Here is a 57,671-nt window from a genome sequence, read left to right on the forward strand (position 1 = left end):
ATGACGGCGCTGCCATCACCGTGCACGGCTCGGCCGGACCTGGCGTCGGCGAAAACATGATGTCGGGCTCGATCGTCATCAAGGGCGACGCCAGCCAGTATGCCGGCGCCACCGGCAAGGGCGGGCTGCTCGTCATCGAGGGCAACGCCTCGTCGCGCTGCGGCATCTCGATGAAGGGCATCGACATCGTCGTGCACGGCAATATCGGCCACATGTCGGCCTTCATGGCGCAGTCCGGCAATCTGGTGGTGCTGGGCGATGCCGGCGACGCACTTGGCGATTCCATCTACGAAGCGAGGCTGTTCGTGCGCGGCAAGGTCGAAAGCCTGGGCGCCGACTGCATCGCCAAGGAGATGCGGCCCGAGCATATCGAACTGCTGCAGGGACTGCTCGACCGCGCCGGCGTCACCGGCGTCAAGCCGTCGGAATTCAAGCGCTACGGCTCGGCGCGCACGCTCTACAATTTCAATATCGACAACGCCGACGCGTATTGAGGCAGCATGACCTACAAGAACCCGCCGACGACGCCGCGCAAATCCGCGACCTTCGACGACTACACGCTTTCCGAAATCCGCCGCGCCGCGGCGACCGGCATCTATGACATCAGGGGCGCCGGGGCCAAGCGCAAGCTGCCGCATTTCGACGACCTTTTGTTCCTCGGCGCCTCGATCTCGCGCTATCCGCTGGAAGGCTATCGCGAGCGGTGCGACACGTCGGTCGTGCTGGGCTCGCGCTATGCCAAGAAGCCGATCGAGCTGAAAATCCCGATCACCGTTGCCGGCATGAGCTTCGGGTCGCTGTCCGGCCCGGCCAAGGAAGCGCTCGGCCGTGGCGCTACGCTCTCAGGCACGTCGACCACCACGGGCGACGGCGGCATGACCGAGGAAGAGCGCGGCCATTCCAAGCAACTGGTCTACCAGTACCTGCCGTCACGCTACGGCATGAACCCCAGGGATTTGCGCCGTGCCGACGCCATCGAAGTCGTTGTCGGCCAGGGCGCCAAGCCCGGCGGCGGCGGCATGCTGTTGGGACAAAAGATTTCCGACCGCGTCGCCGAAATGCGCACGCTGCCGAAGGGCATCGACCAGCGCTCGGCCTCACGCCATCCCGACTGGACCGGGCCGGACGATCTCGAGATCAAGATCCTCGAGCTGCGCGAGATCACCGACTGGGAAAAGCCGATCTACGTCAAGGTCGGCGGCGCCCGCCCCTATTACGACACAGCACTTGCGGTGAAGGCCGGCGCCGATGTCGTCGTCGTCGACGGCATGCAGGGCGGCACGGCGGCCACCCAGGAAGTATTCATCGAAAATGTCGGCCAGCCGACGCTTGCCTGCATCAGGCCGGCGGTGCAGGCGCTGCAGGATCTCGGCATGCACCGCAAGGTGCAGCTGATCGTGTCGGGCGGCATCCGCAATGGCGCCGACGTCGCCAAGGCGCTGGCGCTCGGCGTCGACGCGGTGTCGATCGGCACGGCAGCGCTCGTCGCGCTCGGCGACAACGACCCGCGCTGGGAGGCCGAATACAATGCGCTCGGCACCACCGCCGGCGCCTATGACGACTGGCACGAGGGTCGCGACCCCGCGGGCATCACCACGCAGGACCCCGAACTGATGAAGCGGGTCGATCCGATCGCCGCCGGACGGCGGCTGGCGAACTACCTCAAGGTGATAACGCTGGAGGCGCAGACCATTGCGCGTGCCTGCGGCAAGAACAGCCTGCACAATCTCGAGCCCGAGGATCTCGTAGCCCTCACCATCGAAGCCGCCGCCATGGCTGGCGTGCCGCTGGCCGGCACCAACTGGATACCGGGGAAAAACGGCTTCTAAAAAACACATCAAAATAAGCGAGGAACTATAATGGGGAACGATCTCGCCGCATTCGCCAAAGAGAACGGCGTCAAATATTTCATGATTTCCTACACCGACCTGTTCGGCGGCCAGCGCGCCAAGCTGGTGCCGGCGCAGGCGATCGCCGACATGCAGAAGGACGGCGCCGGCTTCGCCGGTTTCGCCACTTGGCTCGACCTCACGCCGGCGCATCCTGATATGCTGGCGGTGCCGGATCCGGATTCGGTGATCCAGCTGCCGTGGAAGCCCGATGTCGCCTGGGTCGCCGCCAACTGCATCATGGACGACAAGGAGGTCGAGCAGGCGCCGCGCAACACGCTGCGCCGGCTGATCGCGGAAGCCGCCACCGACGGCATGCATGTCAAGACCGGCGTCGAGGCCGAGTTCTTCCTGATCTCGCCAGACGGCAGTGTCATCTCCGACAAATACGACACCGCATCGAAGCCTTGCTACGACCAGCAAGCGGTGATGCGCCGTTACGATGTCATCGCCGAGATTTGCGACCACATGCTGGCGCTGGGCTGGAGCCCCTACCAGAATGACCATGAAGACGCCAACGGCCAGTTCGAGATGAACTGGGCCTTCGACGATGTGCTGGCGACCGCCGACAAGCACTCGTTCTTCAAGTTTATGGTCAAGTCGGTAGCGGAAAAGCACGGCCTGCGCGCGACCTTCATGCCGAAGCCCTTCCAGGGCCTGACCGGCAATGGCTGCCACGCCCATATTTCGGTGTGGGACAAGGCCGGCAAGGTCAACGTCTTTGCCGATAATGCGATGGAGCTCGGCCTGTCGGCCAAGGGCAAGAATTTCCTCGGCGGCATCATGAAACATGCCTCGGCGCTGGCCGCCATCACCAACCCGACGGTGAACTCCTACAAACGCATCAACGCGCCGCGCACCATTTCGGGCGCCACCTGGGCTCCGAACACGGTGACCTGGACCGGAAACAACCGCACCCACATGGTGCGCGTGCCCGGCCCCGGCCGCTTCGAGCTGCGGTTGCCGGACGGCGCCGCAAACCCTTATCTGCTGCAGGCCGTCATCATTGCCGCCGGTCTCGACGGCATCCGCTCCAAGGCCGATCCCGGCAAGCGCTACGACATCGACATGTACCAGAACGGCCACACGGTGAAAGGCGCGCCGAAGCTGCCGCTCAATCTGCTCGACGCGCTTCGCGAATACGACAAGGACAAATCGCTCAAGGCGGCGCTGGGTGAGGAATTCTCGTCGGCTTATCTAAAGCTGAAGCACCAGGAATGGAATTCCTATGCTTCGCACTTCACGCAATGGGAGCGCGACCACACGCTGGACATATAATCGTCCCCGCTGTGCGAGCGACCTCGGAATGACCTGATGAAATATTCGATCTTCTCGCTCGCCCGTGCTGCCCTTTCCGGCCACAAGAATTGGCAGCGCACCTGGCGCGATGCGGCGCCCAAGGACCACTACGATGTGGTGATCATCGGCGGCGGCGGCCATGGGCTCGCCACCGCCTGGTTCCTCGCCAGCGAGTTCGGCATCAGAAACGTCGCCGTGCTGGAAAAGGGCTGGATCGGCTCCGGCAATGCCGGCCGCAACACCACCATCATCCGTTCCAATTACGGCCTGCCCGGCAATACCGGCTTCTACGAGCTTTCGATGAAGCTTTGGGAGCGGATGGAGCAGGACCTCAACTATAACGCCATGGTCAGCCAGCGCGGCGTCCTCAACCTCTATCATTCCGATGCGCAGCGCGACGCTTATGCGCGGCGCGGCAACACCATGCGCATCAATGGCATCGATGCCGAACTGCTCGACCAGGCGGCGCTGAAGAAGATGCTGCCGTTCCTGAATTTCGACCATGCGCGCTTTCCCGTGCAGGGCGGCCTCCTGCAGCGCCGCGGCGGCACCGCGCGGCATGACGCGGTGGTCTGGGGCTATGCCCATGCGGCGAGCGAACTCGGCGTCGACATCATCCAGAACTGCGAGGTCACCGGCTTTGTCCGGGACGGCAACGGCAAGGTGACTGGCGTCGAGACGTCGCGCGGCAAGATCGGCGCCGGCAAGGTCGGCATGGCAGTCGCCGGGTCATCGTCGCGTGTCGCAGCGATGGCGGGCATGCGCCTGCCGATCGAAAGCCATGTGCTGCAAGCTTTCGTCTCGGAGGCGATCAAGCCGCTCATTCCTGGCGTCATGACCTTCGGCGCCGGGCATTTCTATGTCAGCCAGTCCGACAAGGGCGGGCTGGTCTTCGGCGGCGACATCGACGGCTATAATTCCTACGCCCAGCGCGGCAATCTGCCTGTCATGGAAGATGTCTGCGAGGGCGGCATGGCGCTGATCCCGATGATCGGCCGCGTGCGGCTTCTGCGCCAGTGGGGCGGCATCATGGACATGTCGATGGATGGCTCGCCGATCATCGACAAGACGCCGGTCGACGGGCTCTACCTCAATGCCGGCTGGTGCTATGGCGGCTTCAAGGCGACGCCGGGATCGGGCTTCGTCTTTGCCCATCTTCTGGCGCGTGACGAAACGCACAAGGAGGCGGCGCTGTTTCGGCTCGACCGCTTCCAGCGCGGCGCCATGATCGACGAAAAGGGCCAAGGCGCCCAACCGAACCTGCATTGAGGCGGCCGGAACAAGATGCGTATCACCTGTCCTTTCTGCGGCGAACGCGAACTCGGCGAGTTCAGCTATCTCGGCGATGCCAAGCCTGTACGGCCGGCGGCGGGTGCCGGCGAGGATGCTGTCTACGACTACGTCTATCTGCGCGACAATGTCGCCGGCGTGATGGCTGAGAACTGGTATCACGGCGGTGGCTGCCGGGCCTGGCTGAAGGTCACCCGCAACACGCTGACGCACGAGATCTCGGCGGTGGAACCGGCGGCGGGGGCTGGTGCGAGGCAGGTGGCGAAATGAGCTATCCTGTCGAAATCGTAGCCGTCGCGAAAAGCGCCAGCCCCCTACCTCCCCCTTGTGGGGAGGTCGGACCGCAGGTCCGGGTGGGGGTCGGTGCCGCACCCCCACCCCGCTGCTGCGCAGCGACCCTCCCCACAAGGGGGAGGGTGAAGAGCGCGACGGTCCCGCCTGGCATTGGATCGATGAGAGGCCGGCCATCGTGAGTTCCAGCCAATCCCATCGTCTCACATCCGGCGGTCTCATCGACCGTTCCACCCCCCTCACCTTCCGCTTCGACGGCATGACATTTTCCGGCTTCCAGGGCGACACGCTGGCGTCGGCGCTGGTCGCCAATGGCGTCAAGCTGGTCGGCCGCTCGTTCAAATACCATCGTCCGCGCGGCATTCTGACTGCGGGCTCGGAAGAACCCAACGCGCTGGTCGAACTGCGCACCGGCGCACGGCGCGAGGCCAACACCAAGGCCACGACGGCCGAACTGTATGAAGGCCTCGAAGCGGCAAGCCAGAACCGCTGGCCCTCGCTGCGCCACGATGTGATGTCGGTGAACCAGCTGTTCGCACCGATCTTCGTCGCCGGCTTCTACTACAAGACCTTCATGTGGCCGGCAAAATTCTGGGAAATGGTCTACGAGCCGGCGATCCGACGCGCCGCGGGTCTGGGTCGCGCGGCGGTCACCCCCGATCCGGATCACTACGACAAGGCCTGGGCGCATTGCGATGTGGTGATCGCCGGCTCCGGTCCGGCCGGTCTCGCCGCCGCACTCGCTGCAGGCCGCAGCGGTGCGCGCGTCATCCTGTGCGAAGAAGATTTTGCGCCCGGCGGCCGTCTGTTGTCGGATGGCGGCACGATCGACGGTCTGCCGGCCGCGGAGTGGCTGTCGCGCACACTGGCCGAACTCAGCTCAATGCCTGACGTTCGCATCATGACGCGCACGACGCTGTTCGGCGTCTATGACGGCGGCACCTATGGCGCGATCGAACGCGTCAACGATCATCTGCCGGTTCCGCCCGAGCATCAGGTGCGACAGCGGCTGTGGCGCATCGTGGCCAAGCGCTGTGTTGTGGCTGCAGGCGCGATCGAGCGTCCCATCGTCTTTGCCGGCAACGATACGCCCGGCGTGATGATGGCGTCGGCGATGCGGACCTATGTCGCGCGTTATGCCGCGACGCCGGCAAAGCGTGTTGCGCTGTTCACCAACAATGAGGATGGCTGGCGCACGGTCGAGACCGCGCTCACAGCCGGACTGCAGGTCGCGGCGGTGATCGATGCGCGGACTGACGTCTCGCCTGCCCATCGTTCCCTCGCCTCCAGGAACGGCTTCACCGTGCTGCATGGTTCGGTCAGCGGCGTCGACGGCGGCAAGGACGGCGTAAGAAAAATAGCGGTGTCGCTGACCGGCGGCGCGCGCGCCGAGGTCGAGGCCGACGGGCTTGCCGTTTCCGGCGGCTGGAATCCGGCGGTCGGGCTCACCTCTTACCATCGCGGCCGGCCGAAATGGCGAGACGACATCGCCGCCTTCGTGCCGGACGGCGCGCCGCCCGGTATGGTCGCCGCAGGTGCGGCTAACGGCGACTTCGGGCTAGGCGCCTGCCTGCGCGCAGGTTTCGAGGCCGGCGCCGCAGCGGCGCGGGACGCGGGACGCAATGGCAATCCGGGCTCTGCAGCTGTTGCCGGCGACGAGTCCTTCTCACTGACCCCGCTCTGGCACGTCGCCGGCAAAGGCAAGGCCTTTGTAGACCAGCAGCATGACGTCACCGCGTCCGACATCGAGCTGGCGCAGCGCGAGGGTTTTGAATCGGTCGAGCATCTGAAGCGCTACACCACGCTCGGCATGGCGACCGACCAGGGCAAGACGTCCAATGTCGCCGGCCTCGCCATCATGGCGGCGGTGTCGGGCAAATCCATTCCCGAGACCGGCACGACCATCTATCGCCCGCCGTACGTGCCGGTCGCCATCGGCGCCTTTGCCGGCCACCATCGCGACGAAAATTTCCATGCGACGCGGCTGACGCCGTCGCATCACTGGGCGGCCGAACAAGGCGCGATCTTTGTCGACACCGGCCTGTGGAAGCGCGCGCAATGGTATCCGCGCGCGGGCGAGAAGGACTGGCTGGAATCGGTCACCCGCGAGGTCAAGGCGGTGCGCTCGGGCGTCGGCTTCTGCGATGTCTCGACGCTGGGCAAGATCGATGTGCACGGCCCCGATGCCGGCGCCTTCCTCGACCGCGTCTACATCAACACCTTCTCAAACCTTGCCGTGGGAAAAGCCCGCTACGGGCTGATGCTGCGCGAGGACGGCCTCGTCTATGATGACGGCACGACCTCGCGGCTGGCCGAGGACCATTATTTCCTCACCACGACCACGGCGAAGGCCGGGCTGGTGATGCAGCATCTCGAATTCTGCCGGCAGGTGCTATTCCCCGAACTCGACGTGCAACTGACCTCGGTCTCCGACCAGTGGGCGCAGTTCTCGATTGCCGGGCCAAGGACGCGAGACCTGTTGAAGGAAATCGTCGACCCTGCCGAGGACCTTTCGAACGAAGGTTTTCCCTTCATGGGCGTGCGCGAAGTCGCTTTGCGCGGCGGCATCAAGGCGCGGCTGTTCCGCATCTCCTTCTCCGGCGAGATGGCGTTCGAGATTTCGGTGCCGGCGCGTTACGGTGAAGCGATGGCACGCAATTTGATGCTGGCGGGAAAACCGTTCGGCGTGACGCCGTATGGCACAGAAGCCCTCGGCGTCATGCGCGTTGAAAAGGGCCATGTCGCCGGACCGGAACTGAGCGGCATGACGACCGCCGCCGATCTCGGCCTCGGCAAGATGATGTCGACCAAGAAGGATTTCATCGGTCGCGTCATGGCCGGCCGCGAGGCGCTGGTGGCGCCGGACCGGCAGGTCGTGGTCGGCATCAAGCCGATCGACAAGGCGCGCCGCCTGCGCTCCGGCGCGCACATCATCCCGAAGGGCCAGACGCCCGGGCCTGATAACGACCAAGGCTACGTCACCTCGGTCTGCTTCTCGCCGACGCTCGACCAGTGGATCGGTCTCGGCCTTGTCGAGCGCGGCCGCGAACGCATCGGCGAGATCGTCCACGCGCATGATCCGCTGCGCGGTGAAGACTATGATGTCGAGCTCTGCAATCCCGTCTTCTACGATCCCGATGGAGGGCGCCAGCGTGGCTGATTTTTCCTGGGATGTTCGTAGCCCGCTCGAGCGGGCACTTGTTGTCGGGCCTTACGGCGCGAACGGCAATGTCGGCGTGTTGCTGACCGAAATCCGCAATTTCGACCTGATCCAGGTGATGGCGCGGCGCGGCAAGGCGGGAGATTTGGCCAACGCTGCGAAGGCAAGCTTCGGTGTTGCGGCTCCTGAGACACCCAAGGCGGTGCAGACTTCGGATGCGACGCTGATCTGGTCGGGACCGGACCAGTTCTTCGTGCTGTTGAAGGGCGGCAAGCATGGGACTGAAGCACTCGCCCAGACGTTCGCGTCTTCCGCTTCGCTATCGGACCAGTCGCATGCGCGAGTGCTGATCAGTATCTCCGGTACCAAGGCGCGGGCGATGCTGGGCAAGCTGTCGTCGATCGATCTGCATCCCGATGCATTTCTGGTTGGGGCGGCTGCCGCGACCTCGATGGATCACACCAGCGTCACGCTCTGGCGCGGGAATGACCGGCCGGATGGGCAGGCGGTGTTCAACGTGCTGATGTTTGCGACATTTGCTGAAAGTCTGTGGCACACGATGCTGGATTCGGCGGCGGAGTATGGTGTCGAGATCGGGCATTCCGAGGATTTGGCGTAGCGCTTGTGCGCTTCTTCCTTCTCCCCTTGTGGGAGAAGGAAGATCGGCGCGTTAGTGCCGAGACGGATGAGGGGTGTTCCAGGGTACGCCAACGTCTCACCGCTGGAACACCCCTCATCCGTCGCCTGCGGCGACACCTTCTCCCACAGAGGGAGAAGGGGGAGCCAGCCTTGCCAAACGCAACTGCGCTGCTATTCTTGCAGCTAAAGTAATTTTACACACAGGCAAACTTGTTTCTCGAACCGCAAGGCTGAGATGAGCCAGTCGCCCTACCCTTCAGTGACAGCCGGGCCGCCCCGGCCAAGCCTCATCCTGCGGCCCGGCCAGATCGCGCTGCCGCCGGGCATGGAGCGGTATGCGGCCCCCGGTAACGGCGCGGTGCTGATCGATATCGAGGCCGGCGATACATTTGCCATCCGCAATGTCGAGGGCGGCCAGGCCTGCGAGCTTTTGGCCTGGGACAAGTCAGGCGCCACCGACCCCGCCATCTTCGGCGAAAAGTCCAATAGCAATGCCGCCGGGATCAAGGCGCTATTGGCCGAGGGCGACGATAGCCTCGCTTCCGTGCGCCGCGGACTCGAGCGCCGCCAGGTGCAGCTTGACCAGGCCAAGGCGGTGCGCGTCTTCGGCGGCGCCACGCCGGCAGGCACCGAGCAGGCCTTCACCGTCGCGCGCGATGGCGGCTTGCTGATTGCAGCGCCTAGCGGGCCGATGCTGGTCGACGGCCACGACACGGCAACGCCGCTCACCGTCATGGTGCGCCGCGCCACCGTGCGCCTGAAGACAAAGTCGCAGCTGGCCGATCCGCTTGCCGATCCGGTGCTCGATCTGCGCGTCCATTCGGCGACAGCCGAACCCTATTTCGTCAAGGCGGGCGACTACCTGCAGATCATCGATGTCGACGGCCGCCAGTGCACCGATTTCCAGTGCTTCTCGGCGCGCAAGCTGGACAAGGGGCTGGACCATCCGCTCGACGTAACGACCACGCGCACGCTGATGGGGTCGAGCTACCCGATGCCCGGCCTTCACTCGAAATATTACGACCAGGACATGGAGCCGTTGGTCGAGGTTATCCAGGACACATGCGGCCGGCATGACGCGTTCGCGCTGGCGTGTGCCGCCAAATATTACGACGACATCGGCTATCCCGGCCACACCAACTGCTCGGAGAATTTCAACCGCGCGCTGGCCGACAAGGGTGTCACCCCACGTGCCGGCTGGATGGCGATCAACTTCTTCTTCAACACGGCGATCGACGCCCATGGCGTCATGGTGTCGGATGAGCCGTGGTCGCGCGCCGGCGACTATGTCCTGCTCAGGGCGCTCACCGACATCGTCTGCGTCTCCTCCGCCTGTCCCGACGACACGACACCGGCCAATGGCTGGAACCCGACCGACATCCATGTGCGAACCTATTCCGGCCAACACAAATTCTCGCGAGCGATCGCCAGACGCATGACGCCCGATTCGGAACCGAAAATGACCCGCGAGACCGCCTTCCATTCAAGCTTCGCCAAGCACACCCGCAACTTCGTGGAATACCGGGGTTATTGGCTGGCCAATTCCTTCGCCAAGGAAGGCGCCATCGCCGAATACTGGGCCTGCCGGCAGGATGCCGTGATCATGGACCTGTCGCCGTTGCGCAAGTTCGAGGTCACCGGCCCGGATTCCGAGGCGCTGCTGCAATACACGCTGACCCGCGACGTCAAGAAGCTCGGCGTCGGCCAGGTCGTCTATTCCGCCATGTGCTACGAGCATGGCGGCATGATCGACGACGGCACGCTGCTGCGGCTCGGCAAGGACAATTTCCGTTGGGTCGGCGGCGACGACCTGTCCGGCGAATGGCTGCGCGACACCGCGAAAAAGCTTGGCCTCAACGTGCTGGTGCGTTCCTCCACCGATCAGATGCACAATGTCGCTGTCCAAGGGCCGAAGAGCCGTGACATTTTGCGAGAGGTGGTCTGGACCTCGCCGCTGCAACCGTCGATCGACGAACTCGAATGGTTCCGCTTCGCTGTCGCGCGCATCGGCGGCGGCAATGGCATTCCGGTCGTGGTGTCGCGCACCGGTTATACCGGCGAGCTCGGCTACGAAATCTGGTGCCACCCACGCGACGCCGAAAAAGTGTTCGATGCCATCTGGGAGGCCGGCCAGCCGCACGGGCTGAAGCCGATGGGCCTGCAGGCACTCGACATGGTGCGCATCGAAGCCGGGCTGATCTTCGCCGGTTACGAATTCTCCGACCAGACCGACCCGTTCGAGGCGGGCATTGGCTTCACCGTACCGTTGAAGGCCAAGACCGACGATTTCATCGGCCGCGAGGCTCTGATAAGGCGCAAGGAACATCCGCAGCACAAGCTCGTTGGCCTTGACATCGACAGCAATGTCGCCGTCGGCCATGGGGATTGCGTCCATATCGGCCGCGCCCAGATCGGTGTCGTCACCTCGGGCATTCGCTCGCCGGTGCTGAACAAAAACATCGCTCTGGCGAGGCTTGACGTCACCCACGCGGCAATCGGCACAGAGGTGGAGATCGGCAAGCTCGACGGTCATGCCAAGCGGCTGCCGGCGCGCGTCGTGGCCTTCGCCCACTATGATCCGCAAAAGACCAGGCCGCGATCCTGAGGGTTGCACCCCCGGCCCTTCGCAGGCTCAGGGCGTTCGAAGCTCGAAAGCAATTGGCTTTCCGTCCGCTACCGCGGACCGCTTCTCACCCCACAAGGGGAGAAGGACAAAGCGAGCGTTTCGCAACCGTGATGTGCACGACGCCACAAATCACTTGACGTGAAAGCGCGCCGGATCAATCTTCACTGTTAAGAAAAAAATACGACTGAGTGGAAACACTGGAGTCGTGCGGTCATGTACCGGGGAACAAGCTTCGCGAAGCCGAGGCATCACCGGCCGGGAACACAAAATGGGGAATTCAGACAGATGAGCACGATTACCACTGCCCTGGAGCAGCCCGCTGAAGGCAAGCTGCTCCGCAACATCGACTGGCGCGGCGCCTTCTGGGTGGCGAGCGGCGTTCCTGCCCTTGTCCTGTTTTCGATCGGCGGCATTGCCGGAACGACGGGAACGCTGGCCTTCGGGATCTGGATCGCTTCCATGATCATGGGCTTCCTGCAATCCTTCACCTATGCCGAGATCGCCGGCCTGTTCCCGAACAAGTCGGGCGGCGCCTCGATCTACGGCGCCACCGCCTGGCTGCGTTATTCCAAGTTCATCGCGCCGCTGTCGGTGTGGTGCAACTGGTTCGCCTGGTCGCCGGTGCTGTCGCTGGGCTGCTCGATCGCCGCCGCCTATATTCTCAACGCGCTGGCGCCGGTGCCGCTGTTCACCGAGGCGTCGCCGGACGTCGTCGCCTATATCGCGGCGCATGCCGGAACGGTGCCTGCCGACGCCATCGCCGCGGTGACCGCGGCGGCCACGCCGGCGATCCGCAACTGGACGCTGTTCAGCCACACGCTAGGTCCTGTCTCCTTCACCCTCAATGCCACTTTCTTCATCGGCGCGGTGCTGATGCTGATCATCTTCTCGATCCAGCATCGCGGCATTCTCGGCACCGCCAATGTGCAGAAGTATATCGGCCTCCTGGTCATCATCCCGATGCTGATCGTCGGTGTCGTGCCGATCGTCACCGGCCAGATCAACTGGGCGAACTTTTCGCCGCTGGTGCCGCTGGCGGCGGCTTACGCGCCGGAGCCCGGCTCGTGGAACATTGCCGGCTGGACGCTGGTGCTGGGCGGCATGTTCATCGCCGCATGGTCGACCTATGGTTTTGAGACCGCCGTCTGCTACACATCGGAGTTCAAGAACCCGGGCACCGACACGTTCAAGGCGATTTTCTATTCCGGCCTGCTCTGCATGCTTCTGTTCATCCTGGTGCCCTTCACCTTCCAGGGCGTGCTGGGCCTCAACGGCATGCTGGCGACGCCGATCGTCGACGGCTCGGGTGTCGCCGATGCACTGGCCGGCATGGTCGGGGGTGGCGCATTGATCCACAGCCTCTTGGTGATGCTGATGATCCTGGCGCTGGTGCTGTGCATCATGACGGCAATGGCCGGCTCGTCGCGCACGCTCTACCAGGGCTCGGTCGATGGCTGGCTGCCGCGCTATCTCAGCCACGTCAACGAGCATGGCGCGCCGACGCGCGCCATGTGGACCGATCTCGTCTTCAACCTGATCGTGCTGGCCATCGCCTCGGCCGACGCGACGAGCTTCTTCTTCATCCTCGCCGTGTCGAACTGCGGCTACATCATCTTCAACTTCCTCAACCTCAATGCCGGCTGGATCCACCGCATCGACAACGGCCACATCAACCGGCCTTGGAAGGCGCCGAGCTGGCTGCTCGGCCTCGGCGCCATCTTCGCCTATGTAAACGCCATCTTCATGGGCGCCGGCGCCAAGGTGTGGAACCCGATGGCGCTCTGGGCCGGCCTGATCACAGCCGCCTTGATCATCCCGGTGTTCTGCTACCGGCACTACGTCCAGGACAAGGGCAAGTTCCCCGACCACATGCTGGCCGACCTCGGCATGGCGGGCGCAGACCTCTCGGTCAAAAAGGCAGGCATGCTGCCCTACCTGACGCTGGTCGCCGGCGTGGTGGTGATGCTGCTCGCCAACTGGTACTTCGTCATCTGAAAGTGATGGCTTGAAAAGAATGGGCGCGCTTCGGCGCGCCTGTTTCTTTTTATGGCAGGACGTCAGCCGGCCTTGCGAATGGCCCCTTCGGAGCCTTCGAAGAACCGGTTCGGCGGCCGCTTCAGGCCGAGATTCTCGCGCAAGGTGGTGCCCTCATACTCGCGCCGGAAGAGCTTTCGCCGCTGCAGCTCGGGCACCACCTTCTCGGCGAAGTCGTCGAGCCCGGCTGGCAGATAGGGGAACATGACGTTGAAGCCGTCTGACCCTTCGGCAAACAGCCATTCCTCCATCGAATCGGCGATGGTTTTCGGCGTGCCGACGAAAGCAAGGCCGGAATAGCCGCCGAGCCGCTGCGCCAGCTGGCGGACGGTCAAAGTCTCTCGGCGCGCCAGCTCGATGACGCGCTCACGGCCGCTCTTGGAGGCATTGGTCTCGGGGATTTCGGGCAAGGGCGCGTCGGGATCGAAGCCGGATGCGTCGTGCCCCAGCGCGATCGACAGCGAGGCAATGCCGCTCTCGTAATAGACCAGGCTGTCGAGCTTGGCGCGTTTGGCCTGTGCTTCCTCGACGCTGTCGCCGACGATGACGAAGGCGCCGGGCAGGATCTTGATGTCGTCGCGCGAACGGCCGAGCTTCTCGGCCCGGCTTTTGACATCGGCAAAGAAGCGCTGCCCGGACGCCAGATCGGAATGGGCGGCGAAGATCACCTCCGCCGTTTCGGCTGCCAGCTGCCGCCCGGCCTCAGATGCGCCGGCCTGGACGATGACCGGCCAGCCCTGCACCGGCCGCGCAATGTTGAGCGGGCCGCGCACCGAGAGATGCTCGCCCTTATGGTCGAGCACATGCAGCTTCGCGGGATCGAAATAGAGCCCGCTCTCGGCGTCGCGGATGAAGGCGTCGTCGGCAAAGCTGTCCCAGAGGCCGGTCACCACATCGTAGAATTCCCGCGCATTGTGATAGCGCTCGTCGTGCTCGACATGCTCGTCGAGGCCGAAGTTCAGCGCGGCGTCGGGATTGGATGTGGTGACGATGTTCCAGCCGGCGCGGCCGCCGCTGATATGGTCGAGCGAGGCGAAGCGACGGGCAATGTGATAGGGCGCGTCGAAGGTCGTCGATGCGGTGGCGACAAGGCCGATATGATCAGTGACGGCGGCGAGCGCCGACAGCAGCGTGAACGGCTCGAACGAGGTCACCGTGTGGCTGCGCCGTAGCGCCTCGATCGGCATGTTGAGAACGGCCAGATGGTCGGCCATGAAGAAGGCGTCGAACTTCGCCGCCTCAAGCGTCTGCGCAAAGCGCTTCAGATGGGCGAAGTTGAAGTTGGCATCGGGATATGAGCCGGGATAGCGCCAGGCCCCGGTGTGAAGACTGACCGGACGCATGAAGGCGCCGAGCCGCAATTGCTTATTGTCTACCATGGGATGATCACCTGATGCGAACGAGGGTTGCCGCTCCGATATGTAAGCAGGATCGGACGGCTTTGCCGTCCTGGGAAGGAATTCTGTTTTGCAAAACCGGCGCCGCGAAGCATTTTCATACAGGTGGCCGTTCAACCTATTTTGATGAACCCGCCTGGTGTTGAGATACTTGCCTGGGTGCTCGGTGCCACCGGCAAGGAGAAAGCCAGAACGCCGCACGTCAAGCGTACGGCGTTCCAGCATTTTCCAAGGAAGATCCTGTGCCCCAGCAGCGCCTACTCGGCGGCCAGCGCCAGTGGCGGCCTGTCATTGTCCTGCACGGCCTCATCAGCCGGCTTCCTGCCTTTCTTCGGCTCGCGGCCGAAGAACAGCGCGTAGCCTGCCGGCAGCACCAGGATGGTGAGTACGGTGGCGACGAGGATGCCGCCCATCATGGCGTAGGCGAGCGGTCCCCAGAACACCGCACGCGAGATCGGGATCAGCGCCAGCACCGCCGTCATCGCCGTCAGCACGATCGGCCGGAAACGGCGCACGGCCGAGCCGATGATGGCCTCCGATCGGTCCATCCCCCTGGCGATGTCCTGATCGATCTGGTCGACCAGGATGATCGAGTTGCGCATGATGATTCCGAGCAGCGCGATGACACCAAGGATGGCGACGAAGCCGAACGGCGCGCCGCTGATCAACAGAGCCGCCGCCGCACCGATGATGCCGAGCGGACCGGTGGCCAGCACGAGCATCGCCTTGCCGAAATGCTGCAGCTGGATCATCAGGAGCACGACGATGACGGCCAGCATGATCGGCGCCTTGGCGGCAATCGAGGCCTGGCTTTCGGCGGAATCTTCCGCACCGCCCTGGATCTCGATCTTGTAGCCGGGCGCCAGGCCGGCGCGCATGCCCTGCATGTCATTGTAGAGCTTGGTGACGACGTCGTTCGACTGCACGCCATCCGGCAGCGTGGCGCGCACCGAGATGGTCGGCAGGCGGTCGCGCCGCCATTCGACGCCCTGCTCGAGCACCGGCACCACCTTGGCCACCTGCGACAGCGGCACGAAGCCGCCGAAATCGGTCGGGATATAGACCGAGTCGACCGAGGACAGCAGGCTGCGGCTGGCGTCCGGTTCGCGGGCGACGATGGAAACCGTCTCCTCGCCATCACGGAAGTCATCGAGCGGCGCGCCGGACATCGCTGCCTGCAGCATCTGGCGGATGCGCTGCGAGGTGACGCCAAGCGCACGGGCGCGGTCCTGGTCGATGACCAGCTTCATCGCCGGTACCGGCTCCAGCCAGTCGTCATGGAGGGCGCCGAGCAGCGGATTTTCGGCGAATTTCGCCTTCACCTGGTCGGCGATGCGGCGCACCTCCTGGCGGTCCGGACCCATGATGCGCATCTGCACCGGCCAGCCGGTCGGCGGGCCGAGGAACAGACGGTCGACCTTGGAGCGGATCGAAGGGAAATCCTGCGCCAGGACTGAGCGCAGCTTGAGGATCAGCCGCTCACGCGCCGGCTCGTCATTGGCCATCACCAGAAGCTGCGCATAGTTCGGATTGCGCAATTGCTGGTCGAGCGGCAGGAAGAAGCGCGGCGCGCCTTCGCCGATATAGGTGGCGATGAAGCGCTTGTCCTTGTTGTCCATCATCCGGGCTTCCAGCGCCTTGGCCTGCGTCTCGACTTCCTTGATCGAGGTTCCCTCAGGCAACCAGAGATCGACGAGGATTTCCGGCCGCGAGGATTGCGGGAAGAAGTTTTGTGGGATGAACTGGAACGCCCACAGGCTGGTGGCGAAGGTGACCAGCGTCATCACCAGAACGATGATGCGGTGGCGCACCGCCCAGCCGACCGTGGCGCGCAGCCGCCGGTAGAAGCCGGTGTCGAAGGCGTCATGATGGTTGCCGGCATGCTTGCGCTGCTTGAGGATCATGTAGCCCAGCCACGGCGTGAAATAGACGGCGACGAACCACGACACGACGAGCGCGATGCCGACGACATAGAACAGCGTGCGCACATATTCGCCTGCGGTCGAGGCGGCGAAGCCAACCGGGATGAAGCCGGCGATAGTGATCAGCGTGCCGCTCAGCATCGGGAAGGCGGTCGAGGAATAGGCGAAGCTCGCCGCCTCGATCTTGACCAGCCCCTCCTCCAGCTTGCGCTCCATCATCTCGACGACGATCATGGCGTCGTCGACCAACAGCCCGAGCGCGATGATCAGGGCGCCGAGCGAAATGCGCTGCAGATCGATGCCGAGCTCGTACATGATGGCGAAGGTGGCGGCCAGCACCAGCGGAATGGCAATGGCGATGACCAGGCCGGAACGCCAGCCGATCGACAGCAGCGAGACAGCAAGCACGATCAGCAGCGCCTCGCCGAGCGCCTCCATGAACTCGTTGACGGCGTCCTTGACAACCTCGGGCTGGTTGGAGATCTGGTCAACCGCAACGCCGTAGGGCAGCGCTTCCTCAAAGCGCTTGTAGGTCGCCTCGACATCCGTGCCGACGTCCCTGACGTTAAAACCCTTGGCCATGACGACGCCGACCTGGACGCTTTCGTGGCCGTTGAAGCGGTACTTGCGCTGATAGGGATCTTCGAGACCGGAACTCACGGTGGCGATGTCGCCAAGACGTGTCACCTGACCACCGGCGCGCAGGCGCAATTCCCTGATGTCGGCAGCCCTGGTGACATCGCCCTCGACCGAGATGCGCACCGAGCGCAGGCCGGTGTCGACGGAGCCCGCCGGATCGACATTGTTCTGGCCCTTGATGGCGTTCTGCAGGTCGGTCAGCGTCAGGCCGCGTTCGGCCAGGGCCTTGGACGAGACGTCGATATAAAGCTTCTCCGGCTGGTCGCCGATGATGACGGCCTTCTCGACGCCCGGCGTCGTCAGCAGCATGTCGCGAGCCTGGGTGGCGAATTTCTTCAGCTCCGGATAGCTGTAGCCGTCGCCGCCGATCGAGTGCAGGGTGATGAAGGTGTCGCCGAACTCGTCGTTGAAATAGGGCCCGAGCAGGCCTTGCGGCAGGTCGCCGGAGATGTCGCCAACCTTCTTGCGCACCTGGTAGAAGGCGTCCTTCACCTCCTCTGCATTGGTGTCGCCCTTGATCTGGACGGTGATGATGGCGCTGCCGGCGCGGGTGTAGGAACGGACGAAGTCGAGGTGCGGCGTTTCCTGCAGCTTGCGCTCGATCTTGTTGACGACCTGGTCTTCCATCTCCTGGATCGAGGAGCCCGGCCAGATCGCCTGGACGACCATGACGCGGAAAGTGAAATCGGGGTCTTCCTTCTGGCCCATGCGCATTAGGCCGAGCGCGCCGGCAATGATGATCAGACCGAACAGGAAGCGCGCGATCGAGGGATGGCCGATGGCCCAGCGCGAAAGATTGAAAGGCTGCTTTTCAGTGCTGTCGGTGGTGGTCATCGGCGTCAGTCCAATTCGTTGATCGTGCGCGCATACGCTTTGCATGCAGCTAGGATATTCCGATGCTGGCTTCCGGGCGGCGAGGCTTTCCGAGCGGAGAGACACTCATCGCGGTGGGACGCGCGGATCGATGCGGGGGAACTCGATCTTGGCGTCTCGACCATCGGGCGCTCGCCGCCCGGAAACCCTGAATTCGCTTGCCCAGCCCTTTCGCCGAAGCGACGATCAAGCCGGCTTCATGCCTGCGGTCAGCGCAGGGCCTTTGCGGCATCGCCTTCCGCAGAGGCGGCCTGGACCGCATCGCCGGTCAGCTTGACCTTGAGATTCTCGGTCATGAACTGGGTGCCGGCGGCAACGACGACATCCCCCGGCTTGAGCCCGTCGGCGACGCTGACGCCGTCGGCGGTGAACTCCGCAACCTTGACCAGGCGCTCGTGCACCGTCTCGCCGGCGCGGTCGACGGTCCAGACAATCTTGCGACCATCCTTTTCCGCAAGCGCGCTGAGCGGGATCGACACCATCTCCTGCTTCTTGGCCACCGAGGCCTCGATGTTGGCGGTCATGCCGAGCAGCACGCGCGGGTCGTCGGGCAGCGAGACGCGGACGGCAAAGGTGCGCGACTGCTGGTCGGCGCTGCCGGCGACTTCACGCACTTTGCCGGAGAGCGCCAGCGCGTCATCGGACCAGAAGCTGGCCTTGACGTCCTTTCCCGGCTTGAAGGCGGCGATGTCCATTTCGGGAACCGCGATCAGCACTTCCTTTTCGCCGTCGACGGCAACGGTCATCACAGGCGTTCCGGCGCCGACCACCTGGCCGACATCGGCCGAGACCGCCGTGACGATGCCGTTCTCGCTCGCCTTGAGATCGGTGTAGACGACCTGGTTCTGCGCCTGGGCAAGGGTAGAGCGGGCGGCATCGCGCGTCGCTACCGCCTGGTTGTAGCTCAGCGTCGCCTGTTCGAGCTGCGACTTGGAGGTGAAGTTCTTGGCAAAAAGCTGTTCGGCGCGCTTGCGGGACAGATCGACCGTCTCGACCTGCCGCTCGGCGGCGTCGAGGCTGGCCTTGGCGCTCTTGACCGACAACTCATAGTCCGTGGGATCGATACGGGCTAGCACATCGCCTGTCGTCACATGCTGGCCGATGTCGACCAGACGCTCAGTGACCTTGCCCGAGATGCGAAAGCCGAGGTTCATTTCGGTACGGGCTCGCACCGAGCCGGAATAGGTGAGTTCGCGACTCTTTTCGGCCTGGCCGATCTCGACCACCTTGACCGGACGGATGATGTCCTGGACCTCGGTCTTCTCCTGGCTGCAGGCGGCGAGCCCGAGCGTGGCGACGATCAGGCCGGCGACCGGCAGCTTGCGGATGATGGAACTGGACAAAGACACTTTCGTACTCCCGACTGGAGATGAACGGTCGACACCGGCGCCCGGCGGGCGGCGGCTATTACTTCAGAGCCTTGATCGCGTAATCGATGAGATCGTCGGGCATCGCCCGATTGGTCTTGGCAAGGCACTGCGCCACCATTTGCGGGTGGCACAGAATGACGGTGGCGGCGCCGAAGCAGCGCGATGCGATGACCGGATCCTGGTCGGCAAACTCGCCGGCCTCGATGCCCTCGCGGATGACCTCGGCAAACAGGTCGTGAATGCTGTCGATATGCTTGTCGATGACGCCCCAGTCGCGCTCGAGCGCGACGATGACCATTTCGTGGACCTTCTGGTCGTCGAGCATGACTTCCAGCGTCATCTTGTACTGCGCATGCACGTAGCGGCGCAGCCGCTCCTCGGCGCTGATCGGCAACCGGGAAATCTCGTAGGCCATGTTGTAGCTGGCGAGGAGCATGCGGCCGCAGACGGCCTGGTGGATTTCGACCTTGGATGCGAAGAAACGGTAGATATTGGCCGGCGACATGCCGAGTTCGCGGGCGATGTCGGCGACATTGGTCTTGCCGTAACCATAGTGCCGGAACAGGCGTTCGGCACAGTCGAGAATGCGGGTGACATTCTCCTGGCGGGTGGAGTCGGCCATTATGCTGGCGGCTTCGGACATGGCTCTCTGTCGATTTATGAGTGACGAATTTCAACTTTCGTCAGTCGTAAATCGAAAAGAGGGAAGTGTCAATGCGAATTCGACGTACGCGTATAATTTGGTGACAGAGGGTGACAGAGGGTGTGCGCGAACTCGACCTTGCGCGTGCCGTTGCGCTCTGGAACTAAGATCCCTTCGCCATTTCCCGCAGCTGAAACTTCTGGATCTTCCCCGTCGATGTCTTCGGGATCTCGGCAAAAATCACCGCCTTCGGCACCTTGAAGCGGGCGAGCAGCGCGCGGCAGTGTTCGATGATCTCGGCCTCGCTTGCCACCTTGCCGGGCTTCAGTTCGACATAGGCGACCGGCACCTCGCCCCATTTGTCGTCTGCCTTGGCGACGACGCCGCAGGACGCCACGGACGGGTGTTTGTAGAGGGCTTCCTCGACCTCGATCGATGAAATGTTCTCGCCGCCGGAGATGATGATGTCCTTGGAGCGGTCCTTGAGCTGGATGTAGCCGTCGGGATGCATGACGCCGAGGTCGCCGGAGTGGAACCAGCCGCCGGCGAAAGCCTCGTCGGTCGCCTTCCTGTTCTTCAGATAGCCCTTCATGACAATGTTGCCGCGGAACATGACCTCGCCGATGGTCTCGCCGTCGGCCGGCGTCTTCTGCATCGTCTCCGCGTCCATCACCGTCAGGCCTTCGAGTGCGGCATAGCGCACGCCCTGCCTGGCCTTTCTGGCGCTGCGTTCGCCCTTGTCGAGACCGTCCCAGGCGGTGTGCCATTCGTTGACGACCGCCGGGCCATAGGTCTCGGTCAGGCCGTAGAGATGGGTGACGGCAAAGCCGGCGTCGGCCATGCCTGACAGCACGGCTTCCGGCGGCGGCGCGGCAGCGGTGTTGAAGGTAACGGTCTGCGGGAAGTGGCGCTTGTCCTCATCGCTGGCGTTGATGAGCACCGACATGACGACCGGCGCACCGCAAAGATGTGTGACGCCGTGGTCGGCGATGGCATCGTAGATCGGCTTCGGCCGCACCCAGCGCAGGCAGACATGGGTGCCGGCCTGGACGGCCATTGTCCATGGGAAGCACCAACCATTGCAGTGGAACATCGGCAGCGTCCACAGATAGACGGCGTGCTTGGCCATGCCGGCATGGATGGTGTTGGTGTAAGCCATCAGGGCAGCGCCGCGATGGTGGTAGACGACGCCCTTCGGATTGCCTGTCGTGCCGGAGGTGTAGTTGAGCGAGATGGCGTCCCATTCGTCGTCGGGCATCGACCAGGCGTAGCCCTGGTCACCGCCGGCGACGAACGCCTCATAGTCGATCGCGCCGATGCGCTCGCCCTTGGGATAGGGTGCATCGGCGGCATAGTCGGGATCGTCATAGTCGATGACCAGCGGCTTCACCTTGGCCAGTGCCAGTGCCTGTTTGACGACAGCAGCGAATTCGCGGTCGACGATGAGCACCTTGGTCTCGGCATGGTCGAGCTGGAACGCGATGACGGCGGCATCGAGCCTTGTGTTGAGCGAATGCAGCACCGCTTTGGCCATCGGCACGCCGAAATGCGCCTCCAGCATGGGGGGCGTGTTGGACAGCATGACGGTCACCGTATCACCCTTGCCGATGCCGCGCTTCGACAGAGCCGAGGCGAGCTTCAGCGAGCGCTGCCAGAAGGTGCGATAGGTGATGCGCTGGCTGCCATGGATGATGGCGACATGATCGGGATAGGTGCTTGCCGCCCGCTCCAGATAGGTGAGCGGCGTCAGCGGCTGATGGTTGGCGGCGTTCTTGCCGAGATCCTGCTCGTAGGGACTGCCCATCCCGTGCTCCCCGAATTTTCATTGTTGAGAACTTCTAACCACAGCTTCCCGCCACGTCACCATCGGCGATTCCCGACCGGGCACATTTGGCGCAATGATCGTCCAGATTCGATGGGCAAAGAGGTATCGTGTACCCACGCCAGTTTGACTTTTGTCGAGAGCCGTGAATAATGTCAGCCGAGGAGACGGCATGGCGATCCGACCGGCAGAACAGCTTATCCACAAGGCCGCATGGCTCTATTATGCCCATGGCCTGCGCCAGGACCAGGTCGCCAGCCAGCTTAACATCTCCCGCGCCTCGGTCGCCATGTATTTGCGCAAGGCGCGCGAGACCGGCATCGTCAACATCTCGACCTCGACGCAGCTGTTCACCGACGACGTGCTTGCGCGCCAGCTCGAGGACGCGCTCAAGCTTGATGCGGTGTGGATCGCGCCGGAGAATGCCTATGTCGTCGACCCTTCGACGGACGTTGCGGTGCTGGCGGCGGGCGTCTTTCTCGAACTGGTCAAGAAGGGCGACCGGATCGGCGTCGCCTGGGGCCGCACCGTCTACACCATCGCCGACGTCATGTCCTATGCCGACCTGCAGGACGTCACCGTTGTGCAGCTCTGCGGCAATCTCGGCGCGCCCTACTCCTACCGTCCCGACCAGTGCACGATGGAGATCGCCCGGCGGCTCAACGCCAAGGGCCTCAATTTCTACGCGCCGCTGGTGCTGACGACGGAATTGCTGGCGCATGGGCTGCGCGCCGAACCGGTGATCCGCGAACAACTGGCCGATATTGCCAACTGCGATCTGGCGCTCTATTCGGTCGGCACCGTCGATGGCGACAGCCATGTCGTCAAATGCGGCGCGCTCAGCCCCGGCGAGATGGGGCTGTTGCGCGAAGCGGGCGCCGCCGGCGTCGTTGCCGGCCAGATCATCGATGCCACCGGCAAGGCGCTCGACTGCAGCTACAACCGCCGCGTCATCTCGGCCTCGCTGTCGTCACTGCGCCAGATCGAAAAGCGGCTGATGGTGGTGCAGGAAGACAGCAAGTTCGAACCGCTGCTCGCCGCGCTCGCCGGCGGACTCTGCACGCATCTCGTCGTCGGCGCCAGCATGGCGCGGCGGCTGCTCGACCATGCCGGAGCCAGTGCGGGGGCAAAAAAGGCTTCCTGACCAACGAAATCCCAGCAGCAGGCGCATTGTCATCAAGGCGTCGCGGCACTCCTGTTCACAGCAACATCAAAGACAGCAAAGCGGACATAGCGACATGAAGAACCTTTGGAATGACGGCGACGCGGAAAGACTGGTTGCCGACTATGCGAAAAAGGGCGTTGCCCGCGACCTCGCGCTGCGCGTCTACACGACCCGGCTGCTCGGCGGCGAGCCGCGGCTGGTGCTGCATGGCGGCGGCAACACCTCCTGCAAGACCAAGGCCACCGATCTCGTCGGCGACGAATGGGATGTGCTGTGCGTCAAGGGCAGCGGCTGGGACATGGGTGTGATCGAGCCGCAAGGCCTGCCGGCGGTCAAGCTCGGCGCGCTGCTGAAGGCGCGTGCGCTGGCCAGCCTCGCCGACGAGGACATGGTGGCGCTGCAGCGGGCGAACCTCATCGACCCCGCCTCCCCCAATCCATCGGTCGAGACGCTGCTGCACGCCTTCCTGCCGCATAAATTCGTCGACCACACGCATTCGACCGCGATCCTCGCCATCGTCGACCAGGCGGACAGCAAGCCGCTGATCAAGACCGTGTTCGGCGACAAGATGGGGTACGTGCCCTACATCAAGCCGGGCTTCGACCTCGCCAAGGTGGCCGCCGATGTCTACGACGCCGACCCCAGCGTCGAAGGCCTGATCCTCGACAAGCATGGCATCTTCACCTTCGGCGACGCTGCGAAGCAGGCCTATGACCGCATGATCCATTATGTGAACGTGGCCGAAGACTATGTGGCGAAGAACGGCAAGCCGAAGGCAGCGAAAGCCGCACTGCCGGCCAAGCTCGCAACGCCGGCAGCGATCGCGCCGATGCTGCGTGGCGCGGTGGCGGTGGCGCGTGGCGAAGGCCGCTTCGACCGCATGATCAGCGACTTCCGCACCTCGGATGCCATTGTCGATTTCATCAATTCGGCCGGCATTGCAGACTATGCCGGACGCGGCGTGTCGACGCCCGACCTGTCGATCCGCATCAAGACCGGACCGATGGCGGTTCCGGCGCCAGACGCCGACAAGATTGGCGACTACAAGGCCGTCATCAAGAGCCATGTCGACGCCTTCGCCAACGACTATCGCGCCTATTTCGAAACCAACGATGCGCTGGACGACGTCCAGCGCACCATGCTCGACCCGATGCCGCGGCTGACGCTGGTGCCGGGCCTCGGCATGTTCGGCCATGGCCGCACGCTGAAGGATGCGAAGATCGCATCTGATGTCGGCGAGATGTGGATCGAGGCGGTGCGCGGCGCCGAGGCCGTCGGCAGCTTCCATCCTCTATCGAAGGCCGACCTCTTCCCGCTGGAGTACTGGTCGCTTGAGCAGGCCAAGCTCGCCTCCAACAAGCCGAAGCCGCTGACCGGCCAGGTGGTGCTGATCACTGGCGGCGCCGGCGCGATCGGTGCTGCGACGGCAAAACTGTTCGCCGCCAATGGCGCGCATGCCGTCGTCGTCGATCTCGATGCGGCCAGGGCGGCCGAGGCGGCAAAGGCAGCCGGCAACAATTCGATCGGCGTCGGCGCCGACATCACCAACCCGGCCGAGCTGCGCGCCGCCTTCGACAAAGCTGTCGCTGTCTATGGCGGCGTCGACATTCTGGTCTCCAACGCCGGTGCCGCCTGGGAAGGCCGCATCGGCGAGCTCGACGATGCCCTGCTGCGCAAGAGTTTCGAGCTCAACTTCTTCGCCCACCAGTCGGCGGCGCAGAACGCGGTGCGCATCATGCTGGAACAGGGCACCGGCGGTGTGTTGTTGTTCAACACCTCCAAGCAGGCGGTCAACCCGGGTCCGAAATTCGGCGCCTATGGTGTGCCGAAGGCGGCGACGCTATTCCTGTCCCGGCAATATGCGCTCGACTACGGCGCGCACGGCATCCGCTCCAATGCGGTCAACGCCGACCGCATCCGCTCCGGCCTGTTGACCGACGCCATGATCGCCAGCCGTTCCGGCGCGCGCGGCGTGTCGGAGAAGGAATACATGTCGGGCAATCTGCTCGGACAGGAGGTGACGGCAGAAGACGTGGCGCAGGCCTTCCTGCACCAAGCATTGGCCGAACGCACCACCGCCGATGTGACGACGGTCGACGGTGGCAACATCGCCGCAGCGCTGCGCTAGACATAGACCTGGAGCGGTTCATCGTTCACCAAAACGACGAACCGCTCTCCCACCTGAAGGACTCCAGGCGGAGAACTGCTTTTGCAGGTCGTGCTGAAAAACTGCTCGAACTGGTCAAAATCCACTCCAATCCTTGGCCTATTGCTCGACCACTTTAGGGCGCGCCTTGTGTTTCGCATGCGAGCTCCGACCCTGATCCTTGGTGGAGTTGTCGATGGCTGCGAAGAGACTTCGTGTCGGCGTGCTGTTCGGCGGGCGCTCCGCCGAGCATGAGGTTTCGCTGCTTTCGGCAACCATGTCATGCGTACTCTGGATCGGCGAAATACGACTCCGTTCCCACCTTCGTCACCCGCGAAGGCCAATGGCTGCTAAGCGATTTCAAGGACGGCGCGCTGGCGACACCGTCTGATGGGACGCAGCTTTGCCTGCCGCCGGGCGGGCATGGCGGATGCTGGCGATCCCGCCAAGGGCGCCGCATGACCTGCCTGCCATCGAATATGGTGTTCCGGTGCTGCACGCCTGCATGGCGAGGACGGCGCGGTGGCTGGTGCGCGTCGGGCGGTCATGATGCAGGGGCAGATTCCTAACAGATATTGTTAGATCTTGTTGGCTGCATTATAATGTGGGTATGAAAAACGAACCTATGCGCACCCTCACCATATCCCTTACCGCGCAGCAGATAGCTCGCCTGCAAAGCGCTATCGAAGGTGGCGGTTATGCTTCCAACAGCGAGATTGTCCGCGACGCCCTGCGCTTATGGGAGCAGCGCGAGGAATTGCGCACGCTCGAACTCCAGCACTTGAAGCGGGCCTATGCCGACGGGATGGGCAGCGGCAAGCCAGTGGCTGTCGACCACACCGAGTTCATTCGCAGCCTGAAGGCAGAACGCCGCGCCCGTGGCTAGCCATCGGCTCACACCGCGCGCTTCGCAGGATTTGCGAGACATCTGGCACACCATCGCCGCCGACAATGAAAAGGCAGCAGACAGACTGTTGATGCGCATTTTCGAAAGACTGGAGCTGGCGGCGCAGCACCCCAAGATGGGCAGCGCACGGCCCGAGTTAAGCGCAACGGCCCGCGTGCTCGTCGAAGACCGCTATATCATCATCTACGAGCCGCAGCCCGATGGTGTTATCGCTGTGGCGATTGTCCCCGGGATGCGCGATCCAGACCATTGGTTGTAGGCCGGCAGGCTTACCATCAATATGAAAAGAGCGGCCCATAGCCGCCCTTCGCATCTATCAGACGACCGATCCTACTTCGCGTTCGGGTTCGGCATCCAGGCCGGCATGGCGACATCGGCATGGGCGAATTGCGGCAGCTTGGCCGACAGGTCCTCCATGTTCTTGATGTCCTTGTCGATCAGGTCCTTCTGGGTGATCAGCGTCGGCGGCACGACGACGTTGTGGCCGGGATCTTCACCGGCGAGCAGCTGCGCCAGCGCGCGCACCGAGACCTGGCCGACGACGGCAGGGTTGGTGGCGGCGGTGGCGGCCCAGGCGCTGTCGGTCTCGCGCATGGCCGCGATGTCCGAGGTAGAGATGTCGGCGGAGTAGATCTTGATCTTCTTGTTCAGCCCCGCCTCGTCGACGGCGATCTTCACACCCTTGGCGAACTCGTCATAGGGCGCGAACATCACATTGATGTCGGGATGCGCCTGCAGCACCGAGCGCGCCTGGTTGGCGACCGAGTTGGCGATCGGGTTGTCGAGCGTGCCGAACATCGCGACTTCCTTGATGCCGGCATGTTTCTTCTTCACGTCGACCCAGGTCTCGTTGCGGCGGTCGAGCGGCGCGATGCCAGCGACATAGACATAGCCGGCGTTCCAGCTCTCGCCATTGTCCTTGACCGCCTGCTCGAGCGCCAGGCGCGCAAGGTCCTTGTCGGACTGTTCGATCTGCGGGATCTTGGGGTTTTCGACATTGACGTCGAAGGCGACGACCTTGATGCCGGCATCGACCGCGCGCTGGGCGGCGTCCTTCATCGATTCCGTCAGGCCGTGCTGGATGATGATGCCCTGCACGCCGAGTGCGATGGCCTGGTCGACCATGTCGGATTGAAGGGCGGCGTCCTGGCGGCTGTCGAGCACGCGCAGATCGATGCCGAGCGCCTTGGACTGGGACTCGACGCCCGAGAGATAGGCCTGGAAGAAATCGCCGGTCGAGAGATAGCGCACCAGCGCGATCTTGACGCCGGGCTTGTCGAACGGCGCCGGCTTGTCGGCGGCAAAGGCCGGGACCTGCATCAGCATTGTTGCGCCGGCCAATCCGAGCGCGACCTTCCCCAAAAGTCGTCTTGTGATGTTCACGTTCTTTCCTCCGTTTGTTGAACCCAAAACTGTCCCGGCAGCCATTCTATCTCCTGCCCCGGCCGGAAAGGGCGAAGGTAAAGACAAGGGCGACGACGAGAACCACGCCCTTGACGAAATCCTGCGTGTAGTAAGGCGCGTTCATCATCGTCAGGCCTTGCAGCAGGATGCCGACGAACAGCGCGCCGATGGCGGTGCCGAAGGCGTTCGGCTTGGCGGCGCCGAGCACCGCGTAGCCGATCAGCGCCGCGGCAACCGCATCGAGCAGCAGATTATTACCCGACGCGATGTCACCGCGTCCAAGCCGTGCGGCCAGCAAAATCCCGCCGATCGAGGCAAAAACTCCTGAAATGACGTAGGCCCAGATCTTGTATGCCTTGACAGGCGCGCCGGCGAGTTCGGCGGCCCGTTCATTGCTGCCCACGGCATACATCATGCGGCCGAAGCGTGTGTATTCGAGGAAGAACCAGATCAGCACGGCGAGCACGATCAGCACGACCACCGAGACCGGAATGAGGTTCGGGATGAAGAAGTCGAAGCGGTGGCGGCCGAGCGCCAGGAAGGCGTCGGAGAATTTGCCGTTGGCGACCGAGCCGTCCGGCATTGTCATACCGGTGGCGATGGAGCGTCCTTCAGTCGGGATGCGCTGCAAGCCGACGAGCAGGAACATCATGCCGAGCGTCGCCAGCAGATCGGGCACGCGCATATAGACGATCAGCCAGCCATTGATGAGGCCGACAAGGGCGCCGATGAGCAGGCAGATGAGGACAGCGACGACAACGTTCTGCTCCAGCACCACCATGACATAGGCAGCCGCCATCATGGCCGATGTGGCGACCGAGCCGATCGAGAGATCGAAGCCGCCGACAACCAGTGTGGCGGTGACGCCCAGCGCCAGCACGCCGGTGATGGCGACCGACTGGAAAATGAAGACGGCACTTTGCGGCGAGACGAACCCGTCGGCGGCGATGGCGAAATACGCGATCAGCCCGAACAGAAGCACGATGAACCCGTAGCGGATAGCGTAATCGCGCAGCGTCATTCAGCGCCCGCCGTCAATACCCAACTCAAACCCGTGCACTCCATTCCAACCCTCAGTTCTTCAATCATCGTGGCTCAGGCCGCACTGTGCAACGGCCCGCCCGCGACTTCGGCCAGCAGACGGTCGAGATCGACATCGGCGTTGCGGTGTTCGCCGACGATGGTCTGCTCGGACATCACCAATATGCGATCGGCCGTCTCCAGTGCCTCGTCGAGTTCGGTGACGAACAGCAGCGTGGCGCGGCCATTGGCGCTGGCCCTCAGCTTGGCGGCGATGTCGCGCCTGGCGGAGATATCGACGCCCTGGAACGGTTCGTCGAGAATGAACAATCGGGCGTCCTGCGCCATCCAGCGGGCCACCATCACCTTCTGCTGGTTGCCGCCCGACAGAGTGGTCATCTCGTCCTTCTCCGAGCGGCAGACGATGCCGAGATCCTCGATCTGCCGGCGGGCAATAGTGCGTTCAAGGCCGCGTTTGAGAACTGAAAAGCGCGACATGCGCTTGTGGAAGGGCAGGCTGATGTTTTCCTGGATGTTGAAGCCGCCGACGATGCCGTTTTCGCCACGGTCCTTGGCGACCAGAAACACGCCGGCGGCGATGGCTTCGCCGGTCGACGCGGGCGCATAGGGCTTGCCATATAAAGTCATCGTGCCGGACAGCGGCTTGCGCAGGCCGAACAGCGTCTCGGCGAGCGCTGTCTTGCCGACGCCGACGAGGCCGGTGATGGCAACGACCTCGCCGTCGCCGAGCGTCAGCGAGAATGGCCGGGCACCAGGGGCGATGCGCAAGGAATCGACGGTCAGGATCGGCTTGGCAGAACTCCTGGCTTCGATGCGGTCAAGATGGATCTTGCGGCCGAGCATGGCGTTAACGGCACCCTCATAGTCGAGAGGCTTGCTGTCGAAGACGCCTGAGATGACGCCATCGCGCATCGAGACGATGCGGTCGGCCAGCCGCCTGATATCCGACATGCGATGCGAGATGTAGAGGATGGCGACGCCCTGCTCGCGCAAGCGGTCGAGCAGCGCAAACAACCGGTCGGCCTCGGCGCTGGACAGCGACGAGGTCGGCTCGTCGAGGATCAGCACTTTCGGCTGGTGCGCCATGGCGCGCGCGATGGCCACCATCTGGCGATCGGCCAGCGACAGGTCGCTGATGCGGGCCTTGAGGTCGATGGCGAGCCCCATGCGGTCGGCCACCGCTTTGGCTTCGCGGCGCACCCGGCCGGGGTTGAACAGCAGCGGCGCGCCCTTGCCGGTCAACCGGTCGAGCGTCAGATTGGTGGCGACATCGAGATCGGCGACGACGCCGTCATTGATGTTTTGGTGCACGGTAACGACACCGGCGCGGATCGCCTCTGCCGGCGTGTTCGGCGCAAAGTTGCCGCCAGCGAGGTGCATGATGCCGCCGTCATGGTCGTAGACGCCGCTGATGATCTTGACGAGGGTGGACTTGCCGGCGCCGTTGGCGCCCATCAGCACGGTGATCTCACCGGCATGCAGTTCGAGCGAGACGCCGCCAAGCACCTCGATATGGCCGAAGGATTTCCTCAGCCCGTCCACGCGGAACACGGCATCATTGCCCATTCGTTCCTCCCTGACGATGACGCTATGGGCTACGTCATCAATTGTCAACTCGATTGACAATTGCCAGTCAGCTTCCTAGCTTGGCCTCACCGCCATCGCTCCACTATGATTGGAGCGAGCAAGCGGGAGGGTGAGGAATGACTGCGAAATTGCCGTTTGAAGCACTGTCGGTGGAGACGCTTGCAACGCGCCTCGGTACGAACGAAGCGCTGTGCGCCAAAATCGGCAAGGGCCCTTGGAAGGTGCGCGAGGTCGGCGACGGCAATCTGAACCTCGTCTTCATCGTCGAAGGCGGCTCGGGTGCGGCCGTGGTCAAGCAGGCCCTGCCCTATGTTCGCCTCGTCGGCGACAGCTGGCCGTTGCCGCTCAAACGCTCCTTCTTCGAGTATCACGCGCTGACGCGGCAAGAGGCGCGCGCGCCGGGCTCGGTGCCGGCGATCCTCCATTTCGACGAAGCCCAGGCGCTGATCATCATGGAATATCTGGCGCCGCCGCACATCATCCTGCGCCGTGCCCTGATCGACGGCCGCGAGTTGCCAAATATCGCCCGCGACATCGGCCTGTTCATGGCCCGCACTTTGTTCCGCGGCTCTGATCTCTCCATGCCCACCAAGGACCGCAAGGCCGACCTGGCGCTGTTTGCCGACAATGTCGAGCTCTGCGGCATCACCGAAGACCTGGTGTTTTCCGACCCATATTTCGATGCCAAGCTGAACCGGCACACCTCGCCGCAGCTCGACGGCCTGGTTGCCGAACTGCGCGCCGACCGCGACCTCAAGGTCGAAGCGCAGCGGCTGAAGCATATCTTCGCCGCCAACGCCGAGACGCTGCTGCATGGCGACCTGCATTCGGGCTCGATCATGGTCACCGACACCGAGACGCGGATGATCGATCCGGAGTTCGCCTTCTACGGTCCGATGGCCTTCGATGTAGGCATGCTGCTCGCCAATTTCTGGATGTCCTACTTCTCGCAGCGCGGCCATGAACACAAGGGCAAGCGTGACGCCATGCGTGCCTATCTGCTCGGGGTGACCAACGACACCTGGACGGTGTTCCGCGCCGAGTTCTCGCATCTATGGCGCACCGAGCGCACCGGCATGCTTTACCAGAAGAGCCTGTTCGAGGATCAGGGCGACATTCTCGCCTCGGAGCAGGCGCTCGACCATGTGCTGCACCAGATCTGGACCGACCTGCTCGGCTTTGCCGGCATCGAGGTGCACCGGCGCATCCTCGGCCTCGCCCACAATGCCGATTTCGAGACCATTGAAGACGAGGATCTGCGAGCCTCCTGCGAGGCCAAGGCGCTGAAATTCGGCCGTCACATCGCCGTCAACCGGCGCCAGATTCACGGCATGGACGAGGTCAATAATCTGGCCGCTTTGATCGAACGGGAGAGCAGGATTTGAACGTCGGCGAGCGCCACTACCGCACCATCTGGCTGAGCGACGACCAGCGTTCGGTCGAGATCATCGACCAGCGCTGGCTGCCGCACGAGTTCCGGGTCGAGACGATCGGGAGCGTTGCCGGCATCGCCACCGCGATCCGTGACATGTGGGTTCGTGGCGCGCCGCTGATCGGCGTCACCGCGGCCTACGGCGTCGCCATCCAGATGGCGGACGATCCGTCTGACGAAGCGCTCGACGCGGTCTGGGAGACGCTGCACAAGACGCGGCCGACTGCGATCAATCTACGCTGGGCGCTGGACGAGATGCGGCGGTTCCTAAGGCCGATCGTATTGGGACAGCGCGCGGAGGCGGCCTATAAGCGCGCTGCCGAAATCGCCGACGAGGATGTCGATCTCAATCGCGCCATCGGCGAGAACGGGCTTGCCATCATCAAGGAGATCGCGGCACGCAAGAAGCCGGGCGAGCCGGTCAACATCCTCACCCATTGCAACGCCGGTTGGCTGGCGACGGTCGATTACGGCACCGCCACGTCGCCGATCTATCTCGCCGTCGAGGCCGGCATTCCGGTCCATGTCTATGTCGACGAGACGCGCCCGCGCAACCAGGGCGCCCAGCTGACCGCCTGGGAGATGGCCGGCCACGGCGTGCCGCACACGCTGATCGTCGACAATGCCGGCGGCCATCTGATGCAGCGTGGCGCGGTCGACATGGTGATCGTGGGCACCGACCGCACCACGGCCAATGGCGACGTCTGCAACAAGATCGGCACCTATCTCAAGGCGCTCGCCGCCTCCGATAATGAGGTGCCCTTCTACGTCGCTCTGCCCTCGCCGACCATCGACTGGACGGTGGGTGATGGCCTCACCGAAATCCCGATCGAGGAACGCTCCGGTGACGAGGTGTCGCTGGTCTGGGGCAAGACGGCGGACGGCAAGATCGCGCAGGTTCGGGTTTCGCCCGAAGCGACGCCGGCGGCCAATCCGGCGTTCGATGTGACGCCGGCACGGCTGGTGACGGGGCTGATCACCGAGCGCGGTGTGGCCAAGGCTTCGCGCGAAGGGTTGAAGGCGATGTTCCCCGAACGCGGATAATCTCCCCCCTTGAGGGGGAGATGTCGCCAAAGGCGACAGAGGGGGTCGGCGCGTCCTGACGCGACCTCCCAGCACCGACAGATGATGCTAGCGCTCCAGTCGAACCGACCCCCTCTGGCCTGCCGGCCATCTCCCCCTCAATGGGGGAGATTAGCGCCTCACCGGCTGGCTACCGGATTTCAGCCCTGCAACAAGAATTGCGGCCTCGATGGCCGCTGACGGTTGCGGTTCTGGCGAAATCCGGCCAGAAGCATCTAGGCCGGCAATCGGCCGGCCCGCGACGTTGCGCTTGAAACCAGATACGGGAGACTATTGGGTGGCTCGCATAACACTGAGACAATTGCTCGATCACGCCGCCGAGTACGGCTACGGCGTACCCGCTTTCAACATGAACAATATGGAACAGGGCCTCGCCATCATGGAGGCGGCCGAGGAGACCAAGTCGCCGGTCATCCTGCAGGCAAGCCGCGGCGCCCGCGCCTACGCCAATGATGTGGTGCTGGCCAAGCTGATCGACGCGCTGGTCGAAATCCACCCCGACATCCCGGTCTGCATGCATCTCGACCATGGCAACAACGAAGCCACCTGCGTCACCGCCATCCAGTACGGCTTCACCTCGGTGATGATGGACGGCTCGCTGAAAGAGGACGGCAAGACGCCGGCCGACTATGCCTACAATTCCGGAATCACCCGGCGCGTCGTCGACATGGCGCATTGGGGCGGCGTGTCGGTGGAAGGCGAGATCGGTGTGCTCGGTTCGCTTGAGAGCGGCGGCGGCGAGCAGGAAGACGGCCACGGCGTCGAAGGCGCCATCAGCCACGACCAGCTCTTGACCGACCCAGTGCAGGCGGTCGAATTCGTCAAGGACACCCATGTCGATGCGCTGGCTGTCGCCATGGGCACCAGCCACGGCGCCTACAAATTCTCGCGCAAGCCGGACGGCGCGGTGCTGGCGATGAACGTCATCGAGGAAATCCACCGCCGCCTGCCCAACATGCATCTGGTGATGCACGGCTCGTCCTCAGTGCCCGAGGACCTGCAGGAAATCATCAATAGATATGGCGGCCAGATGAAGCCGACCTGGGGCGTGCCGGTGGAAGAGATCCAGCGCGGCATCAAGCACGGCGTGCGCAAGATCAACATCGACACCGACAACCGCATGGCGCTGACCGGCGCCATCCGCAAGGTGCTTACCGAAAACCCGTCGGAGTTCGATCCGCGCAAATATTTGACGCCGGCCATGGCTGCGATGCGCAAGCTGTGCAAGGAGCGCTTCGAGCAGTTCGGCACCGCCGGCAACGCGCAGAAGATCAAGCCGCTGCCGGTGGCCGAGATGGCCAAGCGCTACAAGTCGGGGAGCCTTGATCCGAAGTTTGGGTGAAGTCCCCTGGCGCCTCTTCCTTCTCCCTTGTGGGGAAGAAAGAAGAGCTATTGACATAAAAAAGGCCGGGCGCGAAAGCGGCCCGGCCAAAAGAAGGTCAAGAACCTTCAGAGGGGAACACCGCTCGGTGGAATGGGAGGAAACCGCCGAACGATAATTCCTATATGCGCGTATTCGCCGCATATGGCGACGAACGGCTTTCTAAAACAACGCGAGATTCGGAAATTTCGTTCTCGTTTTGAAAGATTTCAGCCGGTGAGGCGTCGGTTTCCAGAAGATCGGCATAGTGCCGGCGCGCCACGTCGGGATGCGAGCGCAGGCGGCTCTTCAGCACATTGGTGCCGACATTGCGAAACAGCGGGTTGTCGGGATCGCTGGCCGGCCCCCGCGCCTCGGCCGCTACATCCTCGGGCAGGTCGAGCAGCGGAATCGTGGCGTCGAGCCGGGCGCTGAAGAAGAACGGGACCGAGACGCGCTCGACGCCGGCCGGCGGTGTCACCACACGGTGGACTGTCGCCCGGAGATAGCCGTTCGACGCCAGTTCGAGCAGTTCGCCGATGTTGACCACCAGCGTGTCGGGCAGCGGATCGACGTCGACCCAGGCGCCGTCATATTCGACCTGCAGCCCCTTGTTCTCGTCCTGCAGCAGAAGCGTCAGGAAACCGCCATCCTTGTGCGCGCCGACGCCCTGGTTGTCGCCGGTGGCGTCGCGGCCGGGGTAGCGCACGATCTTCATGCGATGGTTGGGCTCGGCCCGGTAGATCGGATCGAAGGCGTCCTCGGCCTGGTCGAGCGACAAAGCGAAGGCCCTAAGCAGCCGGATCGCCACCGCGGTCGCCTTGGCCTGCCATGCGAGCAGCGCCGGCTTCAGCTCGGGCAGCGTGGCCGGCCACTGGTTGGGCCCTTGCAGCCGCGTCCAAGCGGGCACGCCGGGGCCTTGTTCGATGGCCGCGCGTTCGACGCCGATGTCGAGCTGTTCGCGCCAGTCGGCCTTGCCTTTGGTCAGCTCGCCGCCGGCGCGCGTGTAGCCGCGGAACTGCGAGGACTTGACCATTTCAATTGCCAGTTTGTCGGCTTCCGGCAGGGCAAAGAAGCGGCGCGACGCGTCGAGCACTTCTGCGGTATCCGCAGCCGATATGCCGTGGCCGGTCAAATAGAAGAAGCCGACATCGCGCGCGGCCGTGCGCAGGTCGAAGAGAAACGTTCGCCGTTCCGAAGCGCCCTGCTCGAGGCGGCCGAGATCAAGCACGGGTACGATCCTGGGCATGGTCAAGCTCCTTGTTTCGCTGTCACGGTGGCACGCAGGCCGGTCCGATCAAAGCAACGCGCAATCCAATCTCGGCCCCGATAGAGAAAGCCGACGCTGCGTTTGGCAGCCTGCCGGCAAATAACGTTCGTGGCCGCTCATCCGCGCCGGTCCAGCCTGGCGACCAGCCGGTCGCCGACCCACTGGATGCCGCAAACGAGAATGATCAGCACAATGACCACGGCGACCATGACGCTGGTCTCAAAACGCTGGTAGCCATAGCGGATGGCGAGATCGCCGAGCCCGCCGGCACCGATGGCGCCGGCCATGGCCGAAGCGCCGATCAGCGTTACCAGCGTCACCGTGAAACCGGCGACGATGCCGGGCAAAGCTTCGGGCACCAGCACCTCGCGGATGATCGTCCAGCGGTTGCCGCCCATGGCGCGCGCCGCCTCGATCAGGCCGCGATCGACCTCGCGCAGCGACACTTCGGCGATGCGGGCATAGTAGGGCGTCGCCGCAATCGACAACGGCACGATCGCCGCCCAGGTGCCGATCGAGGTGCCGACGATCAGCCGCGTCACCGGGATCAGCGCCACCAGAAGGATGATGAAAGGCACCGAGCGGAAGCCGTTGATGACGGCGCCGAGCGCGCGGTTCACCCACAGGCTTTCGGCAATGCCGCCGCGCTCGGTGGCAATCAATGCCAGGCCGAGCGGCAGCCCGAAGACGAGCGAGATGAGGCCCGATGCCGCCGTCATCAGGACCGTCTCCCAGATCGAGCGCAGCAGAAGTTCAAACAGAACCGGCGACATGGCCAAGCACCTCCACCCGTGCGTCGCGGGCCTTCAGGAATGCGATTACTTTCGACAGATGTTTCGGATCGTTGCCCGCGACCGCAAGGAACAGCGTGCCGACCGGCTGCTGCTGGACATGGTCGATGCCACCATGGACGAGGCGGAACGGCCCCGGCACCGCCACCGCAAGATCGGACAGCAGCGGACCGCGCGCGGCCTCACCTGCGACGTCGACCCTGAGGATGAGCTCGGCGCCGCCTCCGGGAGCAAGCCGGCCGGCAATCTCGGCCGGCAGTTGCGGGCGGATGCCGCCGAGCAGGCTCCTGGTGATTTCGGAACGCGGCTCGGCAAAGACCGACCACACCGGGCCTTGCTCGACGATGCGCCCGGCATCGATCACCGCGACGCGGTCGGCGATCGAGCGGATCACCTCCATCTCGTGGGTGATGAGCAGGATGGTCAGGCCGAGCTGCCGGTTGATGTCTTTCAGCAAGGCCAGGATGGAGCGCGTCGTCTCCGGATCGAGCGCTGAGGTCGCCTCGTCGGACAGCAGCAGCGCTGGCCGCGCGGCCAGCGCCCTGGCGATGCCGACGCGCTGCTTCTGGCCGCCCGACAGCGAGGACGGATAGGCCTTCGCCTTCTCCGACAGGCCGACGAGGTGGAGCAATTCGGCGGCGCGCGCCAGCCGTTCGGCCTTTGGGCGGCCCTCGATCTTCAGCGGCAGCGCGACATTGTCCTCCACGGTCTTGGCCGACAGCAGATTGAAGTGCTGGAAGATCATGCCGATGCGACGCCGCAGCGGCTGCAATTCACGCTCGCCGAGCCGGCCGATCTCGCGGCCCTCGATGAAGACGTCGCCGGAGTCCGGCCGCTCCAGCCCGTTGAGGCAGCGGATCAGCGTCGACTTGCCGGCTCCGCTGCGGCCGATGATGCCGAGGATCTCGCCCTTCTTCACCGTCAGCGAGACGCCGTCGAGCGCAGGCGTCGCGCCAAAGCGGCGCTTGAGGTCGACGAGGCGTACGACATCTTCTTGCCCGGCCGATATATTGACCGGACCGGATGCCTCGGCCGTGACGTGCTGGTTCATCTCACTGTCCGTTTCAACGCTCGACAAATGCGACAGCGGCCCGCTCAACAGCGGGCCGCCTGCTCCTGACAACCAGGCGCCAATCAATAGGCGCTGATCCCGGTGCCCTTGTAGACCTTGTCGAACTCGGCCTTGACCGCCTCGTTCTGGTAGGACGCGACCAGCGTCTTCACCCACGCCTCGTTCTCGTTGCCGGATTTCACGGCGATGAAGTTGCGGTAGGGGTTGTCGGCCACTGGCTCCTGGGCGATGCGGTTGTCCGGGCCGAGACCGCTCTTCAGCGCCCAGTCGGTGTTGACGACAGCCGCGTCGAGATCCTCGACCGAGCGGCCGACAATGCCGGCGTCCAGTTCCTTGATGACGACCTTCTTAGGGTTCTCGGCAATGTCGGCGGTGGTCGCCAGGATGCCGGTGCCGTCCTTCAGCTTGATCACGCCTTCGTTCTGCAGAACGCGCAACGCGCGGCCCTCATTCGAGGGGTCGTTGGGCAAGCCGATGACGGCGCCTTCGGGCAGGTCGGCAACCTTGGTGTATTTCTTGGAGTAGAGGCCGATCGGCCAGACGCCGGTGTAGCCGACGCGCACGATGTGGTACCCTTGGGTCTTGATCTGGTTGTCGAGATAGGGCTGGTGCTGGAAGGCGTTGGCGTCGATCTCGCCGCGCTCGAGCGCCTCGTTGGGCTGGGTGTAGTCGTTGAACACCACGGTCTCGACGGTCAGGCCTTTTTCGGCGGCCTGGGCGACGACGACGCGCCAGACATCCTCATCCTCGCCGCTGATGATGCCGACCTTGATAGACTTCTTGTCCTCGGCGAAGGACGGCGTCGGCTGAGCCAGACCGGCAAGCGTGACGGCCGAGGCAAAAAGTGCCGCAAGGGCAGCTCGCCGGCTGATGGCTGAAAAAAGAAGAGAGCTGGAAGCGTTTCCGCGTTCGGACATTGTCGATCCCTCGTAATCCTGAAGTCATTGCGGCGAGGTGGAATACCAAGCCTTGACGACATCATCGGCAATGCTGCTTGCCGGATCAAAGAACCGCATTTCTTCTCAAACACGAAGCCGGGAATATTCTCTCAAAGATTTCGCAATTGCGAGAACGGTCACGCCGGACCGGTCAGAATGTCTCGACAAAGGGCCGCAGCTCGACCTCGAAGCTCCAGGCGCTGCGATGCTGGCGATGGGTCGCGAGATAGGTCTGCGCGATCGCATCGGGCGACAGCTGGCTGTCCGGTCGCTCGGGCTTCGTCCCGACCGGCTCGATCTGGCCGTCGATAATGAAATGGGCGACATGGATGTTCTTCGGGAAGAGTTCGCGCGCCATCGACTGAGCCAGACCGCGCAGGCCGAATTTCGGCATGGCAAAGCCGGCGGAGTTGGGAAAGCCCTTGATGCTGGCGGAGGCGCCGGTGAAAAGAATCGAACCGGAGCCGCGCGCAAGCAGCCGCCGCGCCGCTTGCTGGCCGACCAGGAAGCCGCCATAGGCGCCGACAAGCAAGGCTTGTTTGACCGCATCGGGATCGACCTCGGCGATCGGGCCGCGCGTGCGGCCGCTGGCATTGAAGACGGCAAGGGCCAGCGGGCCTTGCTTGTCGGCGGCGTCAAACAGGCCGGCGACGGAGGCCGGATCGGCGACGTCGGTTTCGACGGCCAGCGCGCCGGTTTCCCCGACCAGCGCCGCGAGTTTGGCCGTGTTGCGGGCGGCCAGCACCACAAGATAGCCTTCCGTGGTGAGAAGGCGTGCCAAAGAGGCGCTCAGGCCCGCACCCGCGCCGGCGATCACTGCGACTTCGGATGCCATGTCGTTTCTCCTTGGCGATGACGTGTTCGTCTCATAGCTGGCGTCTTGAGCGGCGAGACGCAAGAACGGCGTTGCTCGATTTTCGCTGTTCGGTGAAAAACTCTGCCGGCAGGTTCGGAGCAATCGACCGCGGCCAGGGTCTTGCCTGGCGAGACAATCCGTCCGACAGGTGATTGCGTTGGAATCGCAAACGGTGTCGCAAGGGAGTCGACCGTGGAACCAATCTGGGCCGTCGGCCTGATGACCGGCACCGTGCTTGACGGCAATATCGACGTGGCGCTGATCAAGACCGATGGCGAGCGGATCGCCGATTTCGGCACCTATACGCTGGCCCCCTACCCCGCAGCGATCCGTGCCTTGCTGGAGGAGACGCTGCGTCAGGCCCGGGTGTGGAATTTCGACGGGCCCGAGCCGGCGATCTTTGCCGAAGCCGAGGAGGCGCTGACGCGGGCGCAGTCGGCGGCGGTGAAGGACCTTGTCGAAAGCTACGGCCTAACCATAGGCGATATCGGCGTGGTCGGTTTTCACGGCCAAACCGTGCTGCATCGTGCCCCGCAACCCGGGCGGCGCGGCGATACGCGCCAGTTGGGCGATGGCGCGCTGATGCATTCCATTTTGGGCGCCAAGGTCGCCTATGATTTCCGCTCGGACGATGTGCGCGCTGGCGGCCAGGGCGCACCACTGGCGGCTGCCTACCACGCGGCGCTTTTGAGGGAAGCCGACGCCAGCGGGGACACCGCTGTGCTCAATCTCGGCGGTGTCGGCAACGTCACTTGGTGGGACGGCAAGGACAACATCGTCGCCTTCGACACTGGCCCGGCCAACGCGCCGCTCAACGATTTCATCAAGGCAAACGGCCTCGGCGAGATGGACCGCGACGGCGCACTGGGCGCGGCCGGCACCGTCGATGAAGTGCGGCTGGCCAAATTGCTCCAGCATCCGTATCTGACCAAGCCCTATCCGAAATCGCTCGACCGTTTCGACTTCGGCGCCGCCATGGCCGACGGCCTCAGCGCAGAGGATGGGGCGGCGACGCTGACGGCCTTCACCGTCTCGGCCGTCGGCAAGGCGCTCGATTTGTTGCCGCGCCGGCCGAAGCGCCTAGCGGTCAGTGGCGGCGGCCGCCGCAACCCGACGATGATGGCGATGCTGGCGAGGCGCGCCAACGTCGAGGTGGTGCAGGCCGAGACACTGGGCTGGAAAGGCGATGCGGTGGAGGCCGAATGCTTTGCCTTCCTTGCCGTGCGCGTGCTGCGCGGCCTGCCGATCAGCTTTCCCAGCACCACCGGCGTGCCGCGGCCGATGCAAGGCGGGCGGCTGGCAGGTTAGAGCTTCTTCTGCAGGAAGATGCGGCTGCGGCCGATGGGAAAGTCAGGCAGCTCGCCGAAACGCCGGTAGCCTTGCCGCTCATAGACTTTGGCCGCTGTCGGATTGAACGTGTCGATCCAGGCGGTCTGGCAGCCCCGGGCGACTGCTTCGCGCTCGGCAGCGTCCAGCATGTCGCCGGCCATATGCTGGCCGCGCAGGCGTTCGTCGACCCACAGCCATTGCACATAGAGCCAGCCCCAGGCGGTGTATCCCGAAATGCCGGCGACGACAGCGCCGTGCTCGTCACGAACGAAGACCGCGATCGGCTTGCGGCCGGAGGGGCCGACATCGCCGTCATTGAACGCCGTCAGCCGCTCGGCCAGGAAGGCGAGGTCGTCTGACGAGGGGTCGGCAGTGGTTTCAAGCGTCGTCTTCATCCGGGCGGGGCTCGCATGGCAAGCCAAGCTCTAGCGAAGGACGGGATGAGGACGCAAGCTTTACGGCTTGATGGGCGGCGGCGACCGCCATGACCCCGCTGCTGCCGCAACCAGCATCAGCACGGCGGCAACGATCGCGCAGATGGCAAAGCCGAATGTCGAATAAAGCGGCCCGAAGCTGGTGGTGCCGATGAAGACGGCGAGGTAGGTGACCGAACTGTTCAGGCCCATGATGGTGCCACGGCGCGACGGATCGAGCGCGGTAAGGCGCATCACCAGCACGTTCAGGCCGAAATGATTGGCAAGGCCCCATATGGCGATCATAGCCAGGATCAGCACGAAATTGCTGCTTGCGAGCGCGATGGCGACATAGACGACGGCGACCAGCAGATAGGCGAAGGGCATGACGCGCCGCGCGCCGATGCGGTCGATGACGCCGTCGAGGAAGGCCGCGGCGCCGAAGCCGGCGCCATAGGCGAGCGCGGCCAGCGCATTGGCGCTGACGGGCTCGCCCAGATCCTGGTGCAGATGATCGCCGAGATAGCCGTAGACGCCGTAAAAAGCGGTCATGAAGGCGGTGCAGGCGATGAGCAGCGGCACGATCCCCGGAATGGCCAGCGCAACGAACGGCGACGGTGCCGGGCCGCTCTTCCTGACGTCGCTGAGCGAGGTCATCGACAAGGCAGCAAGCGCAATGGCGGAAAGCACCGCGACGGCGGCGAAGACGGCGCGCCAGTGCACGAGATCGGCAAGCACGGCCGACAGCGACACGCCGGCCACCATGGAGACCGTCCAGCCGGTCAGCACGACGCCGATCGTGCCGCTTTCGCGGCCGGGCGGCGCAATTGCCGCTGCACTGGCATAGATGGCCGGCATGGCGACGCCGGCGGCGATGCCGGCGACGGCCTGGGCCGCGACCAGCATGATCACCGTCGGCGCCAGCGCGCTGGCGAGAAGCCCGACGGCCAGAAGAAGCAGCGCGCCCTGCAGCATGCGGCGGGCGCCGACGCCGTCGATATAGCGGGCGAGGAACAACGCGCTGGCCGAAGTGCCGAGGCCGAAGGCGGCCGACGCGGCCATCACCGCCGGCACGCTGGTGCCGAAGGATGCGGCGACTGCCGGAGCAATTGGACCCAGGACCAGCGAGTTCGAGCCGATGACGGCGATGCAGCCGGTCAGGAGATAGGCCAGCGCCGGGATCGGCTGATGGAGCGTTGCAGCTTGATGCGCGTTCGTCATCGGGTCATAATGGCCGAACTGAATTCCGCGACAACAAGGAATTTCGATATGGACGAAGAAACAGATGGGGTTCTGCAGAACAAGGTAGCTCCCCGAGAGCTCGACGCAATCGACCGAAAAATATTAGGCGTGCTGGTCGAGGATGCGACGATCAGCTACGCCGAACTTGGCGAACGCGTCTGCCTGTCGCCGCCGGCGGCGCATGAGCGGGTCAAGCGCCTGCGGCGCAGCGGCGCCATCCGCGGCACGGCTGTGATCATCGACCCGAAGGCGGTGAAAAAGCCGCTGCTCACCTTCGTGCATATCGATACCAAGGGCTGGGGCAAGACGCCGGAGCTGATGGCCGTTTCGCAATATCCTGAGGTCGAGGAAATCCATTCGGTGGCCGGCGACACCTGCCTGCTGCTCAAGGTCCGCACCGAGGACACCAGGGCGCTCGAAGGCCTGCTGGCGCGTCTCTACGAAACGCCCGGCGTCACCTCGACGCGAAGCTATGTCGTGCTGTCGACCTATCTCGAGCGCCCGGTGCAGCCCGAGATCACGGCGCAATGGCCGACGCCCCGGCATATGGCCACGCCGTTGTACTGATCTGCGCTATCTTCGTCTTGCCGGGGCCACAACAATCCTTCACAAACGGCACCCTATATTGATGCCAGGCATTGATTTGGGGTGACGAGAGGCGCGGCTTGGAATTCGAACTGAAAACCATCGAGGCGCTGGCCCCCGATCAGGCGTCGCTAAGCGCCGCCTCGAAGCTCACCAAGCGCTCGAACTGGCCGCGGCTGGAGAAGAACGAGCAGCAGGCGCTGATCTGGGGCGAATGCCAGGGCTCGGGATCCAACCCCTATCGCACCGTCGTCGACACCGGCGACCACGGCTACAAATGCACCTGCCCGTCGCGAAAATTTCCCTGCAAGCACACGCTGGCGCTGATGTGGATCGCCGCCACGGCGCCGGCCAGCTTCACATCAGCCGAAACAACGCCGGAATGGGTCAATGACTGGCTTGGCCGGCGCAGGAAGAGTGCGCCCCCGCCGGTCGACGCAAAGTCTGGCAGGGGCGCGTCTGGCAAGAGCATTGGCGAGGCCTCGCAGGCAGAGGAAAGCACCGTCGATGACGCCGCCGCGACGGAGCGCCGCGAGACGGCGCAGCGCAAGCGGGCGGAAGATACGCGCACCGCGGTGGCAGGCGCGCTGGACGAACTCGACCAGTGGATTGCCGACCAGCTGCGGCTCGGCCTTTCCGCCTTTGCCGACGCCAGCAGCGAGCGCTGCCGCCGCATTGCCGCCAGGCTGGTCGACATGAAAGCAACGGCGCTTGCGGGACGCATCGACGAAATCCCGGCCCGGCTAATGGCGCTGCGCAGCGAGGAACGGCCGGACGCGGCGATCCGCGAACTCGGCAAGCTGGTTTTGCTGGCCAAGGCCTGGCGCTCGGCGCCAGACGATCCCGAATTGAAGCGGCTGGTGTCGGCATCCGAAACCCGCGACCAGGTGCTGGCCAATCCCGATGCAAGACAGGTCGACAGCCAGTGGGAAGTCATCGGCGAGAAGATCGAGACCCGCCGCGACGGCCTTGTCAGCCATTCTACCTGGCTGCTCGACCTGAAAAGCCCGACGCCGCAATTTGCGCTGCTACTCGATTTCTTTCCGGCCTCGGCCGGCCGCCGCTCTGCCGCGTTCACACCTGGCGACCGGTTCGATGCAAGGCTGGTGTTCTATCCGTCACGCCAACGGCTGCGGGCGCTGGTAGCGGAGCGCAAGGGCGATGTCGTGTCGGGCGCCTGGCCGGATTTCGGCCTCGGCATTGTCAAGGATCCGCTGGCGGCGCATGCGGCGCACCAGGACGCAGCACCCTGGTCGACCGATAGCCCGCTGATGCTGCCTGCCGGCGCGATCCTGCTCGATGAGCGCGGCACCGCCTGGTGGCAAGCGGCGCACGACCCGCAAGGGATCGCCCTGCCTGTCGCCGGAACCGTCGATCAAACCGTGCTCGGTCTCGACCTTTCGGCAACGGCAGCCCTGTGGAACGGCGCGCGGCTCGATCTGCTCGCCGCGCAAAGCGGCTTCGGGAGGCTCGATCTGTCATGAACGAGCTCGAGCAAACCGGCCTGGCGACGATGCGCGACTGCTGGATCACCGGCGGAACTGCGTTCGATCTGGCGCCAGCCGCGTGGAAGGAAATCGCCGGCGGCGCAAGCCCGGACGAACGGGAGCGGCTGTTGCTGGCCATCGCCGCGCAGGCGCTCGATGTGGGCTTAAGGCCAGCCGCGCCGAAGTCGCTGAAGCGGCGCCCGCCGCTGCCGAGGCTTGGCCTGCCGCTGCTGCCGGAGCGGTTGCGGCCGCTGTTGCGGGCTGCCTTGAAGAACACCGCCGATGCGCGGCGCAAGGCGCGCGTGGCGACGCTCGTCGCCGGCCGTGGCTACGTGCTGCATCCGATGGACTGGATGCCGTCGGCATCAGACCAGAACAGCCCTGACATCTATGCGCCGTGGATCGACTGGCAGGCCAGCGTCGAGGGGCTGAAGATTGCGCCGCAGGAGCAACTGACGGTGCAGAACTGGGATGACTTTTACCCCGCCGCGCGCCGTATCGCGTTGACCGAGATGCGCCGTCGCGATCCGGCCACGGCCCGCAGCCTGATGGAAGCGAAGGCGCCCGGCGAGCCGGCGGAAGTCCGGCTGGCACTGATCGAACTCATGCATTTCGGCCTGACGCCTGAGGACGCGCCGTTCCTGAAAAGCCTGGCCACTGACCGCTCCGGCAAGGTGCAGGAACTGGCGAGCCGGCTGCTGGCGAGGTTGGGCGAGCACGGTCGTGTTGGTGGCGGTGCCGACGATCCCGTTGCCGAACTTGCCGCCTTCATCGCAGAAGGCAAATCCGGCTTTATCCGCCGCCGCACCACCTACACCCCGGCAAAACTCAAATCCCCGGCGCAGGAAAAGCGCCGCGCCGAACTGTTCGAGACCTGCAATCTGGTCGACCTTGCTTCCCGATTTGGGGTCAGCGAACCCGATTTCATTGCAGCCTGGCAGTTCGGTGCCGACAACAATGCCGACATCCAGATCTCACGAATGGTCGCCGCGTCGGGCAGCGACGCTGCAGTAACGCAGATGGCCGACACGCTGATCGCCGAGGGTGGCAAGCCGGCACTGTTCGTGCTGCACCTGACACCGCGCCTGGATAGCCGCAGGAAGCGTGTCCTGGTCAGATTGATCCTGAAAGATACGCCGCAGTATATTAGCGCGCTCACCCTTGCCGAGGGCTTCGAAGCCAACTGGCTGGAATGGCCCGACATGACGAACGGCCAGGGCTTGGCGGCATTGCGTTCGGCTGTCGCCGGCGATGATGACGCTATGAAGCGAACCGCCGACGACCTGCTGGAAACGATGGGCTTTCTGGCCACTGCGGCGACAGGGGAAAAATTGATCGAGCATGTCGTTGCGGCTGGCATGCCGCCGGCGGCAGCCTCGCTCGCTTTCCTGCGCCTCAACGCGGCCCTGACGGGAACCAACACATGACAATCCGGAGAACAGCACCATGAACGCAGCCATCCGCCTCCCTGTCGAGCAGGCCTATGCCGCTGAACTGCAGGCGCTGGCGCGCAATGACGAACGCCAGAAGCCGGCCGGATGGAGCCTGTCGCCGAAGGCCGTGCTGACCTATCTGCTCGGCGGCAAGGCAAGCGACGGCACCGTGATATCGCCGAAATATGTTGGCCGCCGCCGGCTGATGGAAACCGCGGTGGCGACACTCGCTACCGACCGCGCGCTGCTGTTGCTCGGCGTTCCCGGCACCGCCAAGTCCTGGGTGTCGGAACATCTCGCCGCCGCCATCATGGGCAACTCGACGCTAATCGTGCAGTGCACGGCCGGCACCGACGAGAACCAGGTCCGCTACGGCTGGAACTATGCGCAGCTTTTGGCCAAAGGGCCGAGCCAGGAGGCGCTGGTGCCGACGCCGCTCTACCGCGCCATGGAGAGCGGCAAGCTATGCCGCCTGGAAGAGTTGACGCGCATGGGCTCCGATGTACAGGATACGCTGATCACCGTGCTGTCGGAAAAGATGATGCCGATCCCGGAACTCAACACGTCGCTCTATGCCCAGCGCGGCTTCAACATCATCGCCACCGCAAACAACCGCGACAAGGGCGTCAACGAGCTGTCCTCGGCGCTGAAACGCCGCTTCAATGTGGTGGTGCTGCCGCTGCCCGAGGACATGGCGGAAGAGGTGGCGATCGTCTCCAAGCGGGTCGACGAGATGGCCGGCGGGCTCGACCTGCCGGTGCCGAAAAATGTCGGCGAGGAGATCGCTCGCGTGTTGACCATTTTCCGCGAGCTGCGCTCGGGCGCAACCGCCGACGGCAAGGTGACGCTAAAGACGCCTTCGGGTTCGCTCTCGACCGCCGAGGCGATCGCCACCATGGTCGGCGGCCTCAGCCAGGCGGCGTGGTTCGACAGCGGCAAGCTCGGCGCCGAAGGCCTCGCCGCCAGCCTTGTCGGTGCCATCGTCAAGGACCCGGTGCAGGACAAGGTGGTGCTGGAGGAATATCTCGAAACGGTGCTCAAGAAGCGGCCGGACTATGCCGGCTATTACGCGGCGCTGAACGCAGCGATCTGAGGTCATGAGCGACGTCGCCTATTTCGGCATCCGCCATCACGGGCCGGGCTCCGCCGACAGCCTGGTGCAGGCGCTGCGGGACTTGCAGCCGGTCGCGGTGCTGATCGAAGGGCCGAGCGACGCGTCCGCCCTGCTGCCATTGCTGGCGCGCCCGCAGATGCAGCCGCCGGTGGCGCTGCTCTGCTACCCCGAGGACGATCCGGCCGCGACAAGTTTCTGGCCGTTCGCCGAGTTCTCGCCGGAATACCAGGCGGCGGTGTGGGCGGTGGAGAACAAGGCGGCATTGCGGTTCATCGACCTGCCGTCATCGGCACGGTTCGCGGCACCGGCAACCGACGACACCGACAAAACGGCTGACGCCGACAAGCCCGAACCCAAGGACGAAACCGGTGAGGATGGCGAGCCCGCATCGCATCGCGACCCGATCGGCACGCTGGCTGCGGCCGCCGGCTATGAAGATGGCGAAAGCTGGTGGGCCGACATTATCGAGCAGAATCCGCAGCCGGGTCCAATCTTCGCTGCCATCACCGATGCGATGACGACGCTGCGCGACGGCGAAGGTGCGATCGCGCCGTTCGAGGCCAAGCGTGAAGCGCATATGCGATTGGAAATCGCCGCCGCGCGCAAGGAATTCGCCGGACCGATCGCCGTCGTCTGCGGCGCATGGCATGTGCCGGCCCTGCAGGCCGCGCACACGCAGAAGAACGACCAGGCGCTGATCAAGGGAATTGCCCGGCGCAAAAGCATCATGACATGGGCGCCATGGACCGGGCCGCGTCTTGCGCTGGGCTATGGTTATGGCGCTGGCGTCGTCGCGCCCGGCTGGTGCAAACATCTGTGGCTCACACGAGGGCGGCGCGACGCCGCGACGCTGTGGCTGGCGACGATCGCGGCGGTGCTGCGGGCGAAGGGCCATCTGGTGTCGACCGCGTCGCTGATCGAGGCCGAGCGGCTTGCGCGCACACTGGCTGCCATTCGCGAGCGGCCGAAGCCCGGCTTCGAGGAATTGCGCGATGCCGCGATCGCGGCGCTGTTCAACGGCGAAGCGGTGCTGTGGGCGCTGGTCGAGGCCGAGCTGCTTTTGGGCGCGGATGTCGGCGAGATTCCGCCCGACACGCCGCTGGCGCCGCTGATCGAGGACCTGCAGCGCAACCAGAAGGCGGCGCGGCTGAAGCCGGAGGCGCTGGAACGCGAGCTGTCGGTCGATCTGCGCAGCGAAAGCGGACTGTTTCGTTCGACATTGCTGCACCGGCTGAACGTGCTTGGCGTGCAATGGGGCAGGCTGGCCGACGCCGGCCGCAGCCGCGGCACCTTTCGCGAAAAATGGACGCTGGCCTGGGAGCCGGAATATGCCGTGCGCCTGGTCGAGAACCTGATCTACGGCCCGACTATCGAAAAGGCCGCCAATGGCCGCCTGATCCAGATGCTCGGTGCGGCCGCGAGCCTCGACACGCTTGCCGCCCTTGTCCAGAGCGCCATTACCGCGGATCTGTCGGAGGCCGCGAGCGCCGGCCTTGTAGCGTTGGAGGCGCGCGCAGCGCACAGCAGCGAATGCCTGGAGATGCTGGCCTCGGTGCCGCCGCTTGCCGACATCATCCGTTACGGCGAGGCGCGCAAGACCGAAACCAACCGGCTGTCCGGTTTGTTGGAACGGTTGATCGTCGAAGGCGCGATCGCGCTGCCCTATGCGGTGCGCGACCTGGACGAGCAGGCCGCCACCACGCTGGTCGGTGCTGTGCGCAAGGCCGACACGGCGATCCGGCTGGTCGAGCCCGGCGAAGGCGTGCTCGATGCATGGCGCAACGGCCTGACCGGCGTGCTGGAAGGTCCGGGCTCGACGGCGCTGCTCGCCGGCTGCGCCGCGCATCTGCTCTATGAAGCCGGCCAACTGTCGGCAGAGGACGCCGCCGGGCTGCTCGGACGCAGGCTGTCGCCGGGGACGCCGGTCGCCCAGGCAGCGGGGTTCTTCGAAGGTTTCTTCAGCACTGCCGGCCAGCGGCTGATCTACGACGAGGGCCTGCGCGGCGCCGTCGATGGGTGGCTGAAATCGCTCGACGAGGACGCTTTCATCGCGCATCTGCCATTGCTGCGCCGCGTCTTCTCCAATCTGGACTCGATGGAGCGGCGGCGGTTGATCGAGGCCGTGCTCGGCCGCACCGCAAGGTTGCCGGCCGGCCTGACGCCGGCGCCGGATGGCGGCGAGGGCTGGCGCCGTCACCTGGAGCGGCTTGGGCCATTGCTGGCGGGCGGAGTGTGACAATGGATGACGAAGCCGAAGTGCCCGAACCCGGCCCAGCATCCTCCGATAGCGGGCGCGAGCGCCGCTGGCGGCTGGCGATCGGCGCCGATGACGAGGCTTCCTCCGCCCTTTCCAGTGATGACAAAAAACTGTCTTCGGCGCTCGATGCGCTTTACGGCGACGGCGCCAATGCGGATGCCGACCCGCGCAAGCGGCGCGGCGGGCTCGGCCGCTCGGCGCCACGCGTGGCGCAATGGATGGGCGATATCCGCTCCTTCTTTCCCGCCCAAGTGGTCCAGATCGTCCAGAAGGATGCCTTTGAGCGGCTGAACCTGAAGCAGATGCTGATGGAGCCGGAATTCCTCAAGGCGATCGAGGCCGACGTCAACCTCGTCGCCGACCTGATCTCGCTGCGTTCGGTGATGCCGGCCAAGACCAAGGACATCGCCCGCACCATTATCGCCGACATCGTTGCCAAGCTGATGCAGCGGCTGGAGCAGAAGACCGCCGAGGCGATCCGTGGCGCGCTCGACAAGTCGCGACGCACCAACCGGCCGCGCCAACGCGACATCGACTGGCCGCGCACCATCTCGGCCAATCTTCGCCACTACCAGCCTGAGCACAAAACCGTCGTGCCGGAAAAACTGGTCGGCTTCATGCGCAAGCAACGCCGGCTGGTCGATCTCGACGAAGTGGTGCTGTGCGTCGACCAGTCCGGCTCGATGGCGAGCTCGGTGATCTACGCCTCGATTTTCGCCGCGGTGATGGCGTCGCTGCCGGTCGTGCGCACCAAGCTGGTCTGTTTCGACACGGCCATCGTCGACCTGACCGAAGAGCTCAGCGACCCGGTCGAGGTGCTGTTTGGCGTGCAGCTCGGCGGCGGCACCGACATCAACCAGGCGGTCGCCTATTGCGCCGACCGCATCGAGCGGCCGACCAAATCCCACTTCGTGCTGATCACCGACCTCTATGAGGGCGGCAACGGCCAGGACTTGCTGCGGCGGCTTGCGGCGCTGGTCCGGTCCGGCGTCAATGTCATCGTGCTGTTGGCGCTGACCGATCAGGGCCGGCCGGGCTATGATCAGGCGATGTCGGCTTCGGTCGCGGCACTTGGCATACCGGTCTTCGCCTGCACGCCGGACCTGTTTCCCGACATGATGGCGGCGGCGTTGCGGCGCGAGGATATCGGCGCCTGGGCAGCCGGCGCCGACATAAAGCTGATCCGCGCCGAGACGGAGCCGAGCAGTCAGGCCTGACTATTCGAACGAATAGGCAAACCCGTCAGTGGAAGCGCTGACGGTCACCTTGGTCATCTTCTCGCCGTCGAGCGACCGGTTCAGCACGCCGCGGCTGAGTTCCGGCAACAGCGTGTTGGTGAGGATGGCGTCGATCATGCGGCCACCAGACTCGATTTCGGTGCAGCGCGCCTTGACCAGCGCCATGACGCCGTCGCCGATCACCAGTTCGGCGTCGTGGCTGGCGCGCAGCCGCCGCGCGATCTTGCCGAACTGATGGCGGGTGATGGCCTCGATCATCGAATCCGAGAGTGGATAGTAAGGGATGGTCACGACGCGGCCGAGGAAGGCCGCTGGAAACACCTTCAGCAGTGGAGCGCGCAGTGCAGCATCGAGGCCGTCGAGCCCTGCCCTCACCGTGCCGTTGCCGGTCCGCTCCATGATGACTTCGGAGCCGACATTGGACGTCAGCAGGATCAGCGTGTTCTTGAAGTCGATGCGCCTTCCCTCGCTGTCATCCATCATGCCCTTGTCGAAGACCTGGAAAAAGATCTCGTGGACGTCGGGATGGGCCTTCTCGACCTCGTCGAGCAGGATCACCGAATAGGGTTTTCGGCGCACGGCCTCGGTGAGAATGCCGCCTTTGCCGTAGCCGACATAGCCGGGAGGCGCGCCCTTGAGCGTCGAGACGGTGTGGGCTTCCTGGAACTCGGACATGTTGATCGAGATCAGGTTCTGTTCGCCGCCATAGAGCGTCTCGGCCAAGGCCAGGGCCGTCTCGGTCTTGCCGACGCCGGAGGGGCCGCAGAGCAGGAACACGCCGACGGGCTTTTCCGGCGCTCCGAGCCCGGCGCGGCTGGTTTGCACGCGCTTGGCGATCATCTCCATGGCGTGATCCTGGCCGACGACACGTTCGGACAGCGTGGTGGCCAGCTTGAGCGCCTTTTCGGTCTGGCTGGACAGCATCCGTCCCGTCGGGATGCCGGTCCAGTCCTGGACCACGGCAGCGACCGCATTGCGGTCGACCGACGGCAGGATCAGCGGCGTCTCGCCTTGCGCCGTGGCAAGCTCGGCCATGAGTTCACGCAGCCGCGCCAGATCGGCGACAGGATCTGACGGCGCAGCTTCGGCAGCCGGCGCTTCGGTCTCGGACGCTTTGGCCTTCGGCTTTTCAGGCTCGGACGTTTCGGCCTTGGGCGGTTCAGCCTTGGGGACCTTGGTCTTTTCTTCGTCCGGCGCTGCTGGTTCGGCATCGGCCTCAGCTGCCGCCACCGCATCGAGCGGGACGCCGTCGCCGCGCAGCCGCGCGCGCAGTTCGAGGATCTCGGCAACCAGCGCCTTTTCGCGCTCCCAGCGCTCCTCGGCGGCGGCGAGCATGGTCCCGGTCTCAGTGAGCCCGGCCTCGACCCGCGCCTGCCGGTCAGTTACTTCGATGCCGATCGCTGCCTCGCGGCCGATGATGCCGCTTTCGACCTCGAGCGCCTGGCGGCGCCGCAAAATGTCCTCGACCTCGGCCGGCGTCGCATGCTGCGAGATCGCGACCCTGGCGCAAGCCGTGTCGAGCAGGCTGACCGCCTTGTCGGGCAATTGCCGCGCCGGGATGTAGCGATGCGACAGGCCGACCGCCGCCTCGATCGCCTCGTCCAGGATCTGCACCTCGTGATGCTGTTCGAGCACGCCGGCTACACCGCGCAGCATGAGCACGGCCACCGCTTCCGACGGCTCGTCGATCTTGACCACCTGGAAACGGCGGGTCAGCGCCGGGTCCTTTTCGATGTGCTGCTTGTATTCGGCCCAGGTCGTTGCGGCGATGGTGCGCAGTTCGCCACGTGCCAGCGCCGGCTTCAGCAGATTGGCGGCATCGCCGGTTCCCGCTGCACCGCCGGCGCCGATCAGCGTGTGCGCCTCGTCGATGAACAGGATGACCGGCGTTTCGGATGACTGAACTTCGTCGATCACCGCCTTCAGGCGCTTCTCGAACTCGCCCTTGACGCTGGCGCCGGCCTGCATCAGGCCGACGTCGAGCATGCGCACGCTGATGCCTTGCAGGGGCGGCGGCACGTCGCCCTGGGCGATGCGCAGGGCAAACCCCTCGACCACCGCGGTCTTGCCGACACCGGCCTCGCCGGTCAGGATCGGGTTGTTCTGCCGGCGCCGCATCAGGATATCGATGATCTGCCGGATCTCCGGGTCTCGGCCGACGACCGGGTCGATCTTGCCGTCATGGGCGCGCTGGGTGAGGTCTGTGGCGTATTTGGCCAGCGCGGAATCCCCGCCCGGAGCTCGCCGCGGCGCCTCCGCGGTGGGAGCCACTGCTGCCGTGGCGCGGGCTTCGAGCGAACCGTCCACCACCTCGGCAAAGCGGGCGATGACCCCGTCGGCGTCGATCTTGTCGAATTCGCCGCTGATCTTCGCCACCAGGCCTTCCAGCACCGGCGTCTTCAGGCAGGCGAGCACGATATGGGCGCTGCGGACCTCCTCCATGCCGAATTCCAGCGTCGCCAGATTCCAGGCTTCCTGGATGGCGTGGAAGATGTGGTCGGAAAATTCCTCGATCGAGGTGGCGCCGTAGGGCAGCTTGTCGACGGCGCGGGTCATTTCGGTGGTAAGCCGGCTGGCATCGACGCCGGCATCGGCAATGATCATCTGCACATCCGAACGCTCGGACAGCACCAGTTGTTCTATGAAATGGACGAGTTCGACGTAAGGATTGCCGCGCAGCTTGGCGCTGTCGGCGGCGGCCTTGAAGGCGCGCAGGCAGACCGGATTGAGCTTGCCAACCAGTTCCTTGCGTTTGAACCCCTGCGACGACCGGCGCTGTTCCATCGAACGTGCTCCTGCAATCTGCCCGTCGACAGCCTGCCACATAAGCAGCCGCTTGACAAAGCGCTTGATGCAGCCGGCCTTTCTCTTTGTGGAGAGTCCCGCGCCGCCAAATGCAGACAACCACGATTTTTTATAATCCTATGCGATGCGCTTCACATACGAGGTCGGGCAGGCGCGCCATGAATTGCGCCATCCGAGACGCAGTTGCACCGACATTCATTAGCGCTCGTTAACTTTTGAGCGGATGGCGAATTGTGGGAATATGCAACCGTGTGCTAACGTTGGGTCACGTACGGTTTTAGAGCCGGTCGCCGGGGGTATCTGTGATCGATCTCGCACTCTGGCTTGCTCCGCTGGACGGTGAAAATCCGTCAGGCGAAGACTTGCGCAACGATCCGGCTTTTCATGAGCTGGAGCGGCTCACGGAGCCGCAGGTCAAGGTCGTCCATGACGGGCGCAACAAGCCAGCCGCGCAATCGACCATTCCGGTCGACTGGCCTGCCGTGCTCGGCAAGGCCGAGGAGTTGCGTTCGCATGGCCGCGACCTGCGCTTGCTTGTCATTGTCGCACGGGCGCTGGCCAATGAAGAGGGGCTGGCCGGACTGGCACAGGGCCTGACCCTGATTTCAAGGACCTTCGAGACGCATTGGGAGACGATGCATCCGGCGCTGCGGGCCAGCCCCCAACCACGCGAGGCCGCCTTGCGCCGCCTCAACGCGCTGGCCGACCTGCAGAACGGCCAGGAAGGCCTGCTGGCGAACCTCAGGCAGATGGTCTTCTTCGCTCCTCGTCCCATCGGGCCGATCAGCGGACGCGATCTCGAACAGGGTGCGCTCGACGATCGCGTCATGCTTCAGGAAGCGGCGTCGGGATTGAATGCCACGGAGAAGGCAGCGCTGGTCAGCGCGCACGGACAGCTCCTGAACCGGGTGGGCAGCGGTTGTGCCGCCCATCAGGACCAGGCCGGTGAACAGATGACAGCGCTCATCGCCGGGGCGCACGCAGCGATCGAGGCGCTCGACGCGGTCGATACGGCCCTGAATGCCCGTCTTGACAGCAACGGGGCTGCCGTCCCGGACCTGAAACGATTTTTGCAGCGCGTGCTGACGACGCTGGAACGCAACACGGCGGTCGAGACCACGGAAGAGGCAGCGACGAAGGGAGCCGCCAGCCCGGCTGCTGCCGCGGCAAGCCCGGCCGCGCCGGTCAGAAACGGTCATGGAGCCGAGACGATGGCAAGCTACGCTGAGACCGGTGCGGGGCTCCCGGACAGGATTTCCTCGCGCGACGATGTGGTGAAGTGCCTAGACCTTGTGGTCGCGTTCTACGACCGCACCGAGCCGTCGAGCCCGATCCCGCATCTCGCCCGCCGGGTGCGCAGGATGGTGCACATGGATTTCGTTGAACTGATGGAAGACCTCGCCCCGTCGGGGCTCAAGGAATTCCGGCTGCTCGCCGGCGTTCCCGACGCCAAGAAGACTGCCCAGAAGGATGAAAGGTAGCAACACATGCCAGCCGAAAGCAAAGCGAAGGTCATCGAGCGAAATCGCGCCCCGCGCGTGCAGATCGCCTACGATGTCGAAACCTACGGCAGCCCGACGACGATTGAACTGCCGTTCGTCATGGGCGTGATGGCCGACCTGTCGGGCGCATCGCAGACCAGGGAAGCGTCCAAGACGGTGCTCGACCGTTCCTTTGTCGAGACCGATGCCAACCGCTTCCCCAAATTCATGGAAGCGCTGGGACCCAGGGTCAAGGCGCGGGTGAAGAACACGCTGCCGCAGGCCGAGGGACAGGAGCGCGACGAAGAACTGGCGCTCGACCTGACCTTCACCAAGATGGGCGATTTCGCCCCCGACAAGATCGCCGAACAGGTCCCGCAACTGGCCGAAATCCTCAAGATGCGGCGCCAGCTCGAGGAGCTGCTCGGCTTCATGGACGGCCGCGTCGATGCCGAAAAGCGCATCGCCCAATTGCTGAACAACCAGCCGCTGCTTGGCCAGATCGCCGCCCAGGCGCTGTCCGACGACAAGGGTGAGGAATAGATCATGGCCGAACAGCAAAAGACCGCAGCATCCGTCGCCGAGGCCGAGGCCGTCGATCTCGGTGAATTCAGCCAGCTCTTGGAGAAGGACTTCAAGGTCAAGAAGGACGACAGCGAGAAGCTGCAGCAGCTGGTGCGCAACCTGGCTCTGGCGGCGCAGTCGCGCTCCGAGACGACGACGATCTCGTCCAACTCGATCAAGTCGATCAAGTCGTTGATCGCCGGTATCGACAAGATGCTGACGACCCAGGTCAACGAAATCCTGCACGCGCCGGAAGTGCGGCAGATGGAAGGCACCTGGCGCGGCCTCTGGTACCTCATCAACAACACCGAGACGGATCAGAAGCTGAAGATCCGGGTGATGAACATTTCCAAGGAGCAGCTGGCCGATACGCTCGAAGACTATGAAGGCCAGATGTGGGACCAGAGCCCGATCTTCAAGAAAGTCTACACCGACGAGTATTCGATGCTCGGCGGCGAACCGATCGGCTGCGTCATCGGCGCCTACGAGTTCTCCAACCACCCGCGCGACGTCGGCCTGTTGCGCAACATCTCCGGCATCTGCGCCTCGGCGCACACGCCGTTCATCGCCGCCGCCTCGCCACGGCTGTTCCGCATGGACAGCTGGCAGGAACTGCCCAACCCGCAGGACCTGCAGCAGATCGTCTCCAACCCGGCCTACGCCTCGTGGCAATCGCTGCGCGAGAGCGAGGATGCGCGCTATATCGGGCTGACCATGCCGCGCGTGCTGGCGCGGCTGCCCTACGGCTCCGAGACCGTGCCGGTCAAGGGCTTCTCCTTCGAGGAGGAAGTGCAGGGCGACCACAACAAATATGTCTGGATGAACGCTGCCTTCCCGATGGGCGTCAACATCAACCGCAGCCACAAGCTCTATGGCTGGGGCACCCAGATCCGCGGCGTCGAAAATGGCGGCACGGTGCTTAACCTGCCGGTGCACTCGTTCCCGACCGATGACGGCTCGATCGCGATGAAATGCCCGACGGAAGTCGCCATCGACGACCGGCGCGAGGCGGAACTGGCCAAGCTCGGGCTGATGCCGATCCTGCACCGCAAGAACACCGATCTCGCGGCCTTCATCGGCGCCCACTCGCTGCAGGATGACGAGACGCGGGCGGGCCGCCTGGTCGACCCCGACGCCCAGTCCAACGAGCGGCTCTCTGCCAACCTGCCCTACCTGTTCCCGGTCTCGCGCTTTGCCCACTACCTCAAGGCGATTGCGCGCGACAAGGTCGGCTCGTTCAAGGAACGCACCGACATGCAGATCTGGTTGACCGAGTGGATCAACCGGTACGTGCTGGCCAACCCGGCCTTCGCCGACGACAAGGCACGCGCCAAGCGTCCGCTTGCCGCCGCCGAGGTGCAGGTCGACAGCGTGGAGGGCCGGCCGGGCTACTACAACGCCCGCTTCTATCTGCGCCCGCACTACCAACTGGAGGGCATCAACGCCTCGCTCAGGCTGGTGTCGGAATTGCCGTCCGTGAAGACCTGATTGCAGCAACCAAACCTTTGTTTGAAAGCGGTGGAGAACGAAAATGCCCACAATGAAGATCGATGGTTTTCTGAAAGTTCCGGATATCAAGGGGCCCAGCACGCGCGACGGCCATGACGACGAGATCGAAATCCATGGCGTCGATTACAAGATGGTCGCGCCCTACGACCCCAATTCCCTCTCGCGCCGAGGCCGCGTGTCGATGGGCATGATCAAGTTCACCAAGCACTACGACAAGGCCTCACCCTATCTGGCCAAGGCCCTGTTCGAAAACAAGGCGCTGGACGAGGTCAAATTCTCCGCTCGGCGGACCATCGACGGCGAGAGCAAGGACTATCTGGTCGTTACCCTGACCGACGCCTCGATCATGGAATACGACATGTCGCAGGCCGATGATGAAGCCGACCTGATCCAGGAGGAAGTCTCCTTCGCCTACAAGAAGATCAAGTTCGTCTATGACGACAATGACGAAGCCGAAATGGATGTCTATGTCGGCAAGTGAGGGGCGAGCAAAGCGCCCTGCCGCCGACAAGGTACAGGCGGGCGGTTCACGGGCCAAGCGCGAGGCGGTACAGCCTTCGCTGTGGGACCGCCTCGTCAACGATCTGCCGGGCGTGAGCTCGGAGATAGACGGGCTCAGGCAGGCTCTGCAGGAGGAGCTTGGCGCAGAGCGCCTGGACGAGCTGCTGGCAGACGGACCGAGGCGCATCGACGCCGATGACGCATTGAACCCCGATCAGAAGCGCCGGCTGCACCGGCTGGCGTTTCAGAACCGGCACCGTGGCGAGCTTGAAAGCCGAGGCATCGTGGTGTCGCCCGATGTGCTGCGCGAGGCCGTGCGGCGCGACATCGAGGCGCTGTTCAACACCGAGCGTTTCGAATCCGCGCCGCTGCTATCCGATCTCGAGGCCGAGCAGATGACCGACAGTCCGACATCGCTGGCCGACTTTCCGGAGGTGCGCCGCAGCGTTGTCAATTATGGCGTGCCGTCCTTCTCCGGCCGGTCGTCGCGCGACTTCGATCGCGATGTTCTGGCTCGCGAGATCCGCGCCGTGCTCGCCGCATTCGAGCCGCGGCTGAAGGAGAGCGCGACGAAAGTCACGGTCAACCTCGGCGACAAGACCGGCCTGAAGATCGAGATCGACGCCGTGCTGATCATGACGCCGACGCCCGAGCGCATGCGCCTGCGCACGACGATCAATCTCGACAACGGACTGGCGCGCACCGAGTTCAGGGAAGCCTGAGAGATGGACCGGGTCTTCGTAGAATATTACGAGGAGGAACTGTCC

The 57,671-nt window shown here is 64.4% G+C and carries 45 protein-coding genes and 1 pseudogene (2 of these 46 cut by a window edge); 30 read left to right on the top strand and 16 right to left on the bottom strand.

Annotated elements, in window-relative coordinates; all coding sequences use genetic code 11:
- From NLY33_RS28200 to NLY33_RS28240, 9 genes are all read left to right on the top strand, one after another.
- Nucleotides 1-494, top strand: the 3' portion of a protein-coding gene (locus NLY33_RS28200; protein WP_023668551.1) for a GltB/FmdC/FwdC-like GXGXG domain-containing protein. It extends 235 nt beyond the left edge of the window; only the last 494 of its 729 coding nucleotides appear in the window; the start codon falls outside the window, past its left edge; the stop codon is at nucleotides 492-494.
- A gap of 6 nt (nucleotides 495-500) precedes the next feature.
- Nucleotides 501-1,829: an FMN-binding glutamate synthase family protein gene (locus tag NLY33_RS28205; RefSeq protein ID WP_023687061.1), complete on the top strand. Its 1,329-nt coding sequence runs from the start codon at nucleotides 501-503 to the stop codon at nucleotides 1,827-1,829.
- A gap of 30 nt (nucleotides 1,830-1,859) precedes the next feature.
- A complete protein-coding gene (glnT, locus tag NLY33_RS28210; RefSeq protein WP_023668553.1) occupies nucleotides 1,860-3,167 on the top strand; it encodes a type III glutamate--ammonia ligase in 1,308 nt (435 codons plus the stop codon).
- A 36-nt stretch (nucleotides 3,168-3,203) separates the two neighbouring features.
- Nucleotides 3,204-4,457 carry a sarcosine oxidase subunit beta family protein gene (locus NLY33_RS28215; RefSeq protein WP_023668554.1) on the top strand — a complete coding sequence of 418 codons (1,254 nt, stop codon included), beginning with the start codon at nucleotides 3,204-3,206 and terminating at the stop codon, nucleotides 4,455-4,457.
- A gap of 15 nt (nucleotides 4,458-4,472) precedes the next feature.
- Nucleotides 4,473-4,748 carry a sarcosine oxidase subunit delta gene (locus NLY33_RS28220; RefSeq protein WP_023704839.1) on the top strand — a complete coding sequence of 92 codons (276 nt, stop codon included), beginning with the start codon at nucleotides 4,473-4,475 and terminating at the stop codon, nucleotides 4,746-4,748.
- 199 nt (nucleotides 4,749-4,947) lie between these two features.
- A complete protein-coding gene (locus NLY33_RS28225; RefSeq protein ID WP_023704838.1) occupies nucleotides 4,948-7,929 on the top strand; it encodes a sarcosine oxidase subunit alpha in 2,982 nt (993 codons plus the stop codon).
- Nucleotides 7,922-8,548: a sarcosine oxidase subunit gamma gene (locus tag NLY33_RS28230; protein ID WP_023687059.1), complete on the top strand. Its 627-nt coding sequence runs from the start codon at nucleotides 7,922-7,924 to the stop codon at nucleotides 8,546-8,548. Before NLY33_RS28225 ends, NLY33_RS28230 begins: the two co-directional genes overlap by 8 nt.
- A gap of 255 nt (nucleotides 8,549-8,803) precedes the next feature.
- Nucleotides 8,804-11,173 (top strand): trimethylamine N-oxide demethylase, encoded by a 2,370-nt coding sequence (locus NLY33_RS28235; protein ID WP_023704837.1) that lies wholly within the window; start codon nucleotides 8,804-8,806, stop codon nucleotides 11,171-11,173.
- Between the two features lie 306 nt (nucleotides 11,174-11,479).
- On the top strand, nucleotides 11,480-13,189 hold the full coding sequence (locus NLY33_RS28240; protein ID WP_023684441.1) for a trimethylamine N-oxide permease: 1,710 nt from the start codon (nucleotides 11,480-11,482) through the stop codon (nucleotides 13,187-13,189).
- A gap of 62 nt (nucleotides 13,190-13,251) precedes the next feature.
- Here the strand turns inward: NLY33_RS28240 and NLY33_RS28245 are convergent, their stop codons facing one another.
- From NLY33_RS28245 to NLY33_RS28265, 5 genes are all read right to left on the bottom strand, one after another.
- Complete coding sequence (locus NLY33_RS28245) at nucleotides 13,252-14,607, bottom strand: LLM class flavin-dependent oxidoreductase (protein WP_023704836.1); 1,356 nt, start codon at nucleotides 14,605-14,607, stop codon at nucleotides 13,252-13,254.
- A gap of 275 nt (nucleotides 14,608-14,882) precedes the next feature.
- Nucleotides 14,883-18,020 carry an efflux RND transporter permease subunit gene (locus NLY33_RS28250; RefSeq protein WP_023704835.1) on the bottom strand — a complete coding sequence of 1,046 codons (3,138 nt, stop codon included), beginning with the start codon at nucleotides 18,018-18,020 and terminating at the stop codon, nucleotides 14,883-14,885.
- A gap of 248 nt (nucleotides 18,021-18,268) precedes the next feature.
- Nucleotides 18,269-19,408: an efflux RND transporter periplasmic adaptor subunit gene (locus tag NLY33_RS28255; protein ID WP_023692166.1), complete on the bottom strand. Its 1,140-nt coding sequence runs from the start codon at nucleotides 19,406-19,408 to the stop codon at nucleotides 18,269-18,271.
- A gap of 58 nt (nucleotides 19,409-19,466) precedes the next feature.
- On the bottom strand, nucleotides 19,467-20,072 hold the full coding sequence (locus NLY33_RS28260; protein ID WP_023668564.1) for a TetR/AcrR family transcriptional regulator: 606 nt from the start codon (nucleotides 20,070-20,072) through the stop codon (nucleotides 19,467-19,469).
- Nucleotides 20,073-20,235: 163 nt separating this feature from the next.
- Complete coding sequence (locus tag NLY33_RS28265) at nucleotides 20,236-21,876, bottom strand: acyl-CoA synthetase (protein WP_023684444.1); 1,641 nt, start codon at nucleotides 21,874-21,876, stop codon at nucleotides 20,236-20,238.
- A gap of 190 nt (nucleotides 21,877-22,066) precedes the next feature.
- Between NLY33_RS28265 and NLY33_RS28270 the strand changes: the two genes are divergently transcribed.
- From NLY33_RS28270 to NLY33_RS28290, 5 genes and pseudogenes are all read left to right on the top strand, one after another.
- Complete coding sequence (locus NLY33_RS28270) at nucleotides 22,067-23,038, top strand: sugar-binding transcriptional regulator (RefSeq protein ID WP_023684445.1); 972 nt, start codon at nucleotides 22,067-22,069, stop codon at nucleotides 23,036-23,038.
- A 94-nt stretch (nucleotides 23,039-23,132) separates the two neighbouring features.
- A complete protein-coding gene (locus tag NLY33_RS28275) occupies nucleotides 23,133-25,187 on the top strand; it encodes a bifunctional aldolase/short-chain dehydrogenase (RefSeq protein WP_023709180.1) in 2,055 nt (684 codons plus the stop codon).
- A 214-nt stretch (nucleotides 25,188-25,401) separates the two neighbouring features.
- Nucleotides 25,402-25,736, top strand: a pseudogene (locus NLY33_RS28280) (D-alanine--D-alanine ligase A); the annotation flags it as partial.
- 94 nt (nucleotides 25,737-25,830) lie between these two features.
- The gene (locus NLY33_RS28285) at nucleotides 25,831-26,091 is read left to right on the top strand and encodes a ribbon-helix-helix domain-containing protein (RefSeq protein ID WP_023704832.1); all 261 of its coding nucleotides are present in this window, start codon (nucleotides 25,831-25,833) and stop codon (nucleotides 26,089-26,091) included.
- Entirely contained in the window at nucleotides 26,084-26,371 is a 288-nt protein-coding gene (locus tag NLY33_RS28290; RefSeq protein WP_023704831.1) for a type II toxin-antitoxin system RelE/ParE family toxin, read from the top strand. The genes NLY33_RS28285 and NLY33_RS28290 overlap by 8 nt, the downstream gene beginning before the upstream one ends.
- Before the next feature lie 71 nt (nucleotides 26,372-26,442).
- Here NLY33_RS28290 and NLY33_RS28295 read toward each other — a convergent pair whose 3' ends face one another.
- From NLY33_RS28295 to NLY33_RS28305, 3 genes are all read right to left on the bottom strand, one after another.
- The gene (locus tag NLY33_RS28295; RefSeq protein ID WP_023687049.1) at nucleotides 26,443-27,495 is read right to left on the bottom strand and encodes a substrate-binding domain-containing protein; all 1,053 of its coding nucleotides are present in this window, start codon (nucleotides 27,493-27,495) and stop codon (nucleotides 26,443-26,445) included.
- A 46-nt stretch (nucleotides 27,496-27,541) separates the two neighbouring features.
- Nucleotides 27,542-28,537 carry an ABC transporter permease gene (locus NLY33_RS28300; RefSeq protein ID WP_023668572.1) on the bottom strand — a complete coding sequence of 332 codons (996 nt, stop codon included), beginning with the start codon at nucleotides 28,535-28,537 and terminating at the stop codon, nucleotides 27,542-27,544.
- 74 nt (nucleotides 28,538-28,611) lie between these two features.
- A complete protein-coding gene (locus NLY33_RS28305; RefSeq protein WP_023704829.1) occupies nucleotides 28,612-30,123 on the bottom strand; it encodes a sugar ABC transporter ATP-binding protein in 1,512 nt (503 codons plus the stop codon).
- Nucleotides 30,124-30,260: 137 nt separating this feature from the next.
- Between NLY33_RS28305 and mtnK the strand changes: the two genes are divergently transcribed.
- The 3 genes from mtnK to fba all read left to right on the top strand — a co-directional run bounded on the left by mtnK (nucleotide 30,261) and on the right by fba (nucleotide 34,001).
- Nucleotides 30,261-31,529 (top strand): S-methyl-5-thioribose kinase, encoded by a 1,269-nt coding sequence (gene mtnK / locus NLY33_RS28310; RefSeq protein WP_023704828.1) that lies wholly within the window; start codon nucleotides 30,261-30,263, stop codon nucleotides 31,527-31,529.
- A complete protein-coding gene (mtnA, locus tag NLY33_RS28315; protein ID WP_023668575.1) occupies nucleotides 31,526-32,620 on the top strand; it encodes an S-methyl-5-thioribose-1-phosphate isomerase in 1,095 nt (364 codons plus the stop codon). The genes mtnK and mtnA overlap by 4 nt, the downstream gene beginning before the upstream one ends.
- A gap of 316 nt (nucleotides 32,621-32,936) precedes the next feature.
- Nucleotides 32,937-34,001, top strand: a complete 1,065-nt coding sequence (gene fba, locus NLY33_RS28320; protein WP_023749737.1) for a class II fructose-bisphosphate aldolase — start codon at nucleotides 32,937-32,939, stop codon at nucleotides 33,999-34,001.
- Nucleotides 34,002-34,161: 160 nt separating this feature from the next.
- Here the strand turns inward: fba and NLY33_RS28325 are convergent, their stop codons facing one another.
- The 5 genes from NLY33_RS28325 to NLY33_RS28345 form a co-directional block, all read right to left on the bottom strand.
- Nucleotides 34,162-35,268 carry an isopenicillin N synthase family dioxygenase gene (locus NLY33_RS28325; RefSeq protein WP_023704826.1) on the bottom strand — a complete coding sequence of 369 codons (1,107 nt, stop codon included), beginning with the start codon at nucleotides 35,266-35,268 and terminating at the stop codon, nucleotides 34,162-34,164.
- A 137-nt stretch (nucleotides 35,269-35,405) separates the two neighbouring features.
- Entirely contained in the window at nucleotides 35,406-36,062 is a 657-nt protein-coding gene (locus NLY33_RS28330) for a methionine ABC transporter permease (protein WP_023668578.1), read from the bottom strand.
- Nucleotides 36,043-37,131, bottom strand: a complete 1,089-nt coding sequence (locus NLY33_RS28335) for a methionine ABC transporter ATP-binding protein (protein ID WP_023704825.1) — start codon at nucleotides 37,129-37,131, stop codon at nucleotides 36,043-36,045. Before NLY33_RS28335 ends, NLY33_RS28330 begins: the two co-directional genes overlap by 20 nt.
- 83 nt (nucleotides 37,132-37,214) lie before the next feature.
- Entirely contained in the window at nucleotides 37,215-38,069 is an 855-nt protein-coding gene (locus NLY33_RS28340; RefSeq protein ID WP_023668580.1) for a MetQ/NlpA family lipoprotein, read from the bottom strand.
- A gap of 172 nt (nucleotides 38,070-38,241) precedes the next feature.
- On the bottom strand, nucleotides 38,242-38,925 hold the full coding sequence (locus NLY33_RS28345) for an SDR family NAD(P)-dependent oxidoreductase (RefSeq protein WP_023704824.1): 684 nt from the start codon (nucleotides 38,923-38,925) through the stop codon (nucleotides 38,242-38,244).
- 213 nt (nucleotides 38,926-39,138) lie between these two features.
- Here NLY33_RS28345 and NLY33_RS28350 point away from each other — a divergent pair, with 213 nt between their 5' ends.
- On the top strand, nucleotides 39,139-40,254 hold the full coding sequence (locus tag NLY33_RS28350) for an anhydro-N-acetylmuramic acid kinase (protein ID WP_023709179.1): 1,116 nt from the start codon (nucleotides 39,139-39,141) through the stop codon (nucleotides 40,252-40,254).
- On the opposite strand, the gene NLY33_RS28355 is transcribed toward NLY33_RS28350, so the two are convergent.
- Together NLY33_RS28355 and NLY33_RS28360 are read right to left on the bottom strand one after the other, a co-directional pair.
- Nucleotides 40,251-40,670, bottom strand: coding sequence for a GNAT family N-acetyltransferase (locus NLY33_RS28355; RefSeq protein ID WP_023692175.1), 420 nt, complete (start codon nucleotides 40,668-40,670; stop codon nucleotides 40,251-40,253). The two genes, NLY33_RS28350 and NLY33_RS28355, sit on opposite strands and share 4 nt — an antisense overlap.
- Nucleotides 40,671-40,730: 60 nt before the next feature.
- Nucleotides 40,731-41,909, bottom strand: coding sequence for an MFS transporter (locus NLY33_RS28360; RefSeq protein ID WP_023704822.1), 1,179 nt, complete (start codon nucleotides 41,907-41,909; stop codon nucleotides 40,731-40,733).
- Between the two features lie 48 nt (nucleotides 41,910-41,957).
- Between NLY33_RS28360 and NLY33_RS28365 the strand changes: the two genes are divergently transcribed.
- The 6 genes from NLY33_RS28365 to NLY33_RS28390 all read left to right on the top strand — a co-directional run bounded on the left by NLY33_RS28365 (nucleotide 41,958) and on the right by NLY33_RS28390 (nucleotide 50,023).
- Nucleotides 41,958-42,497, top strand: a complete 540-nt coding sequence (locus NLY33_RS28365; RefSeq protein WP_023724276.1) for an Lrp/AsnC family transcriptional regulator — start codon at nucleotides 41,958-41,960, stop codon at nucleotides 42,495-42,497.
- 98 nt (nucleotides 42,498-42,595) lie between these two features.
- The gene (locus NLY33_RS28370; RefSeq protein WP_023684463.1) at nucleotides 42,596-43,999 is read left to right on the top strand and encodes an SWIM zinc finger family protein; all 1,404 of its coding nucleotides are present in this window, start codon (nucleotides 42,596-42,598) and stop codon (nucleotides 43,997-43,999) included.
- Nucleotides 43,996-45,429: a DUF5691 domain-containing protein gene (locus tag NLY33_RS28375; protein WP_023704821.1), complete on the top strand. Its 1,434-nt coding sequence runs from the start codon at nucleotides 43,996-43,998 to the stop codon at nucleotides 45,427-45,429. The genes NLY33_RS28370 and NLY33_RS28375 overlap by 4 nt, the downstream gene beginning before the upstream one ends.
- 19 nt (nucleotides 45,430-45,448) lie before the next feature.
- Nucleotides 45,449-46,528 (top strand): ATP-binding protein, encoded by a 1,080-nt coding sequence (locus NLY33_RS28380; protein WP_023687038.1) that lies wholly within the window; start codon nucleotides 45,449-45,451, stop codon nucleotides 46,526-46,528.
- A gap of 4 nt (nucleotides 46,529-46,532) precedes the next feature.
- Nucleotides 46,533-48,785, top strand: coding sequence for a DUF5682 family protein (locus NLY33_RS28385; RefSeq protein WP_023708142.1), 2,253 nt, complete (start codon nucleotides 46,533-46,535; stop codon nucleotides 48,783-48,785).
- A 2-nt stretch (nucleotides 48,786-48,787) separates the two neighbouring features.
- Nucleotides 48,788-50,023 (top strand): VWA domain-containing protein, encoded by a 1,236-nt coding sequence (locus NLY33_RS28390; protein ID WP_023704819.1) that lies wholly within the window; start codon nucleotides 48,788-48,790, stop codon nucleotides 50,021-50,023.
- On the opposite strand, the gene tssH is transcribed toward NLY33_RS28390, so the two are convergent.
- Nucleotides 50,024-52,828 carry a type VI secretion system ATPase TssH gene (tssH, locus tag NLY33_RS28395; RefSeq protein ID WP_031196234.1) on the bottom strand — a complete coding sequence of 935 codons (2,805 nt, stop codon included), beginning with the start codon at nucleotides 52,826-52,828 and terminating at the stop codon, nucleotides 50,024-50,026.
- A gap of 323 nt (nucleotides 52,829-53,151) precedes the next feature.
- Here tssH and tssA point away from each other — a divergent pair, with 323 nt between their 5' ends.
- The 6 genes in view from tssA to tssF are tightly spaced (at most 52 nt apart) and all read left to right on the top strand, a layout consistent with a single transcriptional unit that may run on beyond the window.
- Entirely contained in the window at nucleotides 53,152-54,330 is a 1,179-nt protein-coding gene (gene tssA / locus NLY33_RS28400; protein ID WP_023708140.1) for a type VI secretion system protein TssA, read from the top strand.
- Nucleotides 54,331-54,336: 6 nt separating this feature from the next.
- On the top strand, nucleotides 54,337-54,873 hold the full coding sequence (gene tssB, locus NLY33_RS28405; protein ID WP_023673718.1) for a type VI secretion system contractile sheath small subunit: 537 nt from the start codon (nucleotides 54,337-54,339) through the stop codon (nucleotides 54,871-54,873).
- Between the two features lie 3 nt (nucleotides 54,874-54,876).
- Nucleotides 54,877-56,382 (top strand): type VI secretion system contractile sheath large subunit, encoded by a 1,506-nt coding sequence (gene tssC, locus NLY33_RS28410; RefSeq protein WP_023682611.1) that lies wholly within the window; start codon nucleotides 54,877-54,879, stop codon nucleotides 56,380-56,382.
- 52 nt (nucleotides 56,383-56,434) lie between these two features.
- Nucleotides 56,435-56,884 (top strand): Hcp family type VI secretion system effector, encoded by a 450-nt coding sequence (locus NLY33_RS28415; protein WP_023673716.1) that lies wholly within the window; start codon nucleotides 56,435-56,437, stop codon nucleotides 56,882-56,884.
- Nucleotides 56,871-57,626, top strand: coding sequence for a type VI secretion system baseplate subunit TssE (tssE, locus tag NLY33_RS28420; RefSeq protein WP_023704816.1), 756 nt, complete (start codon nucleotides 56,871-56,873; stop codon nucleotides 57,624-57,626). The genes NLY33_RS28415 and tssE overlap by 14 nt, the downstream gene beginning before the upstream one ends.
- Before the next feature lie 3 nt (nucleotides 57,627-57,629).
- On the top strand, nucleotides 57,630-57,671 hold the 5' portion of the coding sequence (gene tssF / locus NLY33_RS28425) for a type VI secretion system baseplate subunit TssF (RefSeq protein WP_023709681.1). It continues 1,833 nt past the right edge of the window; only the first 42 of its 1,875 coding nucleotides appear in the window; the start codon lies at nucleotides 57,630-57,632; its stop codon lies off the right edge, out of view.

The sequence above is a fragment of the Mesorhizobium sp. C432A genome (genome assembly GCF_030323145.1).
Taxonomy (GTDB): Bacteria; Pseudomonadota; Alphaproteobacteria; order Rhizobiales; family Rhizobiaceae; genus Mesorhizobium.

Coding starts and splice junctions, on each gene's coding strand:
- NLY33_RS28205 (WP_023687061.1), top strand. CDS start 501: ATGACCTACAAGAACCCGCCGACGACGCCGCGCAAATCCGCGACCTTC.
- glnT (WP_023668553.1), top strand. CDS start 1,860: ATGGGGAACGATCTCGCCGCATTCGCCAAAGAGAACGGCGTCAAATAT.
- NLY33_RS28215 (WP_023668554.1), top strand. CDS start 3,204: ATGAAATATTCGATCTTCTCGCTCGCCCGTGCTGCCCTTTCCGGCCAC.
- NLY33_RS28220 (WP_023704839.1), top strand. CDS start 4,473: ATGCGTATCACCTGTCCTTTCTGCGGCGAACGCGAACTCGGCGAGTTC.
- NLY33_RS28235 (WP_023704837.1), top strand. CDS start 8,804: ATGAGCCAGTCGCCCTACCCTTCAGTGACAGCCGGGCCGCCCCGGCCA.
- NLY33_RS28240 (WP_023684441.1), top strand. CDS start 11,480: ATGAGCACGATTACCACTGCCCTGGAGCAGCCCGCTGAAGGCAAGCTG.
- NLY33_RS28245 (WP_023704836.1), bottom strand. CDS start 14,607: ATGGTAGACAATAAGCAATTGCGGCTCGGCGCCTTCATGCGTCCGGTC.
- NLY33_RS28250 (WP_023704835.1), bottom strand. CDS start 18,020: ATGACCACCACCGACAGCACTGAAAAGCAGCCTTTCAATCTTTCGCGC.
- NLY33_RS28260 (WP_023668564.1), bottom strand. CDS start 20,072: ATGTCCGAAGCCGCCAGCATAATGGCCGACTCCACCCGCCAGGAGAAT.
- NLY33_RS28265 (WP_023684444.1), bottom strand. CDS start 21,876: ATGGGCAGTCCCTACGAGCAGGATCTCGGCAAGAACGCCGCCAACCAT.
- NLY33_RS28270 (WP_023684445.1), top strand. CDS start 22,067: ATGGCGATCCGACCGGCAGAACAGCTTATCCACAAGGCCGCATGGCTC.
- NLY33_RS28275 (WP_023709180.1), top strand. CDS start 23,133: ATGAAGAACCTTTGGAATGACGGCGACGCGGAAAGACTGGTTGCCGAC.
- NLY33_RS28285 (WP_023704832.1), top strand. CDS start 25,831: ATGCGCACCCTCACCATATCCCTTACCGCGCAGCAGATAGCTCGCCTG.
- NLY33_RS28300 (WP_023668572.1), bottom strand. CDS start 28,537: ATGACGCTGCGCGATTACGCTATCCGCTACGGGTTCATCGTGCTTCTG.
- NLY33_RS28305 (WP_023704829.1), bottom strand. CDS start 30,123: ATGGGCAATGATGCCGTGTTCCGCGTGGACGGGCTGAGGAAATCCTTC.
- mtnK (WP_023704828.1), top strand. CDS start 30,261: ATGACTGCGAAATTGCCGTTTGAAGCACTGTCGGTGGAGACGCTTGCA.
- NLY33_RS28325 (WP_023704826.1), bottom strand. CDS start 35,268: ATGCCCAGGATCGTACCCGTGCTTGATCTCGGCCGCCTCGAGCAGGGC.
- NLY33_RS28330 (WP_023668578.1), bottom strand. CDS start 36,062: ATGTCGCCGGTTCTGTTTGAACTTCTGCTGCGCTCGATCTGGGAGACG.
- NLY33_RS28335 (WP_023704825.1), bottom strand. CDS start 37,131: ATGAACCAGCACGTCACGGCCGAGGCATCCGGTCCGGTCAATATATCG.
- NLY33_RS28340 (WP_023668580.1), bottom strand. CDS start 38,069: ATGTCCGAACGCGGAAACGCTTCCAGCTCTCTTCTTTTTTCAGCCATC.
- NLY33_RS28345 (WP_023704824.1), bottom strand. CDS start 38,925: ATGGCATCCGAAGTCGCAGTGATCGCCGGCGCGGGTGCGGGCCTGAGC.
- NLY33_RS28355 (WP_023692175.1), bottom strand. CDS start 40,670: ATGAAGACGACGCTTGAAACCACTGCCGACCCCTCGTCAGACGACCTC.
- NLY33_RS28360 (WP_023704822.1), bottom strand. CDS start 41,909: ATGACGAACGCGCATCAAGCTGCAACGCTCCATCAGCCGATCCCGGCG.
- NLY33_RS28365 (WP_023724276.1), top strand. CDS start 41,958: ATGGACGAAGAAACAGATGGGGTTCTGCAGAACAAGGTAGCTCCCCGA.
- NLY33_RS28375 (WP_023704821.1), top strand. CDS start 43,996: ATGAACGAGCTCGAGCAAACCGGCCTGGCGACGATGCGCGACTGCTGG.
- NLY33_RS28380 (WP_023687038.1), top strand. CDS start 45,449: ATGAACGCAGCCATCCGCCTCCCTGTCGAGCAGGCCTATGCCGCTGAA.
- NLY33_RS28385 (WP_023708142.1), top strand. CDS start 46,533: ATGAGCGACGTCGCCTATTTCGGCATCCGCCATCACGGGCCGGGCTCC.
- NLY33_RS28390 (WP_023704819.1), top strand. CDS start 48,788: ATGGATGACGAAGCCGAAGTGCCCGAACCCGGCCCAGCATCCTCCGAT.
- tssH (WP_031196234.1), bottom strand. CDS start 52,828: ATGGAACAGCGCCGGTCGTCGCAGGGGTTCAAACGCAAGGAACTGGTT.
- tssB (WP_023673718.1), top strand. CDS start 54,337: ATGCCAGCCGAAAGCAAAGCGAAGGTCATCGAGCGAAATCGCGCCCCG.
- tssC (WP_023682611.1), top strand. CDS start 54,877: ATGGCCGAACAGCAAAAGACCGCAGCATCCGTCGCCGAGGCCGAGGCC.
- NLY33_RS28415 (WP_023673716.1), top strand. CDS start 56,435: ATGAAGATCGATGGTTTTCTGAAAGTTCCGGATATCAAGGGGCCCAGC.
- tssE (WP_023704816.1), top strand. CDS start 56,871: ATGTCGGCAAGTGAGGGGCGAGCAAAGCGCCCTGCCGCCGACAAGGTA.